The organism is Rhodococcus sp. ZPP (assembly GCF_017656075.1).
Lineage (GTDB): Bacteria > Actinomycetota > Actinomycetes > Mycobacteriales > Mycobacteriaceae > Rhodococcus_F > Rhodococcus_F oxybenzonivorans.
In genome coordinates this window covers 515985-573655 of sequence record NZ_CP058638.1, presented here as the reverse complement: position 1 = coordinate 573655, position 57671 = coordinate 515985, and the positions used below count along the sequence as shown (strand labels likewise).

The following is a 57671-nucleotide window of genomic DNA, read 5'->3' as shown; positions in this document are numbered from 1 at the left end:
GGTTCCCGATGTTCCGTTCCCGGAGACACTTCCGCCCCTGGGTGATCATTTTCTCGGTTACGAGGACCGGCTGAAGATGTTCGTCAACGCCCTGAAGCCGATCGACATGCGGTATGCGAACGACCCCTCCTGGATCATGAAGGGTACGGGGGAAAAGCTCACCCACAACCGGGTGTGGATGAGGGCGGACGGCAATCTTCCGGACGATCCGCTGATCCACGTCGCCGTCATGGGTTACTCGTCGGACACCACGGTTCTCGATTCCATCATCACCACGCACGGGTTGTCGTGGGGCCTCGACCGGATCGTGGCCGCCACGGTCAATCATTCGATGTGGTTTCATCGCCCGTTCCGGTTCGACGACTGGGCGCTCTACGCCACTGAGTCGCCGGTGGCCGCCGGTTCGCGAGGCCTCGCGACCGGGCGCTTCTTCTCGCTCGAAGGCGAACTGCTCGCCACGGTCGTGCAGGAGGGGCTGATTCGTCATTTCCCGCCCAGGAAGTGACCGTTCGGGGCGTATCGTCGATTCCGGATCTCCGACGGAACGGACGTGCACCATGAGCGCAGACGACACCGAGCAGAAGAACACCGGCGAGCAGACCGAGGGCGAAGTGCCCCGTCCCGACGACGAAGCGATCGAGAAGGCCAAGAAGAAGGCAGAAGAAATCGACGCTCGGTACGATCCGGGCGCCCGGGAGACGGTCGTGCTCCCCGGGTCCGGGGGCACGGTCTCCGGCACCGCCTTCGACGACTATGTCGACGACGAGGGCAACCTCAAGGAAGAGTATCGAGACCGAGATCCGGACACCGAAGAAAAGCAGGAACCTGCACAAGACGGGTAGCTTTCCGGGCGACGACGGACGTGTCGTTCACGTTTCTCTCGCCGATCACGCCGAACCAGGGTTAGACTTCGCCATCTTTTCTCCTGAGCTTCATCTCGTGATCGGGGACCTGGGTCGTGGACTGGAACAACGTGGTGTGGGACAGCACGGTATGGCTGTTGAAGGCCTACGTGATGACTGCCGTCGTCTTTGTCGTCGTCATCGTGCTGCTCGCTCGATTCACCAAATGGGGCAGGCAGTTCTGGCGTTTCGCGGCGGCGTATTTCGATCCGCGGCGTAGTCCCAAGCCGCTGGTGATCCTCGCGGTCCTACTGTTGTTCACCGTGTTCGCCGTGCGGATGAACGTACTGTTCTCCTATTGGTCCAACGACTTCTACGACTCGATCCAGAACCTCGACGAGACCGCGTTCTGGCACTTTCTGCGGGTGTTCGCGTTCCTCGCGGCCATCCACGTCGTACGCGCCCTGATCGAGTTCCTCATCGGCCAGACCCTCGACATCGATTGGCGTGTCTGGCTCACCCACCACCTCACGGACGACTGGCTCGACAGTCGCGCCTACTACCGCGACCGCTTCCTCGACGACGCGATCGACAACCCCGATCAGCGGATCCAGGCCGACATCACCAACTTCGTGACCACGGCCCGGGTGCTGTCCATGGGCGCGGTCACCGCGGTGCTGTCGATCGTGTCGTTCACCGGAATCCTGTGGGACCTGTCCGGTCCGATGACCATTTTCGGCACCGAGATTCCGCGGGCGATGATCTTCCTCGTCTTCGTCTACGTTCTCGTCACCACGCTGGTGGCGTTCTGGATCGGTAAGCCGCTCATCAGGCTGAACTTCCTCAACGAGAAGCTCAATGCGAACTTCCGCTACGCACTGATCCGGGTCCGTGAGTACGGCGAGAGTATCGCGTTCTATCGCGGCGAGAACGTCGAGCGGCGAACGCTGGCAGGCAGGTTCGCGCACGTCATCCGCAACATGTGGCACATCGTCTTCCGGACTCTCAAATTCAATGGCTGGAACCTCTCGGTGAACCAGACAGCGGTCATCTTCCCCTTCCTGATTCAGGGGCCGCGGCTGTTCAGCGGTCAGGTCTCACTCGGTGACGTCATGCAGACATCGACGGCGTTCTCACAGGTGCACGACTCACTGTCCTTCTTCCGCGAGTCGTACGACGACTTCGCGAGTTTCCGCGCCACCCTCATCCGACTCAATGGTCTGGCCAACGACAACATGCACGCCGCCGCACTCCCGATCTTGAAGACGGGCAAGTCCGGGAACGAACTCGACGTCGACAAGCTCGACGTGCGCACTCCGTCCGGAGCGACGCTCATCGAGGGTCTCGATCTCACCGTCGGCCCCGGTCAGTCGCTGTTGGTCAAGGGTCCGTCCGGTTCCGGCAAGACGACGCTGCTCCGGACCCTCGCCGATCTGTGGCCCTACGCGGACGGCACGGTGTCGCGACCATCCGGGGATGCCATCTTCCTGTCCCAGCGGCCGTATCTGCCGCTCGGTTCGCTCCGGACAGCGCTGGCGTACCCCAGCGAACCGACAGCGGCGGACGGCACTCTCCGTGAGGCGCTGTCGAAGGTGTCGCTGGGCAATCTCGGCGACCGACTCGACGAGACAGCCGACTGGACCCGCATCCTGTCCCCGGGAGAGCAGCAGCGGCTGGCTTTCGCGCGGGTCCTGACCGCGCGGCCGGCCGTCATCTTCCTCGACGAGGCCACCTCGGCGATCGACGAGGGGCTCGAGCACACGCTCTACACACTCCTGCGGTCCGAACTGCCGGACAGCATCGTGGTCAGCGTCGGGCACCGCAGCACGCTCAACCAATTCCACTCGCTCGGAGTGGAACTGGAAGGCGAGGGCCGGTGGACCGAAACTTCGCTCGTGGGTTGAGCGGCCTCGCCCGGGTGCTGGGCTGAACGGCTCCGCCCCGGTGTCTCGGCGGCACCCGGGCGGACTGTCAGTTGGCCCTGCGGTAGGCCGATGCGAGTTCGTCGGCCCGATCCCATGGTGACCAGTCCACCTCGCGGCCGTCGAGTTGCGCCTCCACGACCTCGAGGCCGGCGTGCCAGCCCGCGGCATGTGCGTAGGCAGAGTCTTCCTCTTCCACCGTATGCGTGAGCGTCAACCAGCAACCGCCGCTCCCGTCGGGACTCAGCTCCCAATGCAGGGTCTCCGCGTCCCACAGATACTCGAGGATGTGGCCCGGGTGCACCGAAATGACCGTGCCGGTGGTTGTGTGGTCTTCGGGTAATCCGAATCGGCGGACCTGCTCCGGGGTTACGCGAAACACCAGTTCCGCGCCGGGGGTGAGGTCGAAGTCGACGTCGGCAGGGAACCAGACTTTCAAATACTGGGGGTCCGTCAGTACCCGCCACACCTTCTCCGGCGAATGCGACAACGCTTGCTGGAATCGAAGAGCTACGCGCCCGTCGTACGTGAAGTTGACGGTGCCGAGATCCATGGGTGACCTCCGTGCTCGAGGGCGGAACCGTGCCACCATGGTACTGGCAGGCACGCGCCGAACCACAGGGTTCCGGCACAACAAAGCCGCCACTACCTGCGGCTCAGTTCTCTTCGCGCGTACGCAGGGTCGACAAGGAGGTACAGCGGATGGCCGTCAGAATGATCGACCACTTGATGCAGGCTCGGCAGGAGCTCCGATACCAGCCGACTCCCAAGCGTGTGCGTGCGCGTCTCGGCGGCGCCACGGTCGTCGACACGCGTGACGCCGTGCTGGTGTGGGAGCCACGACGCGTCGTCCCGTCCTATGCGGTGCCGATCTCCGACGTGACGGGCACCCTGGCGGAGGCGTCCGACGATGCCGCCTCGGAGCTGCCGGTATCACTGGAAGAGGGCGGCCCTCCGGTCATCGACCCGCGGACGGCCTTCGGGTTCCACACGACCGCAGGGACGCCGATGACGGTCACTGCCGGTGCCGCCACCGGGCAGGCGTTCCGGCCGGCCGAACTCGACTCGATGGTCATCCTCGACTTCGACGGCTTCGACTGGCTCGAGGAGGACGAACCGATCTTCGGGCACCCCCACGACCCGTTTTCCCGAATCGATGTGCGGCGGAGTTCGACGTCCATCCGCATCGAACTCGACGGCCGACTCGTCGCAGAGTCTTCCCGCGCGCTGATCCTCTTCGAATTCGTGCTCCCTGCGCGCTACTACCTGCCCCGCGCCGACGTCGTCGCGGCGCTCGAACCGAGTCCGACGGCGACTGTCTGTGCGTACAAAGGCCACGCGTCACATTGGTCGCTCGTGGGAGGCGGTGACAAGGGCGTCGACATCGCGTGGAGTTACGAACAACCCCCGCTCGAACTAGCCCAGATCGCGGGGATGGTGTGCTTCTATCAGGAACGTGTCGACGTCGTCCTCGACGGCAAGGCACAGATCAGACCCGTCACCCCGTGGTCGTAACCGTCCGCGGCGATACGCAGCCCGCAGGCAGTGGTGCGGACGGTCCGATAGCAGTCCATTGCGCGAAGTGCAGGTCAGGGGTGACCCTGACCTGCACTTCATGCGACTGTCCGGCAGTGCCCTCGGTGAGACTCGAACTCACACTGGACGGGTTTTGAATCCGTTTCCTCTGCCAATTGGGATACGAGGGCGTGTTGCGCTGTACCACTGTAGAAGATCGTCGTCGGGAGTCAACCACCGGTACCCTCTAACCGTTCGCTCCCCGGCTTCGGGGTCGTCCGAGCAGAGGAGAATGGTGACCATGAACGCTCCGCAGCCGCAAGGCGTGCCGACCCCGCCGCGACGGGTCGTGGTGGCCGAAGACGAGGCGCTGATCAGGCTGGACCTCGTCGAGATGCTGCGTGAAGAGGGTTACGACGTGGTCGGTGAGGCCGGTGACGGGCAGACTGCGGTCGATCTGGCGGTCGAGCTGAAACCCGACCTCGTCATCATGGATGTGAAGATGCCGAGGCGTGACGGCATCGATGCGGCGTCCGAGATCGCCGCGAAACGTATTGCCCCCGTGGTTATTCTCACAGCGTTCAGTCAGCGAGACTTGGTCGAACGGGCCCGTGACGCCGGCGCGATGGCGTATCTGGTCAAACCGTTCTCCGTCGCCGACTTGGTGCCCGCCGTGGAGTTGGCAGCCAGCCGGTTCAAGGAAGTGACCGCACTGGAGCGGGAGATCTCCGACCTGTCCGAACGGCTCGAGACGCGCAAGGTCGTCGAGCGCGCCAAGGGCGTGCTGATGGACAAGCAGTCACTTACGGAACCTGAAGCGTTCCGGTGGATTCAGCGGGCGGCGATGGATCGCCGTTCGACCATGAAAGCGGTGGCCCAGGTGGTCCTGGAGACTCTCGGCGGCGAGAAGCCACAGTAACCCTTTACGGCCGCGTAAACACTGACCGCATCAAGGTCACAGTAAGGTCACGAGCCGTTCGCCGAGGGTCGCGAACGCCGTCGGACAGCTAGCGTCTGATCCCACAGCGGACGCCAACTCGGGTGGCGTCCGTACACAGGTGATCTAAGGAGACTTTGGATGGCTAAACGGACCCTCGTGCGGGCGGCCGCGGTTCTCGGCGCGGCGAGCCTCGCACTCGCAGGTTGCAGTTCGGACAGTGGCGACGAGTCCGCGAGCGGAGGCGACGGTGCCGCCGCCTCGGCCACCACGGTGACCACCGACTGCACCCCCGAAGAGGCGACGGCCGGAACGACACCGTCCACGGCGCCACTGAAGATCGGCACCCTGCTGCCCGACACCGGTAGCCTCTCCTTCCTCGGACCGCCGATGGTGGCGGGCACCCAGCTCGGTGTCAACGACGTCAACGCCGCCGGCGGAGTGCTCGGTCAGCCCGTGCAGTTGATTCCCGGCGACTCGGGCGACACCACCACGGATACGGCCAACTCCACGGTCGACCGCGAATTGGCAGCGGGCACACAGGTGATCGTCGGTGCGGCGTCGTCTTCGGTGTCGCTCAAGGTCATCGACAAGGTGGCCAGCGCGGGTGTCGTGATGTTCTCGCCGGCGAACACATCCGACCAGTTCGTCTGCTACGCCGACAAGGGGCAGTACTTCCGGACGGCCCCCACGGACGTGTTGCAGGCTCAGGCTGTGTCGCAGCTCATCTCGGACGACGGCGGCCAGCGGGTGTCCGTCCTCGCACTGAACGATCCCTACGGCACCGGGCTCGCCGACAACATCGTGAAGAACCTCGCCGACGCCGGCATCCCGGAAGATCAGATTCAGAAGATCATCTACGACCCCAACGCGCAGTCGTTCAACTCGGAGATCGATCAGGTCAAGGACTTCGCCCCGGATGCTGTGGCAGTAGTGGGATTCGAGGAGTCGGCCAAGATCATCACACGTATGCACGAGGTGGGCATCGGCCCGTCCGACGGCATGAAGGTCTACGGTGTCGACGGCAACATGGGTAACGCACTCGGCGAGGCGGTGGCGCCGCCGCTGCTCGACGGGATGCAGGGCACCACTCCGCTCACCGACGTCGGTCCCGCGTTCCAGGATCGCCTCAAGGGCATCAACGGCGCGCTGATCGACTTCAACTACGCCGGCGAGTCTTACGACGCCGTCGTGGTCTCCGCGCTGGCTGCGGAGGCGGCGAAGTCGACGGCGGGCCGCGACATCGCCGCCAACATCAACAACGTCACCGAGGGTGGCACGCCGTGCACGTCCTACCAGGAGTGCCTGCCGCTCGTGCAGGCCGGAACGGACATCGACTACAACGGCGTCACCGGCAAACTCGACTTCAGTGATGCGGGCGAACCCTCCATCGGTTCCTACGGAAAGATGAAGTTCGGTGCCGACAACAAGCTGACGACGGACGGATACATCGTCGTGGGGGAGTGATCCTTCCCAGCTGAAACGGACTGTGTTTCACCGAACTGTGGGCCAGGGAAACCCCTGGCCCACAGTTCGTGTGTGGGGACTATTTCTTCTCTTGACTGCCCGCCAGCGTGCCCAGGTACAGTTCGATCACCTTGGGGTCGTGCATGAGGTTGGGTCCCGAGTCGGTGTAGGCGTTGCGGCCCTGGTCCAGAACGTAGCCACGGTCGCAGATCTGGAGGCATCGACGGGCGTTCTGCTCCACCATGATCACCGAGACGCCCGCGGCGTTGATCTTCTTGCAGCGGATGAACACCTCGTCCTGGAACATCGGGGAGAGTCCGGCGGACGGTTCGTCGAGGAGCAGTACGGACGGGTCCATCATCAGCGCCCGGCCCATTGCCACCATCTGCCGCTCACCGCCGGAGAGGGCGCCGGCCTTCACTTTCCTGCGTTCGATCAGCAGCGGGAAAAGATCGCCCACGAAGGCGAATCGCTCGTCGAATGCCTTTGGGCGCAGATACATTCCCATCTCGAGGTTTTCCTCGATGGTGAGCGAAGGGAAGACGTTCTGCGTCTGCGGAACGTAGCCCACACCCTTCTGGACGAGCACGTGCGCGGGCTTGGCCGTGATGTCCTCGCCACGTAGCGTCACCGAGCCCTGCCGGACCGGAATGAGTCCGAACAAGGACTTCAGCAGTGTCGATTTACCGGCGCCGTTGGGGCCGATGATGCCGACGATTTCGCCTTCGCGAAGGAAGAAGTTACATTCGCGCAGAATGTTGACGCCGGGAATGTATCCCGCGACCACACCGTCGGCCCGGACGAGAGCGCCCTCGGCGAGCCGTGCGTGCTCCTCGGGCGTGGCCGCGAATTCCGCTGGGGTCAATTCGGTCATGGGTTCTCACGCCTCAGCTCGGTAATCTCGGGTTCGGAGAGGTCGCCGCCGGTCTCGAGGGTCTGCGCCTCCGCAGTCTCGAGTGCCTCGGCGAGCGCCGCAGTCTCGCCGACGGGGTTTCCTTCTTCGTCGAACTCCAGTGCCTGATCGTGATGGCTACCTAGATAGGCGTCGACTACGGCGTTGTTCGACGAAAGGTGAGCGGGTGTGGATTCGGCGATGACGCTGCCCTGTGCCATGACCACCACCCAGTCGCTGATGTCGCGGATCACGTCCATGTCGTGTTCGACGAAGACGACGGTCATGCCTTCGTCGCGCAGCGATTTGATGTGCCCGAGCAAGCTTTGTGTGAGGGCCGGATTCACGCCCGCCATCGGTTCGTCGAGCATCACCACGGTCGGCTCGGTCATCAGCGCGCGCGCCATTTCCAGCAACTTGCGCTGGCCACCGGACAGCGAGCCGGCGAGGTCGTCGGCCTTGGTGTCGAGCTTGAATCGTGCGAGCAGCTCATTGGCCCGCTCCGTGACGTCCCTCTCCTGCGCCTTCCACATCCACGGCAACAGGCTGGTGAGCATGCGTTCACCGCGCTGGCCGGTGGCGCCGAGACGGACGTTGTCCAGCACCGTCAGCTTCGACAGCGCCTTCGTGAGCTGGAAGGTGCGTACCACCCCTCTGCGCGCCACCTGATGCGGATACATCCGGCCGAGGGACTGGCCGTCCATCGACCAGGAGCCACTGTCGGGCCGATCGAAACCGGTGAGGAGGTTGAACAGGGTGGTCTTGCCCGCACCGTTGGGGCCGATCAGCCCGGTGATGCACCCACGCTGGATCTCGAGGTGCGCCACGTCGACTGCCTTGAGTCCGCCGAAGGTACGGGACACGTTGTCCACCACCAGAATCGGGTCGGGCTTGGGCGCGCCGGGGACCTGGGGGACATCGGCGAAGATCGCCTCCCGCTCCTCGGTCGTGAGGGTGGTGACGGTCTGCTGATCGTCGGGCAGTCTGTGGTCAGGCATTGAGCTGCACCTCCCGCTTGTTGCCCAGTATGCCCTGTGGACGGAACACCATCAGGACCGCGATCATGATTCCCAGCAGGACGAACCGCATCGCGCCGACCTGCTGTTCCGTCAGCGGCAACAGGGGGTCGGGGCCGGAGATGGCCTGCCGCAAGAGCGCGTCGGGGATGGCGAGCAGGAACCAGAACAGCATCGCGCCGATCACGGGTCCGAAGACGGTGGCCGCGCCGCCGAGAATGAGGGCGCCGAATGCGAAGAAGGTCTGGGCGGTGGAATAGAAGTCGGGGTTGATCGATTTGGTCTGCAACGCGTTGAACACGCCGCCGAGCCCGCCGATCATGCCGCCGAGAACGAGCGCCTGCATCTTGTAGACGAAGACGTTCTTGCCGAGCGAACGGGCGGCGTCCTCGTCCTCGCGAACCGCCTTGAGTACGCGACCCCACGGGCTGTGGGTGAGGAGGTACACGAACCCGCAGAGAACCAGCACGAGGGTCCAGCCGACCACCATGGACCACAGGTCGTCGCCGTAGAACTTCACGCCGAGGAAGTTGTACTGCTTACCGGAGTCGAAGGGGCTGAGCGAGGTGAACGGGTCGGCGAAGCCGAACAGCCCGTTGGTCGAACCGGTGATGGAATCGGATGCGGTGGAACGGAAGATCAGTCGCAGAATCTCGGACGCCGCGATGGTGACGATGGCGAGATAGTCGGCCCGCAACCGCAGAGTCGGAATACCGAGAACGAGAGCGAGGAGGCCGGCGGCGGCGAGACCGACCAGGATGCCGAGCCAGAGCGGTTGCTCGTAGGTGACGGTCATGATGCCCACGCCGTATCCGCCGAGAAGTGCGAAACCGATCTGGCCGAAGTTCAGCAGGCCGGCGTAGCCGAAGTGGAGGTTGAGACCGATTGCCAGCAGCGCGTAGAAGATCGCCGAGGGGCCGATCAGCTGGGCGAGTGAGACCTGGAGTGCTCCGGGAATGTCCATACGATCACCCGATCCTTTGGCGGCTGCCGAGAATGCCCTGAGGCCGGACGACGAGGATGACGATCAAGATGAGCAGTCCTCCGATGTACTTGAGGTCGGGGTTGATCACCAGGGTCGACAGCTGTACCAGCATGCCGACGATCACGCAGCCGAGCAGCGCGCCGTAGGCGGTGCCGAGTCCGCCGAGGGTGATTCCTGCGAACATCAGCAACAGGAGTTTGAAACCCATCTCCCACTGCACGCGGCCACCGAGTTCCGAGATGCCGAACAGGACGCCACCGAGTGCGGCGAGTCCGCCGCCGAGCCCCCAGACGAACCGGATGACTCGTTCGACGTCGATGCCGGAGGACGCAGCGAGGTCGCGGTTGTCGGCGACGGCACGCATGGCCTTGCCGATGCGGGTCTTCTGCAGCAGGAGGGCAACGCCGACGAGGACGACGAGGCTGATCCCGATGGACACGAGGTTGGCGTCGGTGATGGCGATCGGACCCCAATGCCTCTCCACCTGGGCTTGGTAGTCGACGAAGGGTTCGGCGCGGTCGGAGAAGAAGATGAGGATCAGGTACCGCAGGGCGATTGCGAGGCCGATCGACACCACGAGCTGGGGGATCAGTCCGGTCTTGCGCTTCCGCAGGGGTCGCCAGATCCCGGCGTCGTTGGCGACGCCGATCAGGACACCGACGATGATCGCCAGGATCGTGGCCGGGATCAGCTGCACCCCGAACGACACGTTGATGACCCAGGCGGCGACGGCGCCGAGCGTGACGAGTTCACCGTGCGCGAAGTTGGTCAGGCCGGTGGTGCCGTAGATCAGGCTCAGCCCGACCCCGGCGATGGCGATCACGAGGCCGAACCTCAGGCCGTCGATGAGCTGGCGGATCAGCTTCTCGTAGAACGGAACCGCCGAACCTGTCCGGGCCTCACCGAAGGAGAAGATGACCGTGTTCGCGCGGCCGGCCACCACCTGACGATCCACGGTTCCCTGCACGCTGACGCCCTCGGGGAGCGACTCGGCGACGATCTCGAAGGTGTACCTGCCCGGCGCGACCCGGAGTTCCCAACGCCCGGTTTCCGCGGACTCCGTCGAGGCGACCTCTGTTCCGTCGGCGTCCAGCGCCCGCACCGTCACGCCCGCGAGCCGCTCTCCGGCGTTGTTGAGATTGCCGCTGACCGGAACGGCATTCTCCGGGGGCGCAGGTTGGCCGGTGGCAGGCGGCGGCGCCGGTGTCGGGGTGGGTTGCTGTGCTGCCGCGGAACCGCCGAACGCGATCGCCGCGACGAACCCGAGCAGGAGGAGGACGAACGCACGGCGCAGTTGCCGGGTGACCGGCCCCCGTCTCGTGCGTTCCCTCACGGACATCGGTCGCGCACTCACTGCTGGGAGTCGCTTCCTCACGGTTGGGGCCACGCAGGTCCTCCGAGGACGTGTAGTTCGGTCAGGTCGTGCAGCGTCGGGCCCGTCTTTCAGCCCGGGCTGCGATTTCCGGACTCTAACGGGTCGAGTCGCGCGAAATCGGGTTCTACGATTTCCGGCGCGTTTCGGTTGAGTTTCGAACCGTCCGGCTGATCGGTGTCGGATCCGCTCCCTAGACTGGGCAACCGTGAGCCCCGCAACCACACCCCGGTCCACCACGTCCCTCGCGTCCGTCACGGCCGCGCCGGACGAGACTCGCCCTACCCTGATGCTGCTCGACGGCCATTCGCTGGCCTTCCGTGCGTTCTACGCCCTGCCCGCCGAAAACTTCAAGACTCACAGCGGGCAGGTCACCAACGCCGTCTACGGGTTCACGTCGATGCTGATCAATCTGCTGCGGGACGAACAGCCCACGCATGTCGGCGCCGCCTTCGATGTGTCGCGGCAGACGTTCCGGGCCGAGAAGTTCCCCGACTACAAAGCGAACCGCAGCAAGGCTCCCGACGAGTTCAAGGGGCAGGTCGAGATCACCAAGGACGTCCTGGGTGCTCTCGGTATCCCGGTGATGGCCGAGGAGGGGTTCGAGGCGGACGACATCATCGCCACCCTGACAACCCAGGCCGAGGCGCTCGGTTACCGCGTCCTCGTGGTGACCGGTGACCGCGATTCGCTCCAGTTGGTCAGCGACGGGGTCACGGTGCTGTACCCGAAGAAGGGTGTGTCGGATCTGACCCGGTTCACCCCGGCCGCGGTGGAGGAGAAGTACGGGCTCACTCCGGCGCAGTACCCCGACTTCGCTGCCCTCCGCGGCGACCCGAGTGACAATCTGCCGGGTATCCCCGGAGTAGGCGAGAAGACCGCCACCAAGTGGATCCGCGAGTACGGGGATCTGGTGGGCCTCGTCGACAACGTCGATCAGGTGCGCGGCAAGGTCGGTGACGCGCTGCGCGCCAACCTCCCCAACGTCCTGCTCAACCGGGAACTCACCGAAATGGTGCGGGATGTGCCCCTGCCGTACACCCCGGACCAGCTGATTCTGGCCCAATGGGATCGCGAGAAGATTCACGCGCTGTTCGACGACCTCGAGTTCAAGGTGCTGCGGGATCGGCTGTTCGCCACGCTGGCGCCGGTCGAGGCGGAAGCAGAGGAAGGCTTCGAGGTCCGCGGCGGCGCGCTCGAACCGGGTGCCGTCGCGGACTGGCTGGCGGCACACGCGTCGAGCGGTGCGCGCTCCGGTGTGTCCGTCGTCGGCACCCGTACCCCGTACGGCGGTGACGTGACAGCCATCGCGATCGCCGCGGCAGACGGGGAAGGTGCCTACATCACCACGGTCGGCGCCACGCCGGAGGACGAAAAGGCACTCGGCTCCTGGCTCGCCGACGCGGAGCAGCCGAAAGCTTTGCACGAGGCGAAATGGGCAATGCATGCTCTGCGCGGACGCGGGTGGGTACTCGGCGGGCTCACCAGTGACACCGCCCTGGCTGCCTACCTGGTCCGCCCAGGTCAACGCACCTTCAACCTGGACGACCTGTCTCTGCGGTACCTGCGCCGGGAACTGCGCGTGGAAGAGACCGGGCAGGAGCAGCTTTCACTGCTCGACGACGCCGACCAGGTAGATGCCGAGGCCGCGGAAACGGAAATTCTCAGTGCCAGGGCCGTACTCGATCTGGCGGCGGCACTCGACACCGAACTCGCGGACATCGAATCGACCGCCCTGCTGTCCGAGATGGAACTTCCGCTGCTCGAAGTACTGGCAAACATCGAAGCCGCGGGCATCGCCGTCGATTGCGAGCACCTCAACGACCTGCAGAGCCGCTTCGCAGCCGAGGTGTCGCAGGCGGCGGAGGCGGCCTACGGCGTCATCGGCAAGCAGATCAATCTGGGATCGCCGAAGCAGCTGCAGGTTGTGCTGTTCGACGAACTGGAGATGCCGAAAACGAAAAAGACCAAGACGGGATACACCACCGATGCCGAGGCGCTGCAGAGCCTTTTCGAGAAGACGTCGCATCCCTTCCTCGAACATCTGCTGGCTCACCGCGACGCCACCCGGCTGAAGGTCACGGTCGACGGGCTGCTCAAAACGGTGGCCGAGGACGGGCGCATCCACACCACCTTCAACCAGACCGTCGCGGCCACCGGCCGGTTGTCGTCCACCGAGCCGAACCTGCAGAACATCCCTGTACGCAACGACGCCGGCCGACAGATCCGGGACGGGTTCGTGGTCGGTGAGGGCTTCGACACGCTGCTCACGGCCGACTACAGCCAGATCGAGATGCGCATCATGGCCCACGTCTCCGGCGACGAAGGACTGATCGAGGCTTTCAACACGGGGGAGGACCTTCACAGCTTCGTCGGGGCACGGGCCTTCGGCGTGCCGATCGAGGAGGTCACCCCCGAGCTGCGCAGACGCGTCAAGGCGATGTCGTACGGCTTGGCATACGGGCTGAGCGCTTTCGGCCTCGCCGCTCAGCTGAAGATTTCGACCGAAGAGGCGAAGTCGCAGATGGAGGCATATTTCGCGCGATTCGGCGGGGTCCGCGACTACTTGCACGCGGTAGTCGAGCAGGCACGCAAGGACGGGTTCACGTCGACGCTGTACGGCCGTCGCCGCTACCTTCCCGACCTCACCAGCGACAACCGTCAACGGCGTGAGGTGGCGGAGCGGGCGGCGCTCAACGCCCCGATTCAGGGCACCGCAGCCGACATCATCAAGGTCGCGATGATCAATGTTCAGCGTTCACTGCGCGAGGCGGGACTGAAGTCGCGGATGCTGTTGCAAGTCCACGACGAACTGGTACTCGAGGTAGTCGAGACGGAGCGGGAGCAGGTGGAGCAACTGGTCCGCGACAACATGTCTTCGGCCATCGAGCTCTCGGTGCCGCTCGACGTGTCGGTCGGCACCGGACGCAGCTGGGACGCCGCCGCCCACTGAGCTGAGCCTCACAGCGACTCGGGGCCCAGCCTCAGAGGGATTCGGGGCGACGACGTCGCGTTATTCGGCCGGTGCCTGCTCGGCGATCTGCTTGCGTACCTCGTCCATGTCGAGGGCCTTGACCTGCGTCACCAGATCTTCGAGCGCCGCCGGCGGGAGAGCTCCCGGCTGGTTGAAGACGAGAACGCCTTCCCGGAACGCCATGATGGTCGGAATCGAGCGGATGTTCGCTGCCGCCGCGATTCCCTGTTCGGCCTCGGTGTCGACCTTCGCGTGCACCACGTCCGGGTGTTGCTCCGAGGACTTCTCGAAGGTGGGCGCGAAGCTGCGGCACGGGCCGCACCAGGACGCCCAGAAGTCGACGAGGACCACATCGTTGCCGGTCACGGTCTCGTCGAAATTCTGTTGAGTCAGGGTCTTGGTGGCCACGAGGGTCCTTTCGTTCGGGAACGGTCGTGCCAGTACAACGCGGGAGTGTCGCCGATTCTTCCCCGCAACCGCCTCAGCCGACGCGCTCGGTGTTCCGGAAGGTGCGCCGGTACGCCTGTGGGGTGGTGTGCCGTAGGCGGAGGAAGTGCTGACGCAGCACAGCGCCTCCGCCGAAGCCGACCCGTTCGGCGATGACGTCGACCGACAGATCGGAATTCTCGAGGAGCTGTTGTGCGGCCAGCACGCGCTGATCACTGAGCCACCGCGCCGGGGTGGTGCCGGTCTCGGCCTGGAATCGCCGCGCGAACGTACGCGGCGACATATTGGCCTTTGCCGCAACGGCCGTCACCGAGAGGTCGAGGGCGAGGTGTTCGGTCATCCAGTCCAGCACCGGCCCGAGGGTGTCGATCGACGTCGACGGCAACGGCATCGCGACGTACTGGGCCTGACCGCCGTCGCGGTGCGGCGGGACCACCATGCGGCGAGCGATACCGTTGGCCACCCTGCTGCCCTGTTCCTTGCGCACGATGTGCAGGCACAGATCGATGCCGGCCGCGGTGCCCGCGCTCGTCAGCACGGGGTCGTCGTCGACGTAGAGGACATTGGGATCGACGGTGGCGCCGGGATGCAGTGCCGCGAGCCGCTGGGCGTGCCGCCAGTGGGTGGTGCAGCGGCGGCCGTCGAGAAGTCCCGCGGCGCCGAGAACGAAAGCGCCGTTACACAGACTCGCGACCTTCGCTCCGCGCTCGACGGCGGCACGAAGTTTGTCCAGCAGTGGGTCCATGCACGGATCGGGATCCTTCGCGCAGACGTACGACCCGTCCGCTTCCGCGTAGGTTCCGCCCGCCGGGACGATGATGAGGTCTGCGTCGTCGAGCCGGTCTAGGTCGTACGGGACGTCGATGCCGTAGCCGAATCGTGTGCGGATCGGTTGGGAGACGCCGGCGACGAGTGAGAAGTCGTAGGTGGGAAGTCCGTCGTCGGATCTGTCGAATCCGAACACCTCGCAGGCGACGCCGAGTTCGAAGGCTTCGGTAAGTGGCATGAGCGGTACTACGACCTTCTTCAACACCTCACCAGTATGGCAGAAATAAGTCGAACTATGACGTTTCTGCCACTACTTCTCGGAAGCTGCCGGCGCAAGGCTTGGGGCATGACAATCCTGGTTGTGGTTCTGCTCGTGTTCCTGGCACTGGCTGCCTTGGCGCTCGCCGACCGCACGCCCGACACGCACAACGACGTCACCCAGCACGGCGATTTCCGGTTTTGAGGGCGAGTCCGGTCACGGCGGGGCCGTCACGGTCCACTCGCGTTTGGCATCTCCGTCCCATCGCCGCACCACCGAGGCGCGGCCGATGATGTCGCCGCCGTCGAGTAGTCGCACGGCGTCGGCGATCTGATCCGCGGGCAGTCGCCGCGCCAGAGTGACGTGGGGAGTCCATTCACCCGGACGGATGTGCGGCGTCACCTCGGTGGCGTGCTCGGCGAGATCGAACACCGACCGGTGTAGTGACAACAGGGCCTTGGACGGCACCACCAGACGCGACAACGTGACGTGCCTGCCACCGAACATGACCAGTCCACCCAGACGGACATGGAACGACGGGGTGGGGATACGGCGCCCCAGGAGTTCGTCGATCTCGGGCGGGATATGGCGCGCGACGAACAGTGTGACGTGCGGCCGATTCGACAGTGCGCGAACGCGAGTCCTGCTCGGCAGACCGGCGTCCCAGAGGAGTTTCCACTCGGCGCGCACGGCGTCGTCGGTCGCCTCGTCGAACAGCAGTTCCACCGACTGGACCATGGTAGGCAATGATGGCCTCATGGGCGGTCCTACGGCAAACAACTCGGATAAACGCATCGGCGTGATCCTCGGTGACGGCATCGGTCACGAGATCGTTCCGGCAACGCAGCGCGTGGTGAGCGCGGCCGTCACCGCCGCCGGTGGGGCCGACGTCGACTGGGTGACGTTGCCCCTCGGGCTCGATGCGATCGACTCCCACGGCACGCCGCTGCCGGACTCCACCCTGGCGGCCCTGGCGGAGCTCGACGCGTGGATCCTCGGTCCCCACGACAGCGCGGCCTATCCGGAACCGTTCCGAGGGCAGCTGACCCCTGGAGGAGTCATCCGCAAGGACTTCGACCTGTTCGCCAACATCCGCCCGGCCCGTTCGCTGGAGGGGGTCGCCTCGATGGTGCCGGACATGGATCTGGTGATCGTTCGCGAGAACACCGAAGGCCTGTATGCGGATCGAAATATGTTCGCCGGCAGCGGCGAGTTCATGCCCACGCCCGATGTGGCCCTCGCGGTCGGCGTCGTCACCAGGCGGGCCTGTGAACGCATTGCACACACAGCGTTCGCGCTCGCCCGGACCCGGCGGCGCCACGTGACGATCGTGCACAAGGCCAACGTCCTGTCGTTGACGACGGGACTGTTCCGCGACGTCTGCCGGGACGTGGGCGAGCGCCACTACCCGGATGTTCAGATCGATGACCAGCACGTCGACGCGATGACCGCCCACCTGGTGCGCCGCGGACGCGACTTCGATGTCGTCGTGGCGGAGAACATGTTCGGTGACATCCTGTCGGATCTCACGGGCGAGCTGTCCGGCTCACTCGGCACCGCGCCGTCGATCAACAGCTCCGACACCCAGGTCATGGCGCAGGCGGCACATGGTGCGGCCCCGGACATCGCGGGACACAACCGGGCAAATCCCACGGCGCTGATGCTGTCTGCCGCGATGATGCTCGACCTGCTCGGCGAGCGCCGAGCCGACCGGCACCTGGTCGGTGCCGCGACCCGGATCCGGGACGCCGTCCGGTCGACGATCGCGTCCGGAGTGGCCATCGCTGACCTGGGTGGACTCGCGTCGACCAGCGAATTCACCGAGACCGTCCTCGCCCGTACCCTGCGTCGGTGAAAGCGCGGTCACGGCACGGCACGGGCCGTTAATGTTCGGTAACGACGTCTGCAGATGTGGGTGCCGTAACCTACCGTTCGACTATTCGGAGTTCGCGAGTTCTCCGTCGCCGTAGCTCGTACGGTGCAACACGATTTTCGATGCATCACGATTTTTCTGGAGGACATGCCAGTGTCTGGTCGATCCGTCTTCACGCGTCGGCGCGTGGCCCGAACCATCTGTGCACTGGCGGGAAGCAGCGCGCTGCTCCTCGCCGGCTGTGCCAGCAATACCGAAGGTGGCGGTTCCCCTTCGGGTGACGCCGCCGCCACGGTGGAAGTCGAGAAGGTGGATGCCATCGCGGCCGAGTTGCCGGAGAAGATCGCGTCGTCGGGCAAGATCGTGGTCGGCGTGAACATCCCGTACTCGCCCAACGAGTTCAAGGATCCCAGCGGCAAGATCGTCGGCTTCGACGTGGATCTCGTCGACGCCGTCGGCAAGGTACTCGGGGTCACGCCGGAGTACACCGAAGCCGACTTCGACAAGATCATCCCGTCGATCCAGGCCGGCAGTTACGACATGGGCATGTCCTCGTTCACGGACACCAAGGAGCGCGAGCAGTCCGTCGATTTCGTCACGTACTTCAGCGCGGGTGTGCAGTGGGCGCAGCCTGTCGGTAAGAATGTCGATCCCAACAACGCGTGCGGTCTGCGGGTCGGGGTGCAAACCACCACCATCGAGGACCTCGAGGAAGTACCCGCCAAGAGTGCCGCGTGTGTGGCGGCCGGTAAGCCGGCGATCGACATCGTGAAGTTCGACAGCCAGGACGACGCTGCCAACGCGGTCGCCCTCGGCAAGGTCGATGCCATGTCCGCGGATTCGCCCGTCACCGCCTACGCGATCAAGCAGAGCGACGGCAGGATCGAGGCGGCAGGCGAGGTCTTCGACGCCGCGCCCTACGGCTGGCCCGTCGCCAAGGGATCGCCCCTCGGACCCGTTCTCCAGAAGGCCATGCAACACCTCATCGACGACGGCGCATATCAGAAGATCGCGGAGAACTGGGGCGTCCAGGCCGGCGTCATCACGACTTCGCACATCAACGGCGCCACGAGCTGAGCGGTTGACGAGTGTCTGATCTGGAAAAGGTGCCGGGCGATGTATCGACCGCGACGGGTTCGGATCCCGAGCCGATCAAAGCGATCCCGCTGCGACGGCCCGGGCGCTGGATCGCTGCGATCGTCGTCGGGTTACTCCTCGCTCTGTTCGTCAACGGTGCCCGCACCAACGAGGCGTATCGCTGGGACATCTACATCCGCTACCTGTTCGACGCGCGAATTTCCGCAGCGGCCTGGAACACGATTCAGCTGACGATTCTGTCGATGGCGATTGCCATCGTGCTCGGCGTGCTGCTCGCTGTCATGCGGTTGTCGCCGAACCCGGTGCTCAAGGCGTCGTCCTGGGGTTATCTGTGGATCTTCCGCGGCACCCCGGTGTACGTCCAGTTGGTGTTCTGGGGCCTGTTCCCGTCCATCTACAAGCAACTCGACCTCGGCATCCCCTTCGTGCACCAGTTCGTGCACATCGACCTGCAGGGCATCAACGCGGCCTTCCTGTTCGCGGTGATCGGCCTGGGCCTCAACGAGGCCGCGTACATGGCCGAAATCGTCCGGGCCGGCGTCAACTCGGTCGCCGAGGGGCAGACCGAGGCGTCGGTGGCGCTGGGCATGACGTGGTCGCAGACGATGCGGCGGACAGTGCTGCCACAGGCGATGCGGGTCATCATCCCGCCCACCGGCAATGAACTGATCAGCATGCTGAAAACCACCTCGCTGGTCACCGCGGTCCCGTACAGCCTCGAACTGTACGGCCGTGCCAGAGACATTTCGGGTGCCAACTTCCAGCCGATTCCGTTGCTGATGGTCGCGGCCACCTGGTACCTCGCCATTACGAGTCTCCTGATGATCGGGCAGTTCTACCTCGAGCGGTACTACTCGAAGGGCGCGACGCGCAAGCTCACCGCCCGGCAGTTGCAGGCGCTCGCCGACGCGCAGGGCAAGCCGCTGGTGATCGAACCCGGCCCCGAGACGCTGCCCGACACACCCGGAGGGGAACGAAAATGACGCCGATGGTCAAGGCGGACCAGGTGTGCAAGAACTTCGGTGCGCTCAAAGTGCTCAAGGGCATTTCACTCGAAATCGGCCGCGGGCAGGTGCTGTGCCTGGTCGGCCCCTCGGGGTCCGGCAAGTCGACATTCCTGCGCTGCATCAACCACCTCGAGCAGGTCAATGCCGGGCGGCTCTACGTCGACGGTGAACTCGTGGGGTACTCGGAGCGGAACGGCAAGCTGTACGAACTGCATCCCCGTGCGGCGGCGAAGCAGCGGCGCGACATCGGCATGGTGTTCCAGCACTTCAATCTGTTCCCGCACCGGACCGCGCTCGAGAACATCATCGAGGCGCCCACCCAGGTCAAGCGGCTCAGCAAGAAGAAGGCCGTCGAGCGTGGACGTGAACTGCTGGCCCAGGTCGGGCTGAGCGAGAAAGCCGACGCCTACCCTGCCCAACTGTCGGGTGGTCAGCAGCAGCGGGTCGCCATCGCCCGGGCACTCGCGATGGACCCGAAGCTGATGTTGTTCGACGAGCCCACCTCGGCGCTCGACCCGGAACTCGTCGGTGAGGTCCTCACCGTCATGAAGGACCTTGCGGCAGGCGGCATGACCATGGTCGTGGTCACTCACGAGATGGGTTTCGCCCGCGAGGTGGCCGATCAACTGGTGTTCATGGACGCCGGCGTGGTGGTCGAATCGGGAGAGCCACGCGAACTGCTGGCCAATCCACAGCACGACCGCACCAAGGCGTTCCTGTCGAAGTTGCTGTGAGCGAGCCGGCGCTCTTCGACTTCGTCGGTGTCGACGTCGAGCAGGGCGGGACCCGTGTGCTGCGCGACATCGACGTGACCATTCCGGAAGCGGGAATCACTGTGCTGGTGGGGCGTTCGGGGGCCGGGAAGTCGACGCTGCTGCGATGCTGCAACCGGCTGGAGGTCCCGACCACGGGAGTCGTTCGGTTTCGCGGACGGTCGCTGTCCGACGTGGACGTGCTGGCGCACCGGCGGACGGTGGGCATGGTGTTCCAGCAGCCCACCGCATTTCCCGGAACGGTGCTGGACAACCTCCGTGCCGCCGACCCCGGTGTCGACGAGGCGCGCGGAGGTGAGTTACTCCGCCACGTCGGGCTCGAACCGGCAATGCTCGGGCAGGTGGCCGACACCCTGTCGGGAGGCGAGATGCAGCGTATGGTCCTGGCCAGGGCGCTCGCGACCCGGCCGTCGGTTCTGCTCGCGGACGAACCGACCGCAGCCCTCGACACGGAATCTTCGGCGCAGCTCGAGTCGCTCGTGCTGCGACTGGCGAAGGAAGGGATGCCCATTCTCTGGGTCACCCATGATCTCGCGCAGATGCGCCGGCTGGCAGATCACCTCGTGGCGCTCGATTCGGGTCACATCGTCTATACCGGTGCCCCCGGCGACTATTCGGACCGTTCCATTGCGGGGGAGTCGGAGACGTGAGCTCGACGATCATCGGATGGGCCGGTCTTCTCGCATCGCTGATCTTCGTCGCTGTGGCAATCGGACTCTCAGCGCAGCAACGGCTTTCGCTGACGACGCCGATCGTCGTCTCCGTGGCGCGTTCCCTCGTGCAGATGATGATCGTCGGGGTGGCGCTGGTTCCACTCGTGCGGCCACAGACCCCACTCTGGTGGTCGTGGCTGTGGGTCATCGGCATCGTGTTCTTCGCCGCGTACACGATTACGCGCCGGGCACCGGCGGTCCCCGAGTTGTATGTCCTCGCGCTGGCCGCCATGGCGGCGGTGGCGGTGGTGGGCCTGGCCGTGATCTTCGGCGCTCGGATCTTCGAGCTGAGCGGGCGGACGCTCGTGCCCGTCGCCGGCATGATCGTCGGAAACTCGATGAAGTCCGCCGTCATCGCCGCCGCGCGGGTCAGTGAGTCGGTGGCCGACCATCGCGCGGAGATCGAGGCCGGACTCGCTCTCGGGATGACACCTCGCCGCGCCTTCGATCGGCAGCTACGGTCGGCTCTGCGAACGGCTATTTCGTCCCAGGTCGAGCAGACGGCAGCCCTGGGCATCGTGTTCCTGCCCGGCGCGATGACCGGTCTGATTCTCGCGGGCGTCGACCCCATGGAAGCGGTGTTCGCTCAGCTCGCACTGATGTACGTCATTCTGGCCGGCGTCGTCATCGCTGTGGTGGTGACGGGTCTCGGCACGCTGCGGAGGCTCACCACGGCCGATCAACGACTGGTTCCGGTCGGCCGCGCCCGCTGACCTCTCGGTGTCTGTGGCTGCCCCTGGCTACGGGCTGTCGGCGACAGGTTTGCGGCAACTGAAAATCGCCGTGCCGGGGAAGAGTTGGCCCCGTAGCGGGCTCCATTGACCCCATTCCCGATCGAGCCATTCGGGCCACTCGGGCTCGATGATGTCGCGCACTTCGAGTCCGGCGGCGACGATCTCGCGAACGCGGTCACCGATGGTGCGGTGGTGCTCCACGTAGGTCGGCACGCCGGCCGAGTCCACCTCCACGTAGGGCGTGCGATCGAAGTAGGGGAGCGTGGCGGTGAGGCCGCGCGGCCCGGGATCGTCGGGGAAGATCCACCGGATCGGATGGTTGACGGCAAACACCCACAGACCGCCGGGCCTCAGGACCCGGCCCACCTCGCGCATGACCGCCGCCGAATCGGCGACGAACGGAACTGCGCCAAAAGCCGAACATGCGAGGTCGAAGCTTCCGTCCGCGAACGGGAGGTGCTCGGCTCCTGCTTGAATCAGCGGCACCACCGGTCCTCCCGTCCGCATGGCGTCGACGCCGCGGTCGAGCATCGCCCGCGAAATGTCGAGTCCCACCGCCCGCGCCCCCCGGCCAGCAAGCCACCGTGCGCAGGGAGCGGAGCCGCAGCCGACTTCGAGGACGTCCTTGCCCGCGACGTCGCCCAGCAGGTGGTGATCGCCCTCGTGAAGTCCCTCCGGGCACCACACGAACTCGCCGTCCGCCACGTCCACCCCGAGGAACTCGCCATGGGTGCGGTGGTAGTCGTCGGCGTCGGCGTCCCACCACGCTCGGCTCGCGCGTTCGCTGGCCTCCGAGTCGACCCGGATGCGGCTGACTCCGGCGGTTCCGAGGACACTGTTGGCGGTGCCGTGGCGGTCGTCTTCGGGGGAGTGGGCGGGATCTGTCGCACGAGAGTCGGGCATGCGCAACAGACTAGAGCGTGGGAACGGACCCGGGTTTGCCCAGCTTGCCCAGGGGCGCGTAGCCTATTGCACGCGAGTGTCTACGTGCGCGACATCCGATTGGGTACGGTTCGAGTTTTCGTTCGGTTCCGGTCAGGTGTCGTTGCACTGTTCTCGTGCTTTGTCCGACAGAACACCATCAACCGACCACAACCCGTCCGGAGCAACTCAACATATGCCCTCCACCACCGTCACCTCGCCGCAGGTAGCCGTCAACGACATCGGCTCCGCCGAGGACTTCCTCGCCGCCATCGACGCAACGATCAAGTACTTCAACGATGGTGACATCGTCGAAGGCACCATCGTCAAGGTCGATCGCGACGAGGTTCTGCTCGACATCGGTTACAAGACCGAAGGCGTCATCCCTTCCCGTGAGCTCTCCATCAAGCACGACGTCGACCCCAACGAGGTCGTCTCCGTGGGCGATGAGGTCGAAGCTCTCGTCCTCACCAAGGAGGACAAGGAAGGCCGACTGATCCTGTCGAAGAAGCGCGCTCAGTACGAGCGTGCCTGGGGCACCATCGAGGAGCTCAAGGAGAAGGACGAGGCCGTCAAGGGCACCGTCATCGAGGTCGTCAAGGGTGGCTTGATCCTCGACATCGGCCTGCGTGGCTTCCTTCCCGCTTCGCTCGTCGAGATGCGCCGTGTCCGCGACCTCCAGCCGTACGTCGGCAAGGAGATCGAGGCCAAGATCATCGAACTCGACAAGAACCGCAACAACGTCGTCCTCTCGCGCCGCGCATGGCTCGAGCAGACGCAGTCCGAGGTTCGCAGCGAGTTCCTGCACCAGCTCCAGAAGGGCCAGGTCCGCAAGGGCGTCGTGTCCTCCATCGTCAACTTCGGTGCCTTCGTGGACCTGGGCGGCGTCGACGGCCTGGTGCACGTGTCCGAGCTGTCCTGGAAGCACATCGACCACCCGTCCGAGGTTGTCGAGGTCGGCACCGAGGTCACCGTCGAGGTTCTCGACGTCGATCTCGACCGCGAGCGCGTGTCCCTGTCGCTCAAGGCCACCCAGGAAGATCCGTGGCGTCAGTTCGCCCGCACACACGCCATCGGCCAGATCGTGCCCGGTAAGGTCACCAAGCTGGTTCCGTTCGGTGCCTTCGTGCGCGTCGAAGAGGGAATCGAAGGCCTCGTCCACATCTCGGAGCTGGCCGAGCGCCACGTCGAGGTCCCGGACCAGGTTGTCGGGGTCGGCGACGATGCGCTGGTCAAGGTCATCGACATCGACCTCGAGCGTCGTCGTATCTCGCTGTCGCTGAAGCAGGCCAACGAGGACTACAACGCCGAGTTCGATCCGTCCAAGTACGGCATGGCGGACAGCTACGACGAGCAGGGCAACTACATCTTCCCCGAGGGCTTCGATCCCGAGACCAACGAATGGCTCGAGGGCTTCGACAAGCAGCGTGAAGAGTGGGAGAACCGCTACGCCGAGGCTGAGCGTCGCCACAAGATGCACACCGCTCAGATGGAGAAGACCGCTGCAGACGAGGCCGCCGAGGCTGCCACCGCTGCTGCCGGCTACTCCTCGGAGTCGGGCGCAGGCGATGCCGATACCGCGTCGTCGTCCGCATCGGCTCCGGCGTCCGAATCTGCTGGTGGATCGCTTGCGAGCGATGCACAGCTCGCCGCTCTGCGCGAGAAGCTGTCGGGCAACGCCTAGTAGGCCCGCCTGACGCAGTCAGGCGCAGAAAACGAGACCCCGCTCCTGCCACGGCAGGAGCGGGGTCCTTTTGTCGGTGCTGCCGCCCAAAACGACTGTGGCCCGGCCTTTGGTGAAGGCCGGGCCACAGTCGCGTGGAAGGACGCTGGGGGTTCAGTTCGCGGTGACGGGAATCCAGTAACTCGACGACGACGCCTGGCCCTCCGAGCGTTTACGCATCGACGCGAAGCTGTGCTTGCCCTGGCTGATCATCGCGGTGAGCCACGTCCGCCGATGCTCGGCGAGTGCCGACGCAACCGCGGGAATCTCGAGGCAATGCACGCCACCCGCAGTGCCGAGGCGGTGCCGACCGGGCTGAAGGCGTTGCTCGCGCATGGCGTTCCTCTTCTTCGAGAAGGTGCAGGTCGGGCCGTTCGCTAGAACATAACCGACCGTGCTGCCGATCGGTGGTATTTGGGATCGGTGAGTCTGCCGGTAACGGTGGGGGAGATGATGTCGGTGGGGCCGCGCAGGCGAGGGCAGGGTGGATGCCACACTGGGTGACGTGTTGAGAATCGGCCTCACCGGAGGCATTGGAGCCGGCAAGTCCACCGTGTCGAAGATCCTGGCGGAACTGGGAGCCGTGATCGTCGACGCAGACCTGATCGCCCGTGAGGTCGTCGAGCCGGGCACCCCCGGCTTGATCGCTCTCGTGGAGCGATTCGGCAACGACATCCTCACGGAGGCCGGGGCGCTCGACCGGGCGGCCCTGGCGGCACGTGCCTTCGCGGACGAGGAATCGCGGTTGGCGCTGAACTCGATCGTGCATCCACTCGTCGGTGCGCGCACGGCGGAACTCATCGATTCAGCAGCGGCAGACGCGGTGCTGGTACAGGACATTCCGTTGCTGGTCGAGGGCGGTATGGGCGCCGCGTTCCATCTGGTCCTGATCGTGTTAGTCGACGCGGAGGAACGGGTACGCAGACTCGTCGGGTCCCGAGGCATGCCGGAAGCGGACGCGCGGGCGAGGATCGCCGCGCAGGCGGACGACGAGCAGCGGCGGGCAGCCGCGGACGTCCTACTCGACAACAGTGGGGAGCCCGGGGCGCTCGAACCCGTGGTCAGGGCCCTGTGGTCGGAGCGGATCGCCCCCTTCGCGTCCAATATCCGTACCCGCACCGTCGTGCGGCCGTTGCCTGTACTCGTGGCGCCGGATCCGCGGTGGGCGGGAGAGGCCGCGCGGTTGATCGCCCGACTGCAGTTGGTGTGCGGGGACCGGGCGGTGCGGGTCGATCACATCGGGTCTACCGCGGTCGAGGGTATGCCGGCAACGGACGTCATCGATTTGCAAGTCACCGTTGCCGACCTCGCGACGGCGGACGAACTCGCCGAACCGCTCGCCGAGGCGGGCTTTCCTCGCATCGAGCACATCACGTCGGACGATCCCAAGCCATCCTATCTCGGTGGCGAGACCGATCCAGCGTTGTGGGACAAGAGAATTCACGGGGGAGCCGATCCGGGCCGGCCGGTCAACATTCATCTTCGGGTCGATGGATGGCCTGGACAGCAGTTCGCACTGGTGTTTCGGGACTGGCTCCGAGCCGATCCGGATGTCCGGGCCGAGTACACCGACATCAAGGTGGGCGCGGCCGACAAGGCCGCCGACCACAGCTCGTACGAGGACGCGGTCACCGCCTACATCGACGCGAAGTCTCCCTGGTTCGACACGGCCTACTCCCGGGCCTGGGAATGGGCCGATCGCGCTGGCTGGAAGGCCTGACATCACCGCCAGTCGATCGGCATTCCGAGCGAGGCCAGCCACCGCCCGAGGTCGTGGCCGTGTGTGGCCAGGCCCTCGATGGCGGCGACGGCGGTAGTGATCGCCTTCTCGGCGGTGGCCGTATCGAGCAGACCGGCGCTGTGCGCCTCCATCAACTCGTCCACATCCAGTAATTCGGTGCTCCGCCCGGTTCGCACGACCAGATCGAGGTAGTGGTCCTCCGACGTCCAGACATCGTCGCCCCGAGTGAACACGCCGATGTCGACGTAGTGGTCCTGGTCCCGCCGATGCTCCGGCCGGAAATGGAAAATGGATGCCCGGAGTCCCAGGTCGGGAAGCAGCCACGACTCGAGGTAGTCGAACTGCCGATGGTCGGCCGTCCGCGCCATGTAGAGCCCCCACGGCTCGACGCGGAATTGCTCCACCGGACGGACGCATCCTTTCGGATCCGTGTTGGTGCTGTTGCGGAGATCGAAGTATTCGATCTTGGGTGGGTGCGGATGAGCAGCGCCTTCCATGAGGCAGAACCTACGGCACTGCGCTGCCGCCGGCGCAGGTCGGGACCTTGTCGGTCCCTGCGCTTACCCTGGTGACATGGCGTTTGCATCCGAGCACCCGGTGGTAGCACATTCCGAGTTCCGACCCATCGGCGAGATCGAGCGGTCGGAGGCGCGGTTCGAGGTCGTCAGCGATCACAAACCCGCCGGTGACCAGCCGGCGGCCATCGCGGAACTCGAGAAGCGGATCAACGCGGGCGAGAAGGATGTGGTCCTGCTCGGCGCCACCGGTACCGGCAAGTCCGCCACCACGGCGTGGCTCATCGAGAAAGTGCAGCGTCCCACGCTGGTCATGGCGCCCAACAAGACTCTCGCGGCGCAGCTCGCCAACGAACTGCGCGACATGCTGCCTCACAACGCAGTCGAGTACTTCGTGTCGTACTACGACTACTACCAGCCCGAGGCGTACATCGCTCAGACCGACACCTATATCGAGAAGGACTCGTCGGTCAACGACGACGTCGAGCGCCTTCGCCACTCGGCGACGTCGAGCCTGCTCTCCCGTCGAGACGTGGTGGTCGTGGCTTCGGTGTCGTGCATCTACGGCCTGGGCACTCCGCAGTCGTACCTCGACCGGTCGGTGCAACTCGAAGTAGGTGTCGAGGTTCCGCGCGACGCGCTCCTCCGGCTTCTCGTCGATGTTCAGTACACGCGTAACGACCTGGCGTTCACCCGCGGTTCCTTCCGGGTCCGGGGCGACACCGTCGAGATCATTCCGTCGTACGAGGAGTTGGCCGTCCGCATCGAATTCTTCGGTGACGAGATCGAAGCGCTGTACTACCTGCATCCGCTCACCGGCGACGTCGTCCGTCAGGTCGACTCCGTGCGCATCTTCCCGGCAACCCACTACGTGGCGGGTCCCGAACGGATGGAGCGGGCGGTCAAAGACATCGAAGCCGAACTCGAGGAACGCCTCGCCGACCTCGAGAACCGGGGAAAGTTGCTCGAGGCGCAACGGTTGCGGATGCGCACCCAGTACGACCTCGAAATGATCAAGCAGGTCGGATTCTGCTCCGGAATCGAGAACTACTCGCGGCACATCGACGGACGCGGCCCGGGTACCGCTCCCGCCACGCTCATCGACTATTTTCCCGAGGACTTCCTGCTCGTCATCGACGAGTCGCACGTCACCGTGCCGCAGATCGGAGCGATGTACGAGGGTGACATGTCCCGGAAACGGAATCTCGTCGAGTTCGGATTCCGGCTCCCTTCGGCCACCGACAACCGACCGCTTACGTGGGAAGAATTCACGCAGCGCATCGGGCAGACGGTGTACCTGTCGGCGACACCCGGCAAGTACGAGCTGGGCCAGGCCGGCGGTGAGTTCGTCGAGCAGGTGATCCGTCCCACCGGTCTGGTCGACCCGGAAGTGGTGGTGAAGCCCACCAAGGGGCAGATCGACGACCTCGTTCACGAGATCCGGGAGCGGGCCGACCGCGACGAGCGGGTGCTCGTCACGACACTGACGAAGAAGATGTCGGAAGACCTCACCGACTACCTACTCGAGCTCGGTATCCGGGTCCGGTACCTGCACTCGGACATCGACACGCTGCGTCGCGTCGAACTCCTCCGCCAGTTACGGCTCGGTGAGTACGACGTGCTCGTCGGTATCAACCTTCTGCGTGAGGGACTCGACCTGCCGGAGGTGTCCTTGGTGGCGATCCTCGACGCCGACAAGGAGGGCTTCCTGCGCAGCTCGACGAGTCTGATTCAGACGATCGGTCGCGCAGCTCGTAACGTGTCCGGTCAGGTCCACATGTATGCCGACAAGATCACCGACTCGATGCAGCACGCCATCGAGGAGACCGAGCGGCGCCGCGAGAAACAGATCGCCTACAACAAGAAGATGGGCGTCGATCCGCAGCCGCTGCGCAAGAAGATCGCAGACATCCTCGATCAGGTGTACGAGGAGGCCGAGGACACCGCTGCCGGCGTCGACGTGGGTGGTTCCGGACGCAACGCCTCGCGCGGTCGCCGCGCCCAGGGTGAAGCCGGCCGCGCGGTCAGTGCGGGCGTCTACGAAGGCCGCGACACCAAGTCGATGCCGAGGGCCGAGCTGGCCGACCTGGTCAAGCAGTTGACGGATCAGATGATGAACGCTGCACGCGACCTCCAATTCGAGCTTGCCGGACGGTTACGCGACGAGATCGCGGACTTGAAGAAGGAGTTGCGTGGGATGGACGCCGCGGGCCTGAAGTAGCCGAGGCAGTACCGTCTGACTCATGGATGCACAGAGCGCCGGTCGAGCCGCTCGATCGTTGGAGTTGCTTCATTCCCTGAGCTACTTCGTACCCGAGGTCGGGGAACGACTGGCCGAGGTGGGGTTGGAGCCGGGCCGAATGGGCTACTTCGCCGGTCGGGCGGCTCCCATGGGCGCGGTGAATGCAGGGGTCGTCACCGCCGCTTTCTTCAATTTCAGCCCCGACGCCGTCGCCGCGGTGATCCCGCGGGCGTGGGATCTGGCTGCGCCGCACGCCATCGTCGAGGCTCGCTACCGTGCGGTCGGTGAGGCGTATGTCCGCCTGCTGGGGGAGTCCGTCATCGCGTCACCGGAGATGGCGGAGGCGGCCGACCTGCTGTCGACCGCGGCGCGGGGCATCCCCGGGGTCGAAGGCAGGCCGCTCTACGCCGGTTACGCGGCGTTGGAGTGGCCGTCGGCGTCGCATCTCAGCTTCTGGCATGCCCTGACAGTGTTGCGCGAGTATCGCGGCGACGGGCATACCGCTGCGTTGCAGACCGCCGGTCTGAGCGGGCTCGAGGCGCTGATCACCCATACCGCGACAGGCCGCGGGTTCCAGAAAAAGTTCGCGCTGACCCGTCGCGGGTGGAGCGAGGAGCAGTGGAACGCCGCCTGCGACAGCCTTCGAGATCGGGAGTTGCTGGACGCTCGCGGTGAACTCACCGCGGACGGCAGCGACCTGCGGAATCTGATCGAGGACCTCACCGACGATATTGCGGTCACACCGTGGGCGGCGCTCGGTGAAGACGGGGTGGCACGCGTGGTCGAGCTCGCGACGCCGTGGCGCGACACCGTCGTGGCCGCCGGGGTATTCCCCGCAGGAGTGTTCGGTCCGAAGGTCCGCACCGCAAGCTGATTTCTCGTCGGGGGAGGTCACAGACGCGGACAGCGCGGCAATGTGACTGATCACGCAGGGGGGCGGTGCGTTGTGGCTTGTGCTGCAAATACCCCTATGTACGCACCGATACCGCTAGGGTCAGCGCAGTGGCCGCTGGGTCCGGACACGACGTGTGCGGGGCCCCGGCCAAGTGACCACCCCAGACATGGAGGAATGAATGAGCGCCTACCGGACCGTTGTCGTCGGAACCGATGGCTCCGAGTCGTCATTTCGGGCCGTCGAGAAGGCCGCTGCTATTGCGGGGGACGCCGGGGCCAAGCTGATCATCGCGTGTGCGTACTACCCGGCTGATCCCAAGGATGTCGGCCATGCGGCTGATGCGCTGGGCGACGAGGCCTACCAGATCACCGGTTCCGCGCCCACATACGAGATCCTGCGTACCGCGAAGGAGCGCGCCCACGCCACCGGGGCCAAGGATGTCGTGGAACGGGCAGTCGTGGGTGCGCCCGTCGAGTCCCTTCTCGCGTTGGTCGACGAGGTCGACGGCGGGCTTCTGGTGATCGGAAACCGCGGCCTCAACACCTTGACCGGACGACTGCTCGGCTCCGTTCCCTCGGACGCGGCCCGCAAGTCCACGTCCGACGTTCTGATCGTCCACACGGTCCGCTGAGCGGCGCCTGATCAGTCAGCAGTAATTCGCCTCGGCCGCATCGAGGAATACCCGCGCCACCTGCTCGGTGGTCAGGTGCGTATCCGATGCGGCCGAGGCGAACTGCGCCATCGGCGTCAAGTGCTCCATGATGGTCGCCTCATCGGTTCCCCAGGACAGCTGCCCGCAGACGCCGTTGGCGATGGCCATGACGGTGTCCGCTGGAATGGCGGGGAGTCCGGCATCGACCAATGTCTGCTGATACCGCACTCCACGGGCGTCGATGTTGCTGGACGCGGTTGTCGTCGCTGCCGCGCTTGCCGACGTGTCGTCGGCGGCAGTGGCCTGGGAGCAGGCGCTGAACGCCACAGTTCCGAGGGCACAGGCGCACCCGATCAGCAAGCTCCGCCCGAACGACGTCACGACGGGTTCGCCGCCGTTGCGGGTGTCAGATCGGACAAGGCCGCGGGCAGGGGCCGCGCGTGGACAACCCCGAGACGCTGAGTGGCACGGGTGAGCGCGACGTAGAGGTCGTTCATTCCCCGCGGCGACTCGTCGACGATGCTCTGCGGTTCGACGATCAGCACCGAGTCGAACTCCAAGCCCTTGGCATCCTTCACGGTCAGGACGCTCACCGAATCGGAGCGAAGATCTGCGAGGGCCGCCACGAGGCCGTGATCCCCGATCACGGCCGTGGTGCCCGGGCCGGTTTCCTCTGCCACACAAGCACGGACCGTGTCCGTCACATCCGACGTGGCCACGTTTCGGGACCACGGCACCAAGCCGGATTCCCGGACCGAGCGCGGTACCGTCTGCTCGGCGTCGATCTCGGCGAGCACCCGGCGCGCCGTTGTCATGATCTCTGCCGGGGTGCGGTAATTGACTGTCAGCTCCGTCAGCTTCCAGCGTTGGGCAACGTATGGTTCCAATATCCGCTGCCAAGAGGATGTTCCGGCGGGGTCACCTGTTTGGGCGGTGTCACCGACCAGGGTCATCCATCGATTCGGGATGCGACGCATCAGCATGCGCCAGGCCATCTCGGACAGCTCCTGTGCCTCGTCGACGATCACGTGTCCGTAGGTCCAGGTGCGGTCACCGGCCGCACGCTCGGCCGTCGTCTGGTGTGCTCCCACGTCGTGTCTCTCGGCGAGCTGGCTCGCGTCGATGAGGTCGTAGGCCATGAGGATTTCGGGATCCAACTCGTCTTCGAGATCCTGGGGCGCAGAACCGGTGAGAATGTCGAGTGCGCCCTGCGCATCGGCGATCTGAGCCCGCCACTGCCGCCGCGCCCGTTCCCGTTCGGCGGCGTCGTCCACTCCGAGGAGTTCGGCGAGTTCGTCCAGTAGCGGTGCGTCGGCGGCACTGAACCCTCCGGACTCGGTGCGGTGCAATGCGGCGCGTTGAACCTCGGTCAACTGGGGCGCGGCGTCGGCCAGTCGCTTCGGCGAGGCGAACAACTGTGCGAGGACCCGCTGCGGAGTCAGCTCCGGCCACAGTGCGCTGACCGCGCTCATGATGTCCGGGTCTTCACGCATCTCATCGCGCATGTCGGCGATGTCCTCCCGGCTGAGGAGGTTGCCGCCGTCGACGACGTTGGCGCCGAGCGTGTCGGCGAGTTGCTGGGCGAGGGCGTCGATCACCGCCGACACGAAGATCGGCCGGGCCAGGTTGTGGGGACGCCGCGACGACCGCGCCCGGCCACGGGCACGCGTGACCACCTTGCGATCCAACGTGATTCGGTAGGTGTCGAAGGTCAGCTCGAGCGGCCGCGCCGGCACCTCCTGCCTGTCCCGGACCGCCTTCTTCAGCACATCGAGGATGTCGAGGGAGCCCTTGATCGTTCCGGCCTCGAGACTGTCCTCGCGCGTGGCACGGACACCGGGGTAGAGGTCGCCGATAGTGGAGAGCAGCACACCCGTCTCACCGAGCGACGGGAGGACCTGGCCGATGTAGTCGAGGAACGTGGCGTTCGGGCCGATGATGAGGACACCGGCTTTCGCGAGCTGCTGACGGTAGGTGTACAGAAGGTAGGCGGCACGATGTAGGGCCACAGCGGTCTTTCCCGTACCGGGACCGCCCTGCACCACGAGGACGCTCTTGTGCTCGGACCTGATGATGGCGTCCTGCTCACCCTGGATGGTCTCGACGATGTCGTTCATCTGCCCGGTGCGGGCAGCGTTCAATGCGGCCAGCAGGGCGCTCTCACCCGCGACACCGTCGGAACCGGTGACGGTCCCGGCGGCCTCCGCGGCCGCGAGATCCAAGTACTCGTCGTTGACCGCCGTCACTCGTCTGCTTCGCGTACGGATGTGGCGGCGTCGCGTCACACCATCGGGTGCGGCGGGGGTCGCGAGGTAGAACGGGCGCGCCAGAGGCGCACGCCAATCGAGCAGCATGGTCTCGTAGTCGTTTTCCTCGTCCAGGATGCCGAGACGCCCGATGTAACGGTGCTCGCCGTCCAGATCGATCTTTCCGAAGCAGAGGCCGTTTTCGGCGGCGTCATACTTGGCGAGGTCCTCGGTGTAGAGCTGGTTGAACGATTCGCGCTCACTGCGTGCCTGGGGGGTACCGCCGGTCTCGAGCAGAACACGGCTCAAACGGGTGGCCGCATAGTCGCGAAGCCCGTCCAGTCGGTGGTAGAGCATCGTCACGTACTGCTGCTCGAGCTCGCGCTCGTCGTGTGACGTGTCCTGGTCGGGCAAGAGGTCTCCTTGACTGGTTCGGCTGCAGATCCGGCGCGGCTGCAAAAGTGCCTGGACAGTCTAGTCGGCCCCGGAGTGCTCCCGCCGATGTCGCAGGTCAGGGCATTCTCCGGGGCCGATCAGATGGTCTGCGGCGGGCGTCGACGCCGCAGCATGACGTCAGTGCGTCAGATCGATCTTCTTGGCGCGCGCCTTCTCCAACGCGAGCTCCGCCTTCTCGCGGGCGATTTCGGCCTGCTTACGGGCGATTTCCGCCTGCTTGCGGGCGGCCTTGCCCGCAACCTCGCTCCGTTCTGCGGCCACCGTTGCCAAGTCGGCACCCTTCTCCCGAGCGAGTTCGGCCAGCACAGGGCCGCGGTCCTTGGCGACATCCACCAACTCCGCGCCGCGGTCCTTGGCGACGTCGACCAACTCCGCGCCGCGGTCCTTGGCGACGTCGACCCACTCCGCGCCGCGGTCCGCCGCGACCTTCGCGATGGGCGTCACACGTTCCTTGGCGATCTCCAGCAGGCCGGAACCGCGCTCCGCGGCTTCACCGGAAAGCACCCTGGCCCGCTCCGCCGCCGCGGCCAGAGCTTCGGCGATCTCAGGTCCGTGATGATCGTCGCTCGATCCGAGTGGAAGCGCAGCCGCCACACTGGCCTGGGCTGCCCGTGCGGCGCGGCGCCCACGCCACCCCAGCGACGGCTTGCCTTCCGTGTCGACTGCGGCGATCAGCAGACCACCGAGCAAACTGACATTCTTGAGGAACTGGGTGCGCTGGGCAGCTTTCGCGGCGGGATCGGTCTCGTTCCAGAAGGCGTGGCCCGCCACCGTCGTGGGAATAAGGCTTCCGGCCAGCGCCAGGGACGCGAGACGAGGCGCCTTGCCCGTGGCCAGCAGAACACCACCGCCGATCTGCACGGCTGCGTTGATCTTGATCAGCGTCTCCGGGTCGGACGGGATCTTCTGCGTGACGGACTCAGGAAGCGTTTCGGTCGACTTGTCGATCAGCGGTCCTGCGGCCTGGGCCCTCGGTGCCGGATTTCGGAGTGCATCGATCCCTCCGCTGATGAACACGGCCGACAGCAGTGGGCGAGCGATACGACGGACAAGCATTCCTAGCCTCCCAATCATCGAGTTTCTCCCGTCTCACACTAACGAGAGTTCGAGGCAGCCGTCCCGAGTACGACAGTCTTGTACTTCCGACCGGCTGCCCCTTCCCCAGTACCCAGTCGGGCGGTTCACCAACCGCGGTCGCGCCACTCGCCGAGGTGCGGACGCTCGGTACCGAGGGTCGTGTCGTCGCCGTGACCGGGGTAGACGACGGTGTCGTCGGGATAGCGAACGAACAACTTCTGCTCCACATCGTTCAGCAACGACGCGAACATATCCGCATCAGCGGTTTTGCCGACTCCGCCGGGGAAGAGTGAGTCGCCGGTGAACAGGTGAGTGCGTCCGTTGCCCGCCTCCGCGAACGCCAGTGCGATCGAACCGGGGGTGTGACCCGCGAGGTGGATCACGTCGAAGGTGACCTCACCGACGGTCAGGGTGTCGCCGTCGTCGAGGAGACGGTCGGGCCGGACCGGCAGTGCTTCCGCATCGAGGGGATGCGCGGCCGTGGGTACTCCGGTCGCGGCGGTGACCGCTTCGAGGGCGAGCCAGTGGTCACCGTGCTGGTGGGTCGTCACGATCAGTTCGAGGGATGGTGCGTGTTCGCGGATCAACTGTTCGAGCCGTTCGGCCTCGTTGGCGGCGTCGATCAGGACTGATTTTCCGGTCGCGGAACAGACGACCAGGTACACGTTGTTGTCCATGGGGCCGACGGACATCTTCGTGATCGTGGCTCCGGGAACGGTCCGGCGTCGAGGCGCCGAGCCGGGGGAGACGTGGCCGGTATACGAGTCTTCTATCACCATGGGCTGCTCGGTCATGGTGGGGAGGCTACCGTCGAATACAGGCAGGTGAGTGGCAGGCGGCCATCCGTCCGGCAGAAACGTGTCGGTGGCCGCGCTTACCATGACACGGCTGGAGGACCCGACGAACGCGCAGCGTCCTCGGCCGTCGAACAATGAAGGGAATTGGAGTGGCGGATCGCCTTATCGTGCGGGGTGCCCGTGAGCACAATCTGCGAGGGGTCGATCTCGATCTACCCCGCGACAGCCTGATCGTGTTCACCGGCTTGTCGGGCTCAGGTAAGTCGAGCCTGGCGTTCGACACGATCTTCGCCGAGGGTCAGCGACGCTATGTCGAGTCGCTGTCGGCATACGCACGCCAGTTCCTCGGTCAGATGGACAAGCCGGACGTCGACTTCATCGAGGGCTTGTCGCCCGCGGTGTCCATCGACCAGAAGTCGACCAACCGGAACCCGCGTTCCACCGTGGGCACGATCACCGAGGTCTACGACTACCTTCGACTCCTCTACGCGCGGGCAGGCACGGCTCACTGCCCGGTGTGTGGTGAGCAGATCGCCCGGCAGACGCCGCAGCAGATCGTCGACCAGGTGCTCGACATGGAAGAGGGCATCCGCTTTCAGGTACTCGCTCCGGTGGTCCGCACCCGCAAAGGTGAGTTCGTCGACCTCTTCGATCAACTGAACGTCCAGGGTTATTCGCGTGTGCGGGTAGACGGCGTGGTGTATCCGCTCACCGATCCTCCGAAGCTGAAGAAGCAGGAGAAGCACGATATCGAGGTGGTCGTCGACCGTCTCACCGTCAAGGCCAGTTCCAAGCAGCGCCTCACGGATTCCGTCGAGACGGCACTGCGGCTCGCCGAAGGCATCGTGGTGCTCGACTTCGTCGATCGCGAAGAAAATGCCGCCGATCGTGAACGCCGTTTCTCGGAGAAGCTCGCATGCCCCAACGGCCATGCCCTGTCCATCGACGACCTCGAGCCGCGTTCCTTCTCGTTCAACTCCCCGTACGGTGCCTGCCCGGAATGCACCGGTCTCGGCATCCGCAAGGAAGTCGACCCCGACCTTGTCGTGCCGGACCCCGAGTTGTCTCTCGAGGACGGTGCCATCGCACCCTGGTCGATGGGGCAGAGTTCCGAGTACTTCGGACGGCTGTTGTCCGGCTTGGGAGACATCCTCGGCTTCGATATGAAGACGCCGTGGAACAAGCTTCCGGCGAAGGCGCGCCGAGCCATCCTCGAGGGTAGCGAGGAGCAGGTGCACGTCCGGTACAAGAACCGGTACGGGCGTACCCGTTCGTACTACGCCGAGTTCGAAGGGGTCATGCCCTTCCTGCACCGCCGCCTCGACCAGACCGAGTCGGATCAGATGAAGGAGCGGTACGACGGCTATATGCGCGACACACCGTGTCCCGCGTGTGCCGGCGCACGTCTGCGTCCGGAAATTCTCTCCGTCACCATTGCGAGCGAGAAGTTCGGCAAGAAGTCGATCGCTGAAGTGTGTGAGCTGTCGATCTCCGATTGTGCCGATTTCCTCAACAGCCTCACATTGGGCAGTCGCGAGGAAGCAATTGCCGGTCAGGTGCTGAAGGAAGTTCAGGCCCGTCTCGGATTCCTCCTCGACGTCGGACTCGAATACCTGTCCCTCGCGCGGGCCGCAGGCACGCTGTCCGGTGGTGAAGCGCAGCGCATCCGGCTCGCCACGCAGATCGGCTCCGGCCTGGTGGGTGTGCTGTACGTGCTGGACGAGCCGTCCATCGGCCTGCATCAGCGCGACAACCGTCGACTCATCGAGACCCTTACGCGTCTGCGGGACCTCGGTAACACTCTCATCGTGGTCGAGCACGACGAGGACACCATCCGGACCTCGGACTGGGTCGTCGACATCGGCCCGCTCGCCGGTGAACACGGAGGCAAGGTCGTACACAGTGGCCCGTACGAGGAACTGCTCGAGTGCGAGGAGTCGCTGACCGGCGCCTACCTGTCGGGCCGCAGCCACATAGAGGTTCCGGCCATTCGGCGTCCCGTGGACCGCAAACGCCAGGTCACCGTCATCGGCGCGCGGGAACACAACCTCGGCGGTATCGATGTGAGCTTCCCGCTGGGTGTGCTCACGGCGGTCACCGGTGTCTCCGGCTCCGGCAAGTCGACACTCGTCAACGACATTCTTGCCACCGTCATGGCCAACAAACTCAACGGTGCGCGGCAGGTGCCCGGTCGTCACACCCGCATCAACGGGCTCGATCAGCTCGACAAGCTGGTGCAGGTGGACCAGTCGCCGATCGGACGCACACCGCGATCGAACGCGGCCACGTACACCGGCGTGTTCGACAAGATCCGCACTCTGTTCGCGTCCACGACCGAAGCGAAAGTGCGCGGATACCAGCCCGGCAGATTCTCGTTCAACGTCAAGGGCGGTCGGTGCGAGGCATGCTCCGGCGACGGCACACTGAAGATCGAAATGAACTTCCTGCCCGACGTCTACGTTCCGTGCGAGGTGTGCCACGGCGCGCGGTACAACCGGGAGACCCTCGAAGTGCACTACAAGGGCAAGACCATCGCAGAGGTGCTCGACATGCCCATCGAGGAAGCCGCGGACTTCTTCCAGCCGATCACCTCGATCCACCGCTACTTGAAGACGCTGGTGGAGGTCGGCCTCGGGTATGTGCGCCTCGGTCAGCCGGCACCCACGTTGTCCGGGGGTGAGGCCCAGCGCGTGAAGCTCGCCGCGGAACTGCAGAAGCGGTCGACGGGGCGCACGGTGTACATCCTCGACGAGCCCACGACTGGTCTGCACTTCGAGGACATCCGCAAGCTGCTCGGGGTCGTCAACGGGTTGGTCGACAAGGGCAACACCGTCATCGTCATCGAGCACAACCTCGACGTGATCAAGACGTCCGACTGGGTGGTCGACATGGGACCGGAAGGTGGATCCGGCGGGGGAACAGTGGTGGCCCAGGGCACCCCGGAAGAGGTGGCTCAGGTCCCCGAGAGCTACACCGGGAAGTTCCTCGACAGCGTTCTCGCGGTGACACCTGCGCAGAAGAAGAAGCCGGCCAGAGCGGGCAAGTCGGCGAAAGGTGCTTCGGCGAAATCCCCGGCCTCGCCGAAGGCCGGTTCCGCGAAAGCCACCACTGCGGTGAAGTCGGTGACGTCGCGGAAGCGGGCACCGAAGAACACCGCGGCAGTGGGCTGACGTCGACTATCGAGCGGCGGCCGCGTCGATCTCCTCGGCGAGGTCGGCCGGCCGAGACCACATCGGCCAGTGGCCGGTGGGAAGGTCGACGTAGTCGGCGTTCGTGATCCGGCCCAGTTCGGCGGCCATCGGGTGGCCCACGCCGGCGAGCTGCCGGATGGCCTCGGACGGGAAGCTGGTGCAGATCACTGTGGTGGGCACCTCCAGGCGGCGGCTGTTGCGCAGTGCGAACGGTGCCCTGGCGGGCCCTGCGGGTTCGGGCACGGCTCGACTGCGGAATGTCTCGAGCATGGCCTCGTCCAGTCCCTCCAGGCTGTTGCCCTCGGCTTCCAGCTCCGACCAGCCGGGCAGCGGAAACTCCGTGGCCGCCGGATCGAGGTCGTTCCGCAGGGCTGCGCCGTCCTGAAGAGGACCTGAGTCGACGTAGATGACTCGCGCCAGCGCGTCCGGAATGCGATCAGTCACGGCGTAGGCCACCGGCCCTGCACCGCTGTGGGCGACGAGGACTGCCCGCTCCGACGCTGGCGTGGCTGCGACCGCGCCGGCTACCGCGGAGATGTGATCATCGAGGCCTATGCGGCTGCGATCCGTATCGACCGAGTCGAGTCCTGGCAGTGTCACGGCCGTCACATGATGGCCGCGGTCCCGCAGGTCGGCCGCGACCGACTCCCAGGCCCACGCGCCGAGCCAGAAACCGGGAACAAGGACGATGTGCGCTTGCGTGGTAGCGGAAGTTGTCATCTGCCTCGCCACTCAGTACACCGGGCCGGTGTACTTCTCGCCGGGACCCTTGCCGGGTTCGTCGGGATGCGACGATGCCTCACGAAATGCGCGCTGCAGTGCCTGCAATCCCTCGCGGATGGGTCCGGCGTGCGGTCCGAGGTATTCGATCGAGGCAGTGACCAGGCCGGCGAGTGCGGTGATGACGCGCCGCGCCTCGTCGAGGTCGAGGTGCGGGCTGGACTCGGGGTCCGGATCCGACAGGCCGAGCTTTTCGGCCGCCGAACTCATCAGCATGACCGCCGCGCGGCTGATCACCTCGACTGCGGGCACTTCGGCCAGCTCACGCACTTCGGTATTCTGGTCCCCGTTGTCATTCAGGCCACCGCCGGTAAGGGCGTCGTCGGAGTTCTGCGTCATGCGGAAGAGCTTTCCATCTCGGCGTTCACCCGCAACGCGCCGGTGTCGATTAGCCGACGAGGTGCGCAAATGTTACCCTTGACCCAACGACCGCCTTCGGATTTTGTCGGGGGCAGCAAGTGGAGTCCGACTCCCACCTCTGCGCGGCAGTGAAACTGCAGTTCAGTGGTCCGGTCACCTGCTTCGAGGCGTGCCTCGATTCAGGTTCCTCACGCGAGGAGATGGTGGAGCGGCGCAAGCCGTGAGATTGTCTGATCGGTCGACATCGGGCCCCGCATGGTGAATTTTCACCGCAGCGGGGCTTTTTTGTTGGGAATCCGGGCGTACGGGCTGCTGGCGGTCTCGAGACCAGACCGTTCAACCTAGGAGGCCCCATCAGCACTGAGACCCGCATCAACGATCGCATCCGAGTTCCCGAGGTCCGCCTCGTCGGACCCGGAGGTGAACAGGTTGGCATCGTGCGTGTTGAAGATGCACTCCGCTTGGCCCTCGAGGCCGATCTCGACCTGGTCGAGGTGGCCCCCGACGCTCGCCCGCCGGTCTGCAAGATCATGGACTACGGCAAGTTCAAGTACGAGGCAGCGCAGAAGGCGCGTGAGTCGCGGAAGAACCAGCAGCTCACGGTCATCAAGGAGCAGAAGCTCCGTCCGAAGATCGACGATCACGACTACGAGACCAAGAAGCGGAATGTCGTTCGCTTCCTCGAAGCCGGGTCGAAGGTCAAGGTCACCATCATGTTCCGTGGACGTGAGCAGTCGCGGCCGGAACTCGGCTTCCGGTTGCTGCAGCGTCTCGGTGCAGACGTTGCCGATCTCGGGTTCGTCGAGACGTCCGCCAAGCAGGACGGCCGGAACATGACGATGGTGCTCGCTCCGCACAAGGGCGCGAAGACACGCGTCAAGGCACAGGAGAGCGCAGCAGCGCCTCCGGCTCAGCGTGCAGTTCCGGCGCCGGCCGAACAGGCGCCGTCGGAGCCGGCGGGCGGAAGTACGCCCGGCGAAGCGCCCACCAGCTAGTCCGACTCCACCAGCACGATCCGGATGTTCAGAGATCCGGAAACACAGAACTGAGGACTCCATGCCCAAGTCGAAGACCCACAGCGGCACCGCGAAGCGATTCAAGGTGTCCGGCACCGGAAAGATCCTGCGCCAGAAGGCCGGTCGCCGCCACTTGCTCGAGCACAAGCCCACCAAGGTGACTCGTCGCCTCGATGGCACGGCTGTCGTCAGCAAGGCTGACACCCCGCGCATCAAGCGCCTGCTCGACATCTGAGTCGACACCCCTTTTACTGACCACCCGGGGCAGCTAACCGCCCCAAGATTGACAGGATTTTTCAGTGGCACGCGTAAAGAGGGCGGTAAACGCCCAGAAGAAGCGTCGTTCGATTCTCGAAGCCTCCAGCGGCTACCGCGGACAGCGCTCACGTCTGTACCGCAAGGCCAAGGAACAGCAGCTCCACTCGCTGACCTACGCCTACCGTGACCGTCGTGCGCGCAAGGGCGACTTCCGCAAGCTGTGGATCACGCGTATCAACGCTGCTGCACGTGCGAACGACATCACGTACAACCGTCTGATCCAGGGTCTGCGTCTCGCGGAGATCGAGGTGGACCGCAAGAACCTGGCCGAGCTCGCCGTGTCGGACGCCGCTGCGTTCGCCGGTCTCGTGGCTCTCGCCAAGGCAGCGCTCCCGGCTGATGTGAACGCTCCGGCCGGAGAAGCAGCCTGAGTCTCGCACCCCGCAGTTCAGCAGACCGGAAACGACCCGTGGACCCGCTCACCGAGCGCACCCCGCGGGTCGTTTCTGCTGTGAAGCTCCTGCGCACGGCGGAACGGCGCAAGGCAGGGCGGTTCCTCGTGGAGGGGGAGAACGCGGTGGGGGAGGCGCTGGGTACCCGCGCCGTGCACGATCTCTTCTACACCGAGGGCGCGCTGCAGCGGTACGCCGAGTTGATCGGCCGGGCCGAAACCATCGGAGTTCGGACGTCGCTGGTGACGGACCGGGCGGTGCGTGGTCTCAGCGACACGGTCACTCCACCCGGACTGGTCGCCGTCTGTGACCTCCTCGACGTTCCGCTGCCGGAGGCGGTGGGTCCGGGGACGCGGCTACTTGCGGTCCCGGTCGCGGTGGCAGAACCGGGCAATGCAGGGACAGTTATCCGGGTAGCCGATGCGGTGGGTGCAGACGCTGCCATTCTGGCGGGCGACAGCGTCGACCCGCACAACGGGAAGTGCGTTCGCGCGTCCGCGGGCAGCTTGTTCCATCTTCCGCTGGTGCGTGAGCGGAATACGGCTCTTGTCCTGGACGCGATCAGCGCGGCAGGCATCCAATTGCTTGCCACCGCGGCGGACGGTGAAGTAGACCTCGACGACGCCGACGACCTGTTGTCGCGCCCGACGGCGTGGTTGTTCGGGAACGAGGCCCACGGCCTCGACGTGAACGTGGCGGCGAGGGCGGATCACCGGGTGCGCATCCCGATCCACGGCCGTGCCGAGAGCCTGAACCTGGCGACCGCGGCAGCAATCTGCCTGTACTCGAGTGCGCGGGTCCAGAACCGCACGCGAACCGACAGCTGAAACCGAAAATTTCGATCGCATAGGATTCTCCCGAGGAGCCGTTTCGGCTCGTCGAGAGTCTGCCGAGAAGAACTGAAGGAGTGGCACCGGTCGTGGCTAAAAAAGAGGGCGCTGCGTCACCCGAGGTCGATGCGAGTGCGCTCACCGAAGAGGCCTTGACTGCGGCAGTGGAAAACGCCGAGAAGGCATTCTCCGCCGCTGCGAACCTGGACGACCTCGCCAAGGCGAAAGTCGACCACATGGGTGACAAGTCGCCCATCGCCCTCGCTCGCCGTGGACTCGGAGCCCTTCCGGGCAAGGAGAAGGCCGACGCAGGGAAGCGCGTCAACGTCGCCCGCACCCGGATCAGCGTGGCCTTCGACGATCGGCGCGCCGTGCTGCTGGCCGAACGTGATGCCGCAGTGCTCGTCGCCGAGGCCATCGACGTCACGCTGCCGTCGCAGCGTCAGCCGGTAGGGGCCCGGCACCCGATCAGCATCATCTCCGAACAGGTCGCGGACGTGTTCGTGGGTATGGGCTGGGAGGTCGCCGAAGGCCCGGAAGTAGAAACCGAGCACTTCAACTTCGACGCGCTCAACTTCCTTCCCGACCACCCCGCGCGGACGATGCAGGACACGTTCCACATCGCCCCGGAGGGGTCGCGTCAGGTACTGCGCACGCATACGTCGCCGGTTCAGGTGCGCACGATGCTCTCCCGGGAACTTCCCATCTATGTGGTGTGCCCCGGACGCACCTTCCGCACCGACGAACTCGACGCCACACACACCCCTGTCTTCAATCAGGTAGAGGGCCTCGCCGTCGACAAGGGCCTCACGATGGCCCACTTGCGGGGCACGCTCGACGCCTTCGCCCGGGCGCTGTTCGGCTCGGACACCCGAACCCGGATGCGTCCCAACTACTTCCCTTTCACGGAACCCTCCGCGGAGGTGGACGTCTGGTTTCCGAACAAGAAGGGCGGCGCCGGTTGGGTCGAGTGGGGTGGCTGCGGGATGGTCAACCCGAACGTGTTGCGTGCCTGCGGGATCGACCCCGACGTGTACAGCGGGTTCGCGTTCGGTATGGGTCTCGAACGCACGCTGCAGTTCCGGAACGGCATCCCGGACATGCGCGACATCGTCGAGGGTGACGTGCGGTTCACGCTGCCCTTCGGCGTCCAGGGCTGAGCGCGATCGCGCCGCATCCGTCCACAGTCACGACATTTCACGAACGAGAGAGCTGAGTAGACGTGCGAGTAGCGCAATCCTGGCTGACCGAGATTCTGCAGCGTGCCACCCCGGGGTGGGGCGTCACCGCGGAGGAGTTGGACGCGGGCTTCGTCCGCGTCGGTCTCGAGGTGGAGGAGGTCGATCGCCTCGAGGCCGTCGACGGCCCGCTCGTCGTCGGCAAGGTTGTCGAGATCACCGAGCTCACCGAGTTCAAGAAGCCCATCCGCTTCTGCAAAGTCGACGTCGGTCGGCCGGAACCGCAGGGCATCGTGTGCGGTGCCCGTAACTTCGCGGAGGGCGATCTGGTGATCGTCGCACTTCCGGGCGCAGTGCTTCCGGGCGGCTTCGCGATTGCGTCCCGCAAGACGTACGGCCAGGTATCCGACGGAATGATCTGCTCGGTGGCCGAACTCGGCATCGGCAAGGACCACTCGGGAATTCTGGTACTCGAGCCGGGGGCCGCGGCTCCGGGTACCGACGCGAATGCTCTGCTGGGTCTGGACGACACCATCATCGAGCTGAACATCACGCCGGACCGTGGTTACTGCTTCTCGGTGCGCGGGCTGACCCGTGAACTCGCGTGTGGGTTCGATCTCGAGTACCTCGACCCTGCGGTGGTGCCTGCACATCCCGCCGAGGGCGAGGCATGGCCCGTGCGCGTCGACCCCGACACGCAGGCCACCCGGTTTGCCGCACGGCGGGTCACGGGTATCGATCCGGCGGCAGCCAGCCCGTGGTGGCTGCAGCGGCGCCTGCTGCTGTCGGGGGTCCGGCCTATTTCGCCGGCAGTCGACGTCACCAACTACGTGTTACTCGAGTTGGGTCAGCCACTGCATGCGTTCGATGCCGCAAAGATCAGCGGCGACCTCGTGGTGCGCCGAGCGGTGGACGGCGAGAAATTGACCACCCTGGACGAGGTCGAGCGGGTCCTCGACCCCGAGGACGTCGTGATCGCCGACGACTCCGGCGTCATCTCGCTCGCCGGTGTCATGGGTGGAGCGACCACCGAGGTCAACTCCGCGAGCACCGACATCCTCCTCGAAGCGGCCACCTGGAATCCGCTTGCGGTGTTCAAGACGGCACGCCGGCACAAGTTGTCCAGCGAGGCGAGCAAGAGATTCGAGCGCGTGGTCGACCCTCGGATCCCTGTGGCCGCCCTCGACCGCGCGGCGTCGTTACTGGTCGAGATCGCCGGCGGACGTATCGAGCCGGTCCTCACCGATGTCGGTGGGGTCACCGGCACAGCGCCGATCCGGATGGACATCGACCTGCCGGACCGCGTCGCCGGGGTGGCCTACCCGAACGGCACGGCGGCACGCCGGCTGACGCAGATCGGTTGCGACGTCGAAGTCGGCGTCAGCGACGGTGGGCACGGGCAGCTGGTGGCCACCCCACCGTCGTGGCGGCCCGACCTCGTCCAGCCCGCCGACCTCGTCGAGGAGGTACTGCGTCTCGAGGGGCTCGAGCAGATCCCGTCGGTGCTTCCCGCGGCGCCTGCCGGCCGCGGATTGACACCCGCCCAGCGTCGCAAGCGCGCCGTCGGCCGGGCGCTCGCCTTTTCCGGATACGTCGAGGTGCTTCCGCCGGTATTCCTTCCCGCTGCCGTCTTCGACTCGTGGGGACTGGACCCGGAAGATCCGCGCCGAAACACCGTCATGGTGCTCAACCCGCTCGAATCGGACCGCCCGGAGTTGGCGACGACCCTGTTGCCCGGGCTCCTCGAGGTTCTTGCTCGCAACGTCTCCCGCGGCCAGCGCGACCTGTCGCTTTTCGGCATCGCGCAGGTCGTATTGCCCGGTCCCGACACGAAGCCGGTCGGTGTTCTCCCGGTCGATCGCCGGCCGACGGACGACGAGATCGCCGAGTTGCTGCAGTCGCTGCCGGCGCAGCCAGTACACGTCGGCGCCGTGCTCACCGGGATGCGCGAACCGAGCGGACCCTGGGGTCCGGGTCGCCCCGCCGAAGCGAGTGATGCATTCGCTGCCGCTCGCGCAGTTGCGTCCGCAGCAGGAGTCGAACTCGAGTTCCGCGCGACGCAGTATCTGCCGTGGCACCCGGGACGCGGCGCGGAGTTGTTGCTCGACGGGGTCGTCGTCGGGCATGCCGGTGAGCTTCACCCCGCTGTCCTCGAGCGGGCAGGGTTGCCGCCGCGCACGGGCGCTGTCGAAATCGACCTCGACGCCCTTCCACTCGTGGAGAATCTCCCCGCCCCGAAGGTGTCGCCCTTCCCTGCTGTGCTGCAGGACGTCGCGGTCGTCGTCGATGTCACCGTGCCCGCGGCCACCGTGCAAGAGGCTCTGCGCTCGGGTGCCGGTGAACTTCTCGAGGATATCCGTCTCTTCGACGTCTTCGAGGGGGACCAGGTCGGGCCCGGACGGAAGTCGCTCGCCTTCGCGCTCCGGTTCCGCGGAGCGGACCGCACACTGACCGAGGACGAGGCGAGTGCGGCCCGCGACGCTGCGGTCGCGGCCGCCGCAGCCTCGGTGGGTGCCGAATTGCGCAGCTGACCCGTAGCCTGGGAACCACAGCGGGGGCGTGAGGAGCGGGACAGATGGCCGAAGTGCGCGACGTCGTAGCGGCGGCGAGTGAGCTGACCGACGCCGAGTTCCTCGCGGTGGTGCGGGCAGTCGCTGCCGGTCGCCCCGGTCTCGGGGCACTCCTCGCCGCCGTCGACGTCGGAAGCGCGGTCCCGACGGAAGACCCCGTCACCGCGGAGATCGTCCCGGACACCACTCCGCGGTTGCCCGAGCCCGACTACACCGCGGGGGGCGTCCCGACGTTCGATCGTGTGCGGGATCGGATCGAGGAGCGGGTCGGTACGGCGATCGGGTCGGAGGAGTTAGCGCACGAAAGCCCGTCCGGCCGATCGGTGGACGAACAGTGGGAAGCGCGGAAGAAAGCCGGCAAGGCCAAACTGGATGAGATCAGGCGGTCACTCGGCAAGCAGTGACCGATCACGGCTCGGGGTCACCCAGACGTGAATTAGCTTGCATGATGATGCATAATCAATCGTATGACTGAGCACGCGCGAGAACCGATCAGGATTGCCGTCGCCGGCGCGAGCGGATACGCCGGAGGCGAGGTGTTGCGTCTGCTGCTGGGGCACCCGTCCTACGCCGACGGGTCACTCCTTATCGGCGCGCTCACCGCCGGTGGTAGCGCCGGATCGAGTCTCGGCTCACATCACCCGCATCTCCTCCCGCTCGCCGACCGCATTCTCGAGGACACCACGGTCGAGACTCTCGGCGGCCACGATGTCGTCTTCCTCGGTTTGCCCCACGGCAATTCGGCGCAATACGCGAAAGCCCTGCCCGAATCCACCGTGATCATCGACTGCGGCGCCGACTTCCGGCTCTCCGACGCCGACGACTGGGAGCGGTACTACAAGAGCCCACATGCCGGCAGCTGGCCCTACGGACTTCCCGAGCTGCCCGGTGCGCGCGAAAAGCTCACGGGCGCGACCCGGATCGCCGTGCCCGGCTGCTTCCCGACGGTGTCGAGCCTGGCGCTGGCCCCCGCCGTCGCGGCCGGTGTCGTGGAACCACGTGTCACGATCGTCGCGGTCACCGGGGCGTCCGGTGCGGGCCGCGCACCCAAGGCGGATCTGCTCGGCTCCGAGGTGATGGGCTCGGTGCGCGCCTATGGCGTCGGCGGCGTACACCGGCACACTCCGGAGATCATTCAGAACCTGTCCGCACTCGCAGGTGAACGGGTCACCGTGTCGTTCACCCCCGTGCTGGCGCCGATGCCCCGCGGCATCCTCGCCACCTGCACCGCAGTGACCACAGCATCCGAGGACGAGATTCGGGCGATCTACGAAAAGGCCTACGCCGACGAACCTTTCGTGCACGTGCTTCCGGCGGGAATGCTGCCACAGACGGGCGCGGTCACCGGGTCCAACGCCGTTCAGATCGCTGTCACAGTCGATGCGGACGCCGGTCAGCTCGTCGTCGTCGCCGTGATCGACAATTTGACCAAGGGCACCGCCGGAGGGGCCGTGCAATCGATGAATCTCGCGCTCGGGTTACCCGAGACCGCCGGGCTTTCGACAGTGGGAGTCGCACCGTGAGCAACGACAGAATCGACACCGCCTACACCCGCGACATCGCGGGCGGCAAACTCGTCCGCACCCAAGGGGTGTCCGGTCCGGCCGGGTTCCGGGCGTCGGGGATCAAGGCGGGCATCAAGGCCAACGGAAACGCCGATCTCGCGCTCGTGCTCAACGAAGGTCCCGAGCTCGCAGCTGCGGGGGTGTTCACCACCAACAAGGTGAAGGCTGCCCCGGTGCTGTGGTCACAACAAGTCCTGACGACGGGCCGGCTGCGCGCAGTCGTACTCAACTCCGGTGGGGCCAACGCATGTACGGGCGCCGGCGGATTTCAGGACACGCACAGGACGGCCGAGGAAGTCGCGTCCGCGCTCAGTAACTGGGGAACCGAGACCGGCGCGGTCGAGGTCGCGGTGTGCTCGACGGGTCTCATCGGTGACCGGCTACCCATGGACAAGCTTCTTCCCGGCGTCACCGAGGCGGTGCACGAACTGGCCGGCGGCATCTCGGGTGGCACCGACGCGGCCTACGCCATCATGACCACGGACACAGTTCCGAAACAGTCGGCCCTGCACCACGCTGACAAGTGGAATGTCGGCGGGATGGCGAAGGGCGCCGGCATGCTCGCGCCCGCGCTGGCCACCATGCTCTGCGTCATCACCACCGATGCGGTGGCCACCGCCGCCCAACTCGATGCGGCTCTGCGTGCGGCCACCCGCGTGACTTTCGACCGCCTCGATGTCGACGGTGCGACGTCGACCAACGACACTGTGCTGCTCTTGGCGTCCGGTGCGAGCAACGTCGCCCCCAGCCAGGCGGAACTCGATGCCGCGGTCACCGCGGTGTGTGACGACCTCGCCGACCAGATGATGGCCGACGCGGAAGGAGTCACCAAGCGGGTGCGCGTCACCGTCCGTGGAGCCGCGAGCGAGGACGACGCCCTGATCGGTGCCCGAACCGTGGCCCGCGACAGCCTCGTCAAGACAGCAATCTTCGGCTCCGACCCCAACTGGGGGCGTGTGCTCGCCGCCATCGGTATCGCACCGATAGAGTTGGACCCGGACAAGATCGCGGTCTCGTTCAACGGGTCCCCGGTCTGTATCGACGGGGTCGGTGCGCCAGGCGCCCGTGACGTGGACCTGAGCGGTGTCGACATCGCCCTCGACATCGACTTGGGTGTCGGCGCGCATGCCGTGACAATCCGGACCACGGACCTCTCACACGCCTACGTCGAAGAGAACTCGGCGTACTCGTCATGACCCCGGGCAGCGAAACACTGGTCGGAATCACCGATCACCAGAAAGCACACGTGCTCGCCGAGGCCCTGCCGTGGCTGCAGCAGTTCCGTGGCAAGGTCGTGGTCGTGAAGTACGGCGGCAACGCCATGATCGACGACGCACTGAAGACGGCGTTCGCGGCCGACATGGCGTTTCTCCGAACGGTGGGAATCCACCCGGTCGTCGTGCACGGCGGCGGACCCCAGATCAATGCCATGCTTGCCAAGCTCGGAATGACCGGCGAATTCAAGGGTGGATTCCGGGTCACCACGCCCGAGGTGATGGACGTGGTGCGGATGGTGTTGTTCGGCCAGGTCGGCCGCGAACTCGTGGGCCTGATCAATGCGCACGGGCCCTACGCGGTCGGTATTTCCGGCGAGGACGCCCACCTGTTCACTGCGACCAAGCGCACCGTGATGGTCGACGGGAATCCCACCGACATCGGCCTCGTCGGTGACGTCACGACGGTCAGTCCGGACGCGGTGCTCGACCTGATCCATGCCGGCCGGATACCGGTGGTCTCCACTATCGCGCCCGATTCGGACGGCGTGGTGCACAATATCAACGCCGACACGGCGGCAGCGGCGCTCGCCGAGGCGATCGGTGCCGAGAAGCTGGTCGTCCTCACCGATGTCGAGGGGCTGTACACCAACTGGCCGGATCGGGATTCGCTGGCCACGCAGATCGACGCTGCGGCGCTGGCGCAGCTCCTGCCGAGTCTCGACGCCGGAATGGTGCCGAAGATGGAGGCCTGCCTCCGGGCTGTCCGCGGCGGCGTGCCCACCGCGCACGTGATCGACGGGCGCATCCCGCATTCGGTGCTGCTCGAACTCTTCACCGGTGAGGGCATCGGAACCATGGTGACCCCGACACCGTCGTCATCTACCGAGGGAGTTGTCTCATGACCGGAACTCCGGAACTTCAGCAGCGGTGGTCGGGCGCGCTGATGAACACGTACGGCGTCCCCCGGGTTGCGCTGACGGGCGGCCGCGGTGCCGTGCTGACGGACGCGGAGGGTAAGCAGTACGTCGACCTTCTCGCCGGCATCGCTGTCAACATCCTCGGACACGCGCATCCGGCGATCATCGAGGCGGTCACCCATCAGCTGTCAACGCTGGGACATGTGTCCAACCTCTATGCCAGCGAACCCGCGATCGCCCTGGCGGAGGAATTGCTCTCGCACCTGGGCGCACCCGGCCGGGTCTTCCTGTGCAATTCGGGGACCGAGGCCAACGAGGCGGCTTTCAAGCTCGCCCGCGCGACAGGTCGCTCCAAGATCATCGCCGCGGAAAACTCCTTCCACGGCCGCACGATGGGCGCGCTGGCGCTCACCGGGCAGGCAGCCAAGCGTGCCCCGTTCGAACCGATGCCGCCCGGTGTCGAGCACGTGCCGTACGGCGATCTCGATGCGCTGGACCGCGCCGTCGACGAAGACACCGCGGCGGTCTTCCTCGAACCCATGATGGGTGAGAGCGGCGTCGTCGTTCCTCCGGAGGGGTATCTGGTCGGTGCGCGGAAGATCACCGCGGACCGCGGTGCGCTGCTGGTGCTCGACGAGGTGCAGACCGGGATCGGCCGGACCGGTTGGTTCTATGCCCATCAGTCCGTCGGCATCGTTCCCGACGTCATGACGCTGGCAAAGGGACTCGGTGGGGGAATGCCGATCGGCGCCTGTATTGCCACGGGCGCGACCGCAGATCTGTTCGGGCCCGGTAAACACGGCACCACCTTCGGCGGGAACCCGGTGTGCGCGTCCGCGGCGCTCGCCGTGCTCCGCACGATCGCCGAGGAAGACCTCGTCTCCCGCGCCGACGCACTCGGGAAGTCGCTGTCTGCGGGTATCGAGGGGCTCGGACACCCCTTGGTCGACCACGTCCGCGGCGCCGGGTTGCTGCTCGGCATCGTCCTCACCCAGGACGTCGCACCCGCCGTGGAGAACGCGGCGCGCGAGGCCGGTTACCTGCTCAATGCTGCACAGCCCGGTGTCATCCGGTTGGCTCCACCGCTGGTGCTGACCGACGATCAGGCCGAAGGCTTCGTTGCGGCACTGCCCGCAATCCTCGACAACGCGCAATCGGCCGCTCAGCCGGGAAAGCAGTGACGATCGTGGTGAAACACTTCCTGCGGGACGACGACCTGACCCCTGCGCAGCAGGCCGAGGTTCTCGACCTCGCAGCCCGGCTCAAGAAGAATCCCTTCGCGGAGCGCCCGCTCGAAGGCCCGCGCGGTGTCGGCGTCATCTTCGAAAAGAATTCCACCCGTACCCGGTTTTCGTTCGAGATGGGCATCGCCCAACTGGGTGGCCACGCCGTGGTGGTCGACGGACGCAGCACCCAGCTCGGCCGCGAGGAGACACTCCAGGACACCGGCCGGGTGCTGTCGAGGTACGTCGACGCAGTCGTCTGGCGGACGTTTGGGCAGAAGCGCCTCGAGTCGATGGCCTCCGGGGCGAGCGTTCCGATCGTCAACGCCTTGTCCGACGAGTTCCATCCGTGTCAGGTCCTGGCCGACCTTCAGACACTGGCCGAGCGGAAGGGATCGTTGAAGGGCCTGAAACTGACCTACCTCGGGGACGGCGCCAACAACATGGCCCATTCCCTCATGCTCGGCGGAGTCACCGCGGGCGTCGACGTCACGATCGCGAGCCCGGACGGATTCGCGCCGCTGCCGTGGGTGGTCGAGGTGGCGCGGGCACGCGCGGCCGAGACCGGTGCCACGATCACGTTGGCGAGCGATGCGCACTCGGCGGTCGCGGGAGCGGACGCACTCGTGACCGACACGTGGACGTCGATGGGACAGGAGAACGACGGGCTCGACAGAGTCGGACCGTTCCGTCCTTTCCAGGTCGACGAGGCACTGCTCGCGCGAGCCGATTCCGAAGCCGTGGTTCTGCACTGCCTTCCCGCCCACCGCGGTGAGGAGATCACCGACGCTGTGCTCGACGGACCGCAGAGCGTGGTGTGGGACGAGGCCGAGAACCGGCTTCACGCGCAGAAGGCGCTTCTGGTGTGGCTTCTCGCACAACGATCCGGGGATCGTCCGTGAGTCCGGTTCCGCCACATCGAGTGGGTGCCACCAACGCGGCGACCGCGCCGACGCGGGCAGGGCGTCAGGCCCGGATCGTGGCGATCCTTTCGACCAACCCGGTCCGCAGCCAGACCGAGCTCGCGTCCCTGCTGGCCGCAGAAGGGATCGACGCCACCCAGGCCACGCTCTCCCGTGACCTCGAAGAACTGGGGGCCGTCAAGCTGCGCGCGGCCGACGGTGGTGCCGGCGTGTACGTGGTACCCGAGGACGGGAACCCGGTGCGCGGAGTCTCGGGCGGAACGGACAGATTGGCGCGATTGCTGGGGGAGTTGCTGGTGTCCACGGACTCGAGTGGCAACCTGGCGGTGCTGCGAACGCCTCCCGGGGCTGCGCACTATCTGGCGAGTGCACTCGATCGGGCATCATTACCTGACGTCGTGGGAACCGTAGCCGGCGACGACACCCTTCTCGTGGTGGCCCGTGAGCCGCTGACCGGGGCGGAACTCGCGGCGAAGATCGAATCCCTCGCCTGACAACTGAATCATCTCTACAGATCTTCAACCTAAGGAGCACAAGGACCATGGCCGATCGCGTCGTACTCGCCTACTCGGGCGGGCTGGACACCTCAGTCGCCATCAGCTGGATCGGCAAGGAGACGGGCAAGGAAGTTGTTGCTGTCGCCATCGATCTCGGCCAGGGCGGCGAGGACATGGAGGTCGTGCGCCAGCGTGCGCTCGACTGCGGCGCGGTCGAGTCGGTCGTGGTGGATGCACGGGACGAGTTCGCCGACGAGTACTGCCTCCCGACCATCCAGGCCAACGCCCTGTACATGGATCGTTACCCGTTGGTGTCGGCGATCAGCCGCCCGTTGATCGTCAAGCATCTCGTCGACGCGGCCCGCGCCTACGGCGGCACCACCGTCGCGCACGGCTGCACCGGCAAGGGCAACGACCAGGTCCGCTTCGAGGTCGGGTTCGGTTCGCTGGCCCCGGACCTCGACGTGATCGCTCCCGTTCGCGACTATGCATGGACCCGTGAGAAGGCCATCGCGTTCGCCGAGGAGAACGAGATCCCGATCAATGTCTCGAAGAAGTCACCGTTCTCGATCGATCAGAACGTGTGGGGCCGCGCGGTCGAGACCGGCTTCCTCGAGGATCTGTGGAATGCACCGACCAAGGACGTCTACGACTACACCCAGGACCCGACCGTCAACTGGCAGGCCCCGGACGAACTGATCATCAGCTTCGAGGAAGGCCGCCCCGTCGCGATCGACGGCAAGCCGGTGTCGGTCCTCGAAGCAATTCAGGAACTGAACCGTCGCGCCGGCGCTCAGGGGGTCGGTCGCCTCGACGTCGTGGAAGACCGGCTGGTGGGCATCAAGAGCCGCGAAATCTACGAGGCTCCGGGCGCCATGGTGCTGATCAATGCGCACCAGGAACTCGAGCACGTCACGCAGGAACGCGAACTCGGCCGCTACAAGCGGCAGACGGAGCAGCGCTGGAGCGAGCTGGTGTACGACGGCCTGTGGTTCTCGCCGCTGAAGGTGGCACTGGACACTTTCATCGCGAAGACCCAGGAGCGCGTTTCGGGTGACATCCGCCTGGTTCTGCACGGCGGCGCGATCATCGTCAACGGCCGCCGGAGCAACCAGTCGCTCTACGACTTCAACCTGGCCACCTACGACGAGGGCGATACCTTCGACCAGTCGTTCGCCAAGGGGTTCGTGCAGATCCACGGTCTGTCCTCGAAGGTCGCCGCGAAGCGCGATCTGGGCCTGTAGGCATGACGGCGCACGGCACCAACGAAGGTGCGTTGTGGGGCGGTCGGTTCGAGTCCGGACCCGCCGCCGCCATGGCGGCCCTGAGCAAGTCGACCCACTTCGATTGGGTTCTCGCACCCTATGACGTGCGTGCGTCGCAGGCGCACGCCCGGGTCCTGCACAAGGCGGGACTGCTCAGCGCGGAGGACCTCGCGACCATGCTGGGTGGGCTGGACAGCCTGGCAGCCGATGTGGCGAGCGGAACATTCGGTCCGAGTGAATCCGACGAGGACGTGCACGGCGCCCTCGAACGGGGCCTGATCGATCGCGTCGGCCCGGAAGTCGGGGGACGCCTGCGGGCGGGACGCTCACGAAATGATCAAGTGGCGACGCTGTTTCGCATGTGGTTGCGGGATGCGGTCCGCCGGGTCGCGGCCGGGGTGTTGGACGTCGTGGATGCGCTCGCGACGCAGGCGGCCGCGCATCCGTCCGCGGTGATGCCCGGCAAGACGCACCTGCAGGCCGCCCAGCCGGTTCTGCTGGCACATCATCTGCTGGCGCACACGCACCCCTTGCTGCGAGACGTGCAGCGCCTGCGGGACTTCGACGTGCGAGCCGCGGTGTCCCCGTACGGTTCGGGGGCGCTCGCCGGGTCCTCACTCGGACTCGACCCCGAGGCGATCGCCGCGGAACTCGCGTTCGACTCTTCAGCCGAGAACTCGATCGACGCGACGTCGTCGCGGGACTTTGCGGCCGAGGCCGCGTTCGTGCTCGCGATGATCGGCGTGGATCTGTCGCGGATGGCGGAGGAGGTCATCCTCTGGAGCACCCCGGAATTCGGCTACATCACGCTGGCCGATGCCTGGTCGACGGGTTCGTCGATCATGCCGCAGAAGAAGAATCCGGACGTGTCCGAGCTGACTCGCGGGAAGTCGGGCCGGCTGATCGGCAACCTGACGGGTCTGCTGGCCACGTTGAAGGCGCAGCCGCTCGCTTACAACAGGGACCTGCAGGAAGACAAGGAACCGGTTTTCGATTCGGTGGCACAACTCGAAATGCTGCTGCCTGCGATCACCGGGCTGATCTCGACTCTCGAGTTCCACACCGACCGGATGGCGGAATTGGCGCCCGCCGGTTTCACGCTGGCCACGGATATCGCCGAGTGGCTGGTTCGCCAGGGCGTACCGTTCCGCGTCGCCCATGAGGCGGCGGGTGCCTGCGTGCGTGTCGCCGAGGCACGAGGTGTCGGCCTCGAGGATCTCACCGAGGAGGAACTGGCAGCAGTCGATCCTTCCCTGACGCCGGACGTTCGGGAGGTGCTCACGGTCGAGGGCTCGATCGCGTCGCGCAACGCCCGCGGTGGCACCGCCGGTATCCGGGTAGCCGAGCAGTTGGGTGGTGTTCGCCGACTCTCCGAGTCCATGCGGGAATGGTGCCGGTGAGGCCTCCGTCGTCGACCCTCCAATAGGGCAGTGTGACGCGTCGGGCGCAGTAGGGTGAGGGCGGCGGCAGTGAGACGTTCGTCGCGGTTCGAGAGTGGGAGAGTATTCGTGGGTTTTTCTACCGAAACGGTAAAGGGCCCGATCCGTCGGGTGGTGGCGACGGCGCAGAACGGTTTGGAGGTAATCCGCCTCGGCGGACTCGAGACCGACCTGACCACCTCGCCGTTCGAGGTGGTCGAACGGCGGCCTATGTATCGACTCCGGCGATACTTTCCCGACACCGACCCGGCGGAGGTCGGCCCTCCCATCGTGCTGGTGCCGCCGATGATGATGTCGGCTGACGTCTACGACGTGACCCGCGATCAGGGCGCCGTGGGCATCCTGCACGAAATGGGGATCGATCCCTGGGTGGTCGACTTCGGCTCGCCGGACACCGAAGAGGGGGGATGGGACAGAAATCTCGCCGATCACATCGTCGCGATCAGCGAGATCATCGACAAGGTCCGTGCCCACACCGGCCGCGACGTCCATCTCTCGGGGTATTCGCAGGGTGGCATGTTCGCCTACCAGGCGGCTGCTTACCGCCGCAGTCGCAACATTGCGAGTCTGGTTACGTTCGGCAGCCCCGTGGACACTCTGGCCGGTCTGCCGTTCGGAATTCCCGCCGGATTTGCGAGCGACGCAGCGGCTTTCCTCGCGGACCATGTGTTCAACCGTCTCGCGGTGTCCGGGTGGATGGCGCGCACGGGTTTCCAGCTCCTCGACCCGGTGAAGACCCTCAAGTCCCGTCTCGAATTTCTTCGGCAACTGCACGACCGGGAGGCGCTCCTCCCACGGGAACAACAGCGCCGGTTTCTCGCGACCGACGGATGGGTTGCCTGGTCGGGTCCCGCAGTGGCGGAGCTGCTCAAGCAGTTCATCGTCCACAACCGGATGATGACCGGCGGTTTCGTCATCAAGGACCGCGTCGTGTCACTCGCCGAGCTCACCTGCCCGATCATGGCGTTCGTCGGTGAAGTCGACGACATCGGGCAGCCGCTCGCGGTCCGCGGGATTCGCCGGGCCGCACCGCGTGCCAATGTGTACGAATCTACTTTGAGGGTAGGGCATTTCGGGCTCGTGGTCGGTTCAGCGGCGGCCGCGCACACATGGCCGACCACGGGTGAATGGGTGCGGTGGAACGAGGGTATGGGGCCTAAACCGTCCACTGTGGATCTCATGCGGTACGACGAACACTTCGGCAGCGAGACCGGAGTGTCGATCAGCGATCGCATCATCCACACGGTGGCCTCGGTCGCGGAAGTCGGTGTGGGGGTCGGCAAGGGGATCACAGGATTCGCCTCGGGAGCGGTTCGCGGCACGGTGGAACTGTCCGGTGAGGCCACGCGCGCTCTTCCGCGGCTCGCGCGTCTCGGCCAGATGCAACCGCACACTCAGATCTCCCTCAGCCGGCTTCTGGCGGAGCAGCGTCGGAAGGCGCCGAACGGCGAGTGCTTCCTCTTCGACAACCGGGTACATACCTACGAGGCGGTGAACCAGCGGATCGACAATGTCGTTCGCGGATTGATATCCGCCGGCGTGCGGCCTGCTGCACACGTCGGTGTGGTCATGGAAACCCGGCCGAGCGCGCTGGCTGTCATCGCGGCGCTGTCCCGGCTCGGCGCCGTGGCAGTTCTCCTTCCTCCGGGCCGCGAAATCCACACCGCTATCCGGATCGACGGCGTCGAACGCATCGTCACCGATCCTGAGAATCTCGACGCCGCCCTCGCCACCGGAATGCAGGTTCTCGTCCTCGGTGGGGGAGACCTCCGCAGTCTCGATGTCGAGCCCGGGTCGAACGTCGTCGATCTCGAGCAGATCGACCCGGAGTCCGTCGCTCTGCCAGGCTGGTACCGGCCCGACCCCGGGCTGGCACGAGAGCCGGCGTTCATCATCTGCAGTGAATCCAACGGGCACTGGGAGACCAAGCAGATCACCAACTACCGCTGGGCGCTGTCTGCCTTCGGTACCGCCTCGGCCGCCGATCTCGACCGCGGCGACACGGTGTATTGCATTGCTCCTCTGCATCATTCATCCAGTCTCCTCGCAGCAGTGGGGGGAGCGGTGGCGGGCGGCTCACGTATCGCCCTGTCGAAGGGCCTCGACGCCGAGCGCTTCACCGAGGAGGTCCAGCGTTACGGCGTAACCGTCGTCAGCTACACGTGGACGATGATGCGTGAAATCCTCGATGCGGAAAGCCTCGATCTGCTCGGTAACTACCCGATCCGCCTGTTCCTCGGTTCCGGTATGCCACAGGGGTTGTGGCGGCGCACCACCGAGTGTTTCGCGCCCGCGAAGGTGCTGGAGTTCTACGCGTCGACCGAAGGTGATGTCGTTCTCGCGAACGTCGCAGGCGCCAAGATCGGGTGCAAAGGCAGGCCGTTGCCGGGCAGCGCCGACGTGCGGCTGGCCGCATACGACCCGATCTCCGGACGTCTACTCGAAGACGATCGGGGCTTCGTCCGCGAATGTGCGGACAACGAGGTCGGTCTACTCCTCGGCAGGGCGGGCGTGCACGGTGAAATGTCCGGTGTGGCCCTGCGGGGCATCTTCGCCGCCGGCGACGCGTGGATCGCGACGGAAAATCTCTTCCGCCGCGATGCAGACGGTGACTTCTGGCTGGTCGATCACAAGAAGACCGTCATCGCCACCGCCCGAGGACCTGTGTTCACGCAACCGATCGTGGACGCCCTGGCGGCCGTCGACAGGATAGACCTGGCCGTGGCCTACGGTATCGAGGTCGGCGGCAGCACGTTGGCGGTTGCGGCCTTCACCCTCCGCGACGGACGCCCGCCACGGCTGGCCGATGTGGCGGAGGCCATCGAAGCACTCCCGTTCGGGTGGCGTCCCGACATCGTCCATGTGGTCGACGCCATCCCGCTGGGCTCGTCGTTCCGCCCCAATGCCGACGGTCTGAGTGCGGCGGGTCTGCCGAAGCCGGGCACCCGCGTCTGGTATCTCGACTCGAACTCACAGGAGTACAAACGGTTGACGAAAGCGGTAGCAGCGCAGTTCCACGACGGCTCGGCCGGCATGCCCGCTGGTGCGCGGTAACCTGAGGCTGCTCACCCGAACGGTTGGAGAGGACATCCGTGGTTATTGATCCGACACTGCTCAGCATTCTGGCGTGC

General features: G+C 65.8%; 53 protein-coding genes and 1 tRNA gene (2 of these 54 cut by a window edge). 36 read left to right on the top strand and 18 right to left on the bottom strand.

Annotated elements, in window-relative coordinates; all coding sequences use genetic code 11:
• The 3 genes from HYG77_RS02620 to HYG77_RS02610 form a co-directional block, all read left to right on the top strand.
• A protein-coding gene (locus HYG77_RS02620) for an acyl-CoA thioesterase II (protein WP_109329391.1) crosses the window boundary here: on the top strand, positions 1-505 show its 3' portion. Its footprint begins 374 nt before the window's first position; 505 of the gene's 879 nt are visible here — the last part of the coding sequence; the start codon falls outside the window, past its left edge; its stop codon occupies positions 503-505.
• A gap of 52 nt (positions 506-557) precedes the next feature.
• On the top strand, positions 558-842 hold the full coding sequence (locus HYG77_RS02615) for a hypothetical protein (RefSeq protein ID WP_109329392.1): 285 nt from the start codon (positions 558-560) through the stop codon (positions 840-842).
• Positions 843-958: 116 nt separating this feature from the next.
• On the top strand, positions 959-2746 hold the full coding sequence (locus HYG77_RS02610) for an ABC transporter ATP-binding protein/permease (protein WP_208961778.1): 1788 nt from the start codon (positions 959-961) through the stop codon (positions 2744-2746).
• Positions 2747-2813: 67 nt separating this feature from the next.
• On the opposite strand, the gene HYG77_RS02605 is transcribed toward HYG77_RS02610, so the two are convergent.
• Entirely contained in the window at positions 2814-3317 is a 504-nt protein-coding gene (locus HYG77_RS02605; protein ID WP_208961777.1) for an SRPBCC family protein, read from the bottom strand.
• A gap of 149 nt (positions 3318-3466) precedes the next feature.
• Between HYG77_RS02605 and HYG77_RS02600 the strand changes: the two genes are divergently transcribed.
• The gene (locus HYG77_RS02600) at positions 3467-4279 is read left to right on the top strand and encodes a DUF427 domain-containing protein (RefSeq protein WP_109329395.1); all 813 of its coding nucleotides are present in this window, start codon (positions 3467-3469) and stop codon (positions 4277-4279) included.
• A 117-nt stretch (positions 4280-4396) separates the two neighbouring features.
• Here HYG77_RS02600 and HYG77_RS02595 read toward each other — a convergent pair.
• Positions 4397-4470: transfer RNA gene (locus HYG77_RS02595), tRNA-Leu, on the bottom strand.
• 101 nt (positions 4471-4571) lie between these two features.
• On the opposite strand from HYG77_RS02595, the gene HYG77_RS02590 reads away from it, so the two are divergent.
• Entirely contained in the window at positions 4572-5198 is a 627-nt protein-coding gene (locus tag HYG77_RS02590; RefSeq protein ID WP_109329396.1) for a response regulator, read from the top strand.
• Positions 5199-5357: 159 nt separating this feature from the next.
• Entirely contained in the window at positions 5358-6683 is a 1326-nt protein-coding gene (locus HYG77_RS02585; RefSeq protein ID WP_109329397.1) for an ABC transporter substrate-binding protein, read from the top strand.
• Positions 6684-6762: 79 nt separating this feature from the next.
• Here the strand turns inward: HYG77_RS02585 and HYG77_RS02580 are convergent, their stop codons facing one another.
• The 4 genes from HYG77_RS02580 to HYG77_RS02565 are packed head-to-tail and all read right to left on the bottom strand — an operon-like array spanning position 6763 to position 10930.
• Positions 6763-7557, bottom strand: coding sequence for an ABC transporter ATP-binding protein (locus HYG77_RS02580; RefSeq protein WP_109329398.1), 795 nt, complete (start codon positions 7555-7557; stop codon positions 6763-6765).
• A complete protein-coding gene (locus HYG77_RS02575) occupies positions 7554-8573 on the bottom strand; it encodes an ABC transporter ATP-binding protein (protein ID WP_208961776.1) in 1020 nt (339 codons plus the stop codon). The genes HYG77_RS02580 and HYG77_RS02575 overlap by 4 nt, the downstream gene beginning before the upstream one ends.
• The gene (locus HYG77_RS02570; RefSeq protein WP_159921853.1) at positions 8566-9555 is read right to left on the bottom strand and encodes a branched-chain amino acid ABC transporter permease; all 990 of its coding nucleotides are present in this window, start codon (positions 9553-9555) and stop codon (positions 8566-8568) included. The genes HYG77_RS02575 and HYG77_RS02570 overlap by 8 nt, the downstream gene beginning before the upstream one ends.
• Positions 9556-9559: 4 nt before the next feature.
• Positions 9560-10930: a branched-chain amino acid ABC transporter permease gene (locus HYG77_RS02565; RefSeq protein ID WP_236603450.1), complete on the bottom strand. Its 1371-nt coding sequence runs from the start codon at positions 10928-10930 to the stop codon at positions 9560-9562.
• A gap of 226 nt (positions 10931-11156) precedes the next feature.
• On the opposite strand from HYG77_RS02565, the gene polA reads away from it, so the two are divergent.
• Entirely contained in the window at positions 11157-13901 is a 2745-nt protein-coding gene (gene polA, locus HYG77_RS02560; RefSeq protein ID WP_208961775.1) for a DNA polymerase I, read from the top strand.
• Positions 13902-13961: 60 nt separating this feature from the next.
• Here polA and trxA read toward each other — a convergent pair whose 3' ends face one another.
• The 3 genes from trxA to HYG77_RS02545 all read right to left on the bottom strand — a co-directional run bounded on the left by trxA (position 13962) and on the right by HYG77_RS02545 (position 16134).
• The gene (gene trxA, locus HYG77_RS02555) at positions 13962-14330 is read right to left on the bottom strand and encodes a thioredoxin (protein WP_208961774.1); all 369 of its coding nucleotides are present in this window, start codon (positions 14328-14330) and stop codon (positions 13962-13964) included.
• Between the two features lie 73 nt (positions 14331-14403).
• Positions 14404-15402: a helix-turn-helix domain-containing protein gene (locus tag HYG77_RS02550; protein WP_109329404.1), complete on the bottom strand. Its 999-nt coding sequence runs from the start codon at positions 15400-15402 to the stop codon at positions 14404-14406.
• A gap of 210 nt (positions 15403-15612) precedes the next feature.
• Entirely contained in the window at positions 15613-16134 is a 522-nt protein-coding gene (locus tag HYG77_RS02545) for a 2'-5' RNA ligase family protein (protein ID WP_109329405.1), read from the bottom strand.
• 19 nt (positions 16135-16153) lie between these two features.
• On the opposite strand from HYG77_RS02545, the gene HYG77_RS02540 reads away from it, so the two are divergent.
• The 6 genes from HYG77_RS02540 to fetB all read left to right on the top strand — a co-directional run bounded on the left by HYG77_RS02540 (position 16154) and on the right by fetB (position 21573).
• Complete coding sequence (locus tag HYG77_RS02540; protein ID WP_208961773.1) at positions 16154-17251, top strand: isocitrate/isopropylmalate dehydrogenase family protein; 1098 nt, start codon at positions 16154-16156, stop codon at positions 17249-17251.
• 165 nt (positions 17252-17416) lie between these two features.
• Positions 17417-18346 carry an ABC transporter substrate-binding protein gene (locus HYG77_RS02535; RefSeq protein WP_109329407.1) on the top strand — a complete coding sequence of 310 codons (930 nt, stop codon included), beginning with the start codon at positions 17417-17419 and terminating at the stop codon, positions 18344-18346.
• 20 nt (positions 18347-18366) lie between these two features.
• The gene (locus tag HYG77_RS02530; protein WP_208963253.1) at positions 18367-19350 is read left to right on the top strand and encodes an amino acid ABC transporter permease; all 984 of its coding nucleotides are present in this window, start codon (positions 18367-18369) and stop codon (positions 19348-19350) included.
• Entirely contained in the window at positions 19347-20108 is a 762-nt protein-coding gene (locus tag HYG77_RS02525) for an amino acid ABC transporter ATP-binding protein (protein WP_109329408.1), read from the top strand. Before HYG77_RS02530 ends, HYG77_RS02525 begins: the two co-directional genes overlap by 4 nt.
• Entirely contained in the window at positions 20105-20797 is a 693-nt protein-coding gene (locus tag HYG77_RS02520) for a phosphate ABC transporter ATP-binding protein (protein WP_109329409.1), read from the top strand. The genes HYG77_RS02525 and HYG77_RS02520 overlap by 4 nt, the downstream gene beginning before the upstream one ends.
• Positions 20794-21573 (top strand): iron export ABC transporter permease subunit FetB, encoded by a 780-nt coding sequence (gene fetB, locus HYG77_RS02515; RefSeq protein ID WP_109329410.1) that lies wholly within the window; start codon positions 20794-20796, stop codon positions 21571-21573. The genes HYG77_RS02520 and fetB overlap by 4 nt, the downstream gene beginning before the upstream one ends.
• A gap of 27 nt (positions 21574-21600) precedes the next feature.
• Here fetB and HYG77_RS02510 read toward each other — a convergent pair whose 3' ends face one another.
• Positions 21601-22497 carry a class I SAM-dependent methyltransferase gene (locus HYG77_RS02510; RefSeq protein WP_109329411.1) on the bottom strand — a complete coding sequence of 299 codons (897 nt, stop codon included), beginning with the start codon at positions 22495-22497 and terminating at the stop codon, positions 21601-21603.
• A gap of 214 nt (positions 22498-22711) precedes the next feature.
• Here HYG77_RS02510 and rpsA point away from each other — a divergent pair, with 214 nt between their 5' ends.
• On the top strand, positions 22712-24199 hold the full coding sequence (rpsA, locus tag HYG77_RS02505; protein ID WP_109329412.1) for a 30S ribosomal protein S1: 1488 nt from the start codon (positions 22712-22714) through the stop codon (positions 24197-24199).
• Between the two features lie 153 nt (positions 24200-24352).
• Here rpsA and HYG77_RS02500 read toward each other — a convergent pair whose 3' ends face one another.
• Positions 24353-24574, bottom strand: a complete 222-nt coding sequence (locus tag HYG77_RS02500; protein ID WP_109329413.1) for a hypothetical protein — start codon at positions 24572-24574, stop codon at positions 24353-24355.
• 169 nt (positions 24575-24743) lie between these two features.
• Here HYG77_RS02500 and coaE point away from each other — a divergent pair, with 169 nt between their 5' ends.
• Positions 24744-25958, top strand: a complete 1215-nt coding sequence (coaE, locus tag HYG77_RS02495) for a dephospho-CoA kinase (RefSeq protein ID WP_208961772.1) — start codon at positions 24744-24746, stop codon at positions 25956-25958.
• A gap of 2 nt (positions 25959-25960) precedes the next feature.
• Here the strand turns inward: coaE and HYG77_RS02490 are convergent, their stop codons facing one another.
• A complete protein-coding gene (locus tag HYG77_RS02490) occupies positions 25961-26476 on the bottom strand; it encodes a DUF402 domain-containing protein (RefSeq protein WP_208961771.1) in 516 nt (171 codons plus the stop codon).
• 76 nt (positions 26477-26552) lie between these two features.
• Here HYG77_RS02490 and uvrB point away from each other — a divergent pair, with 76 nt between their 5' ends.
• From uvrB to HYG77_RS02475, 3 genes are all read left to right on the top strand, one after another.
• Positions 26553-28715, top strand: coding sequence for an excinuclease ABC subunit UvrB (gene uvrB / locus HYG77_RS02485; protein ID WP_109329415.1), 2163 nt, complete (start codon positions 26553-26555; stop codon positions 28713-28715).
• 22 nt (positions 28716-28737) lie between these two features.
• Positions 28738-29610, top strand: coding sequence for a hypothetical protein (locus HYG77_RS02480; RefSeq protein WP_208961770.1), 873 nt, complete (start codon positions 28738-28740; stop codon positions 29608-29610).
• 199 nt (positions 29611-29809) lie between these two features.
• A complete protein-coding gene (locus HYG77_RS02475) occupies positions 29810-30262 on the top strand; it encodes a universal stress protein (protein WP_109329417.1) in 453 nt (150 codons plus the stop codon).
• Positions 30263-30277: 15 nt separating this feature from the next.
• On the opposite strand, the gene HYG77_RS02470 is transcribed toward HYG77_RS02475, so the two are convergent.
• From HYG77_RS02470 to HYG77_RS02455, 4 genes are all read right to left on the bottom strand, one after another.
• Complete coding sequence (locus tag HYG77_RS02470) at positions 30278-30610, bottom strand: DUF732 domain-containing protein (RefSeq protein ID WP_244373429.1); 333 nt, start codon at positions 30608-30610, stop codon at positions 30278-30280.
• Positions 30611-30660: 50 nt separating this feature from the next.
• Positions 30661-32943 (bottom strand): ATP-binding domain-containing protein, encoded by a 2283-nt coding sequence (locus tag HYG77_RS02465; RefSeq protein WP_208961768.1) that lies wholly within the window; start codon positions 32941-32943, stop codon positions 30661-30663.
• Positions 32944-33102: 159 nt separating this feature from the next.
• A complete protein-coding gene (locus tag HYG77_RS02460; protein ID WP_208961767.1) occupies positions 33103-34041 on the bottom strand; it encodes a DoxX family protein in 939 nt (312 codons plus the stop codon).
• 125 nt (positions 34042-34166) lie between these two features.
• A complete protein-coding gene (locus HYG77_RS02455; protein ID WP_208961766.1) occupies positions 34167-34856 on the bottom strand; it encodes an MBL fold metallo-hydrolase in 690 nt (229 codons plus the stop codon).
• A 152-nt stretch (positions 34857-35008) separates the two neighbouring features.
• Between HYG77_RS02455 and uvrA the strand changes: the two genes are divergently transcribed.
• A complete protein-coding gene (gene uvrA, locus HYG77_RS02450; protein WP_208961765.1) occupies positions 35009-38029 on the top strand; it encodes an excinuclease ABC subunit UvrA in 3021 nt (1006 codons plus the stop codon).
• A gap of 6 nt (positions 38030-38035) precedes the next feature.
• Here uvrA and HYG77_RS02445 read toward each other — a convergent pair whose 3' ends face one another.
• Together HYG77_RS02445 and HYG77_RS02440 are read right to left on the bottom strand one after the other, a co-directional pair.
• The gene (locus tag HYG77_RS02445) at positions 38036-38770 is read right to left on the bottom strand and encodes an alpha/beta hydrolase (protein ID WP_208961764.1); all 735 of its coding nucleotides are present in this window, start codon (positions 38768-38770) and stop codon (positions 38036-38038) included.
• 12 nt (positions 38771-38782) lie between these two features.
• On the bottom strand, positions 38783-39169 hold the full coding sequence (locus tag HYG77_RS02440; protein ID WP_230990166.1) for a DUF1844 domain-containing protein: 387 nt from the start codon (positions 39167-39169) through the stop codon (positions 38783-38785).
• Positions 39170-39543: 374 nt separating this feature from the next.
• On the opposite strand from HYG77_RS02440, the gene infC reads away from it, so the two are divergent.
• The 17 genes from infC to HYG77_RS02355 form a co-directional block, all read left to right on the top strand.
• Positions 39544-40185, top strand: coding sequence for a translation initiation factor IF-3 (infC, locus tag HYG77_RS02435; protein ID WP_109329423.1), 642 nt, complete (start codon positions 39544-39546; stop codon positions 40183-40185).
• Positions 40186-40246: 61 nt separating this feature from the next.
• Entirely contained in the window at positions 40247-40441 is a 195-nt protein-coding gene (rpmI, locus tag HYG77_RS02430) for a 50S ribosomal protein L35 (RefSeq protein ID WP_109329424.1), read from the top strand.
• 64 nt (positions 40442-40505) lie between these two features.
• The gene (gene rplT / locus HYG77_RS02425; protein WP_005247385.1) at positions 40506-40895 is read left to right on the top strand and encodes a 50S ribosomal protein L20; all 390 of its coding nucleotides are present in this window, start codon (positions 40506-40508) and stop codon (positions 40893-40895) included.
• Positions 40896-40933: 38 nt separating this feature from the next.
• Positions 40934-41743, top strand: a complete 810-nt coding sequence (locus tag HYG77_RS02420) for an RNA methyltransferase (RefSeq protein ID WP_109329425.1) — start codon at positions 40934-40936, stop codon at positions 41741-41743.
• 92 nt (positions 41744-41835) lie between these two features.
• Positions 41836-42906: a phenylalanine--tRNA ligase subunit alpha gene (pheS, locus tag HYG77_RS02415; RefSeq protein ID WP_109335054.1), complete on the top strand. Its 1071-nt coding sequence runs from the start codon at positions 41836-41838 to the stop codon at positions 42904-42906.
• 62 nt (positions 42907-42968) lie between these two features.
• Positions 42969-45455: a phenylalanine--tRNA ligase subunit beta gene (gene pheT / locus HYG77_RS02410; protein WP_208961763.1), complete on the top strand. Its 2487-nt coding sequence runs from the start codon at positions 42969-42971 to the stop codon at positions 45453-45455.
• 44 nt (positions 45456-45499) lie between these two features.
• Positions 45500-45898, top strand: coding sequence for a hypothetical protein (locus HYG77_RS02405; RefSeq protein ID WP_109329427.1), 399 nt, complete (start codon positions 45500-45502; stop codon positions 45896-45898).
• 63 nt (positions 45899-45961) lie between these two features.
• Positions 45962-47017 carry an N-acetyl-gamma-glutamyl-phosphate reductase gene (gene argC / locus HYG77_RS02400; RefSeq protein WP_109329428.1) on the top strand — a complete coding sequence of 352 codons (1056 nt, stop codon included), beginning with the start codon at positions 45962-45964 and terminating at the stop codon, positions 47015-47017.
• Positions 47014-48255 (top strand): bifunctional glutamate N-acetyltransferase/amino-acid acetyltransferase ArgJ, encoded by a 1242-nt coding sequence (gene argJ, locus HYG77_RS02395; protein WP_204164922.1) that lies wholly within the window; start codon positions 47014-47016, stop codon positions 48253-48255. Before argC ends, argJ begins: the two co-directional genes overlap by 4 nt.
• The gene (argB, locus tag HYG77_RS02390) at positions 48252-49178 is read left to right on the top strand and encodes an acetylglutamate kinase (protein WP_109329429.1); all 927 of its coding nucleotides are present in this window, start codon (positions 48252-48254) and stop codon (positions 49176-49178) included. Before argJ ends, argB begins: the two co-directional genes overlap by 4 nt.
• On the top strand, positions 49175-50374 hold the full coding sequence (locus HYG77_RS02385) for an acetylornithine transaminase (protein ID WP_109329430.1): 1200 nt from the start codon (positions 49175-49177) through the stop codon (positions 50372-50374). Before argB ends, HYG77_RS02385 begins: the two co-directional genes overlap by 4 nt.
• A complete protein-coding gene (gene argF / locus HYG77_RS02380) occupies positions 50371-51318 on the top strand; it encodes an ornithine carbamoyltransferase (protein ID WP_109329431.1) in 948 nt (315 codons plus the stop codon). Before HYG77_RS02385 ends, argF begins: the two co-directional genes overlap by 4 nt.
• Positions 51315-51833: an arginine repressor gene (locus tag HYG77_RS02375; RefSeq protein WP_230990167.1), complete on the top strand. Its 519-nt coding sequence runs from the start codon at positions 51315-51317 to the stop codon at positions 51831-51833. Before argF ends, HYG77_RS02375 begins: the two co-directional genes overlap by 4 nt.
• Positions 51834-51880: 47 nt before the next feature.
• On the top strand, positions 51881-53080 hold the full coding sequence (locus tag HYG77_RS02370) for an argininosuccinate synthase (protein WP_109329432.1): 1200 nt from the start codon (positions 51881-51883) through the stop codon (positions 53078-53080).
• Positions 53081-53082: 2 nt separating this feature from the next.
• Positions 53083-54501: an argininosuccinate lyase gene (argH, locus tag HYG77_RS02365; protein WP_109329433.1), complete on the top strand. Its 1419-nt coding sequence runs from the start codon at positions 53083-53085 to the stop codon at positions 54499-54501.
• A 108-nt stretch (positions 54502-54609) separates the two neighbouring features.
• Complete coding sequence (locus tag HYG77_RS02360; RefSeq protein WP_109329434.1) at positions 54610-57594, top strand: acyl-CoA synthetase; 2985 nt, start codon at positions 54610-54612, stop codon at positions 57592-57594.
• A 38-nt stretch (positions 57595-57632) separates the two neighbouring features.
• A protein-coding gene (locus HYG77_RS02355; RefSeq protein WP_109329435.1) for a Trm112 family protein crosses the window boundary here: on the top strand, positions 57633-57671 show its beginning. Its footprint extends 174 nt past the window's final position; only the first 39 of its 213 coding nucleotides appear in the window; it begins with the start codon at positions 57633-57635; the stop codon falls past the right edge of the window.

Coding starts and splice junctions, on each gene's coding strand:
- argB (WP_109329429.1), top strand. CDS start 48,252: ATGACCCCGGGCAGCGAAACACTGGTCGGAATCACCGATCACCAGAAA.
- HYG77_RS02570 (WP_159921853.1), bottom strand. CDS start 9,555: ATGGACATTCCCGGAGCACTCCAGGTCTCACTCGCCCAGCTGATCGGC.
- HYG77_RS02545 (WP_109329405.1), bottom strand. CDS start 16,134: ATGGTCCAGTCGGTGGAACTGCTGTTCGACGAGGCGACCGACGACGCC.
- HYG77_RS02405 (WP_109329427.1), top strand. CDS start 45,500: ATGGCCGAAGTGCGCGACGTCGTAGCGGCGGCGAGTGAGCTGACCGAC.
- HYG77_RS02490 (WP_208961771.1), bottom strand. CDS start 26,476: ATGGAAGGCGCTGCTCATCCGCACCCACCCAAGATCGAATACTTCGAT.
- HYG77_RS02455 (WP_208961766.1), bottom strand. CDS start 34,856: ATGACCGAGCAGCCCATGGTGATAGAAGACTCGTATACCGGCCACGTC.
- HYG77_RS02385 (WP_109329430.1), top strand. CDS start 49,175: ATGACCGGAACTCCGGAACTTCAGCAGCGGTGGTCGGGCGCGCTGATG.
- HYG77_RS02480 (WP_208961770.1), top strand. CDS start 28,738: ATGGATGCACAGAGCGCCGGTCGAGCCGCTCGATCGTTGGAGTTGCTT.
- HYG77_RS02370 (WP_109329432.1), top strand. CDS start 51,881: ATGGCCGATCGCGTCGTACTCGCCTACTCGGGCGGGCTGGACACCTCA.
- HYG77_RS02440 (WP_230990166.1), bottom strand. CDS start 39,169: ATGACGCAGAACTCCGACGACGCCCTTACCGGCGGTGGCCTGAATGAC.
- HYG77_RS02585 (WP_109329397.1), top strand. CDS start 5,358: ATGGCTAAACGGACCCTCGTGCGGGCGGCCGCGGTTCTCGGCGCGGCG.
- HYG77_RS02615 (WP_109329392.1), top strand. CDS start 558: ATGAGCGCAGACGACACCGAGCAGAAGAACACCGGCGAGCAGACCGAG.
- uvrB (WP_109329415.1), top strand. CDS start 26,553: ATGGCGTTTGCATCCGAGCACCCGGTGGTAGCACATTCCGAGTTCCGA.
- HYG77_RS02540 (WP_208961773.1), top strand. CDS start 16,154: ATGGGCGGTCCTACGGCAAACAACTCGGATAAACGCATCGGCGTGATC.
- HYG77_RS02600 (WP_109329395.1), top strand. CDS start 3,467: ATGGCCGTCAGAATGATCGACCACTTGATGCAGGCTCGGCAGGAGCTC.
- HYG77_RS02445 (WP_208961764.1), bottom strand. CDS start 38,770: ATGACAACTTCCGCTACCACGCAAGCGCACATCGTCCTTGTTCCCGGT.
- HYG77_RS02475 (WP_109329417.1), top strand. CDS start 29,810: ATGAGCGCCTACCGGACCGTTGTCGTCGGAACCGATGGCTCCGAGTCG.
- rpsA (WP_109329412.1), top strand. CDS start 22,712: ATGCCCTCCACCACCGTCACCTCGCCGCAGGTAGCCGTCAACGACATC.
- HYG77_RS02575 (WP_208961776.1), bottom strand. CDS start 8,573: ATGCCTGACCACAGACTGCCCGACGATCAGCAGACCGTCACCACCCTC.
- HYG77_RS02500 (WP_109329413.1), bottom strand. CDS start 24,574: ATGCGCGAGCAACGCCTTCAGCCCGGTCGGCACCGCCTCGGCACTGCG.
- HYG77_RS02605 (WP_208961777.1), bottom strand. CDS start 3,317: ATGGATCTCGGCACCGTCAACTTCACGTACGACGGGCGCGTAGCTCTT.
- HYG77_RS02460 (WP_208961767.1), bottom strand. CDS start 34,041: ATGCTTGTCCGTCGTATCGCTCGCCCACTGCTGTCGGCCGTGTTCATC.
- HYG77_RS02535 (WP_109329407.1), top strand. CDS start 17,417: ATGCCAGTGTCTGGTCGATCCGTCTTCACGCGTCGGCGCGTGGCCCGA.
- HYG77_RS02510 (WP_109329411.1), bottom strand. CDS start 22,497: ATGCCCGACTCTCGTGCGACAGATCCCGCCCACTCCCCCGAAGACGAC.
- HYG77_RS02580 (WP_109329398.1), bottom strand. CDS start 7,557: ATGACCGAATTGACCCCAGCGGAATTCGCGGCCACGCCCGAGGAGCAC.
- argH (WP_109329433.1), top strand. CDS start 53,083: ATGACGGCGCACGGCACCAACGAAGGTGCGTTGTGGGGCGGTCGGTTC.
- rpmI (WP_109329424.1), top strand. CDS start 40,247: ATGCCCAAGTCGAAGACCCACAGCGGCACCGCGAAGCGATTCAAGGTG.
- HYG77_RS02590 (WP_109329396.1), top strand. CDS start 4,572: ATGGTGACCATGAACGCTCCGCAGCCGCAAGGCGTGCCGACCCCGCCG.
- HYG77_RS02525 (WP_109329408.1), top strand. CDS start 19,347: ATGACGCCGATGGTCAAGGCGGACCAGGTGTGCAAGAACTTCGGTGCG.
- argC (WP_109329428.1), top strand. CDS start 45,962: ATGACTGAGCACGCGCGAGAACCGATCAGGATTGCCGTCGCCGGCGCG.